The following is a 55,106-nucleotide window of genomic DNA, read 5'->3' as shown; positions in this document are numbered from 1 at the left end:
CCGGCCCAAGCCCCTGATGTTCCGATCAGGGCGATAGCGGCCGCCATGGCGTGCATGCGCAATTTCATGACCTGTCTCCTCGAATACGCTTCCCCTTCTGTTCTGCTGCGGACCTCTGGCCGGGGAAGATGCGGGCCCGTAGTCCTTCAAAATTTTCCATCCCGATTCGGCAGGGGTCGATGCGCCCCTTCAGCCCTTTCTCATGATGAATGCCAGCAACAGCATGGACGCCACAAAGCTGATCCACACCGATGGCGGCTCATCCAGCGAAAACCATTCCACCGCCTTTTGCCCGAACCCCAGGAAAGCCAGGTTCAGCCAGGCCGCGGCCATCAGCCCGATAAACAGCCTGTCACCACGTGTGGTGCGCAGCGGCAGGAAGCCCTTGCGTTCGACCGTGGGCGATTTCAATTCCCACACCGTCATGCCCACCAGCATCAGCACGATGCAGGAAAAGAACACGGCGACGGGGGTGGTCCAAACCATCCAGCTGAACATGGCGGCCCCTTTTCTACACGCGGCCCATCGCGAAGCCCTTCGCGATGTAGTGGCGCACGAACCAGATGACGATGCCCCCCGGCACGATGGTCAACACGCCGGCTGCCGCCAGCACGCCCCAGTCCATGCCCGAGGCCGACACGGTGCGCGTCATGGTGGCCACGATGGGCTTGGCGTTGACCGAGGTCAGCGTGCGGGCCAACAGCAATTCCACCCAACTGAACATAAAGCAGAAAAACGCCGCCACGCCCACGCCGGACTTGATCAGCGGCAGGAAGATCGTCAGGAAAAAACGCGGAAAGGAATAGCCGTCCACATACGCGGTTTCGTCGATTTCGCGCGGCACGCCGGACATGAAGCCTTCCAGAATCCAGACCGCCAGCGGCACGTTGAACACCAGGTGCGCCAGCGCCACGGCCAGGTGCGTGTCCATCAGGCCGAACGAGCTGTACAGCTGAAAGAACGGCAACAGGAACACGGCGGGCGGCGTCATGCGGTTGGTCAGCAGCCAGAAGAACACGTGCTTGTCGCCGATGAAGCGATAGCGCGAAAACGCATAGGCGGCGGGCAGCGCCACGGCCAACGAAATCACCGTGTTGATGACGACGTAGATCAAAGAATTGATGTAGCCCGAATACCAGGCACGGTCCGTGAAGATGGTGCGGTAATGCTCGAACGTGAAGTCACGCGGCCACAGCGTCAGCGTGCTGACGATTTCGGTATTGGTCTTGAACGACATGTTCAGCATCCAATACAGCGGCAGGATGGCGAACACCAGGTAAAGCAGCAGGAAGGCGGAACGCCACCAGGTGGATTGGTCACGCATGGGGATGCTCCTCGTCCAGGCCGCCGGCCGTGCCCGCGCGCTGCATCCAGTTGTAGAGGACGAAGCACAGCAGCAGGATGATCAAAAAGTAGATGATCGAGAACGCCGCGGCGGGCCCCAGGTCGAACTGGCCCACGGCCTTTTGCGTCAGGTATTGCGACAGGAACGTCGTGGCGTTGCCGGGCCCGCCGCCCGTCAGCACGAAGGGTTCGGTGTAGATCATGAAGCTGTCCATGAAGCGCAGCAGCACGGCAATCATCAGCACGCCGCGCATCTTGGGCAGCTGGATGTAGCGAAACACCGCCAGCCGCGACGCGCCGTCGATGCGCGCGGCCTGGTAGTAGGCATCGGGAATGGCGCGCAGGCCCGCGTAGCACAGCAGCGCCACCAGCGGCGTCCAGTGCCACACGTCCATCACCAGCACCGTCACCCAGGCGTCCACGTCATTGCCGGTGTAGTTGTAGTCCACCCCCAGCCAGGACAGCGTCGCGCCCAGCAGCCCGATGTCGGTGCGGCCGAACACCTGCCAGATGGTGCCCACGACGTTCCATGGGATCAGCAGCGACAGCGCAATGATGACCAGCACGGCTGACGCGCGCCAGCCGCCTGCCGGCATCGACAGCGCCAGCAAAATGCCCAACGGAATTTCAATGGCCAGCACCGCCAGCGAAAACCCGATCTGGCGGAACAAGGCGCCGTGCAGCTCTTCGTCTTGCAGCACGGCGGCAAACCATTCCGTGCCGACGAACACGCGCCGTTCGGGCGAAATGATGTCCTGCACCGAGTAATTGACGATGGTCATCAGCGGCAGGATGGCCGAGAACGCCACGCACAGCACCACGGGCAGAACCAGGAACCAGGCCCGGTGATCGATAGGCTTCATGGGATCAGCACCTCGTCGCGATAAAAGCAGGTGTGCGGGTTCAACACCGACAGCCAGACGGTGCCGCCGGCGGCCACCGGCACGATGTTGCTGCCCAGGCGGGCGCGCACGGGCGTGCCTTCGAAATCGGCCACCAGCAAGGTGTAGGTGCCCACGTCCTGCACGCGGTCGACGCGCATCGCCACGGCGCCCGGCGCGGTCGCGTCGGTCAGGCGCAGGTATTCGGGCCGCACGCCCAGCTTGATGGCGCCCGTGCCCGCCAGCTTTGTCGCAAGCTGCGGCGCGGCGCCGGGCACGCGCGTGTTGCCGACCCACAGCGCGTCATCGCGCCATTGCGCGGGCAGGAAGTTCATGCCCGGCGAACCGATGAAGTGCCCGACAAAGGTGTGCGCCGGTCGCTGGAACAGATCGTCGGCGCTGCCGACCTGCACGGCGCGCCCGCGCGCCATCACCATCACCTGGTCGGCAAAGGTCAGCGCCTCGGTCTGGTCGTGCGTCACGTAGATCAGCGTCAGCTTGAATTCGTGATGAATTTCCTTGAGCTTGCGCCTCAGCTCCCACTTCAGCTGGGGGTCAATCACCGTCAAGGGTTCGTCGAACAGAATGGCCGAGACGTCGCTGCGCACCAGCCCGCGCCCTAGCGAGATCTTCTGCTTGGCATCGGCCGTGAGGCCGCTGGCGCGGCGGTCCAGCACATGCGACATCTCCAGCATTTCGGCGATGCGGCCCACGCGTTCGCGGATGCGCTCGGGCGGCACGCCCCGATTGCGCAGCGGAAACGCCAGGTTGTCCGCCACCGTCATCGTGTCGTAGACCACCGGAAACTGGAACACCTGGGCGATGTTGCGTGCCTGCGGGCTCTTGGCCGTAACGTCCCGGCCGTCAAACAAAATGCGCCCGTGCGAGGGCCGCAGCAAGCCCGACACGCAGTTCAGCAGCGTGGTCTTGCCGCAGCCCGACGGCCCCAGCAAGGCATAGGCCCCGCCATCGCGAAAGGTGAACGTCAGCGGCAACAGCGCGTAGTCCTCGTCGGCCTTGGGGTTGGCCACATAGGAATGGGAAAGGTCCAGCTCGATCTGCGCCATCAGGCCGCCTCCCCCGCGCCGGCGGGTTGGCGCGGCGCGGCCAGCAAGGCGCCGCCGGCGTCAAAGGCATAGGTTTGGGCCGGGTCGAAGTACAGTTGCACGCGTTCGTCCAGCGTGTAGCGGTGCACGCCGGGTAGCTGCGCGACCACGTCGCCCGCAGCCGTGCTGGCGTGCACGTAGGTGTCCGACCCGGAAATTTCAGCCAGCTTCACCACGCCGGGCAGACCGATGTGGCCCGGGCGCGGTTCCACGTCCAGGGCCCCCGCGCGCAGTCCCGCCGTGATGTCCGCGCCCGCGTTGCCCGGCAGCGCGCGGTCTACGGCCAGCTGGCCTTGCAGCACGAAGCCGGCGCCGGTGCGCCGCGCGGGGAACAGATTCATGGGCGGGTCGCTGAACGCGCGCGCCACGCGGATGGAATTGGGGCGGTGAAAGACCTGGGCGGTGGGGCCGTATTGCAACAGTTCGCCCGCGTCCAGCACGGCGGTGTGGCCGCCCAGCAACAGGGCTTCGCCGGGTTCGGTGGTGGCGTAGACGACCGTGGAGCGCCCTTCCGCGAACAACTCCGAAAGCTCGTCGCGCAATTCCTCGCGCAGCTTGTAGTCCAGGTTGACCAGCGGTTCGTCCAGCAGGATCAGCGGCGCGTCCTTGACCAGCGCCCGGGCCAGAGCCACGCGCTGCTGCTGCCCCCCGGACAGTTCGGCGGGATAGCGGGCCAGCAGATGGTCAATATGCAGCCGCGCCGCCATGGCGCGGACTTTTTCGCCGATGTCCTTTTCGCCGCGCAGCTTCAAAGGCGAGGCAATGTTGTCGTAGACCGACATGGACGGGTAATTGATGAACTGCTGGTAGACCATCGCCACGTTGCGCTGGCGCACCGGGACGCCGGTAACGTCGGCGCCATCGACCAGCACGCGGCCTTCGGTGGGCCGGTCCAGCCCGGCCATGATGCGCATCAACGAGGTCTTGCCTGCCAGGGTGACCCCCAGCAACACCGTCATGGCGCCGGGCACGGGCGCCAGGCTCATGGGAGTCAGGTGCGTTTGCGAGCCGGCCCGCAAGGCGATCCTGTCCAAGGTCAGCTGCATGGTGTCTCCTCTACCTACTTATACGTCCCTGTTTTTTCAACGGACTTCGGTATTCGGTACAGCGTCCCAGCCATTGCGCGCGGTGGCGCAACAGGATGAGCATACTCTTTCACACGGCTTTCGTTTTTTGTGCGTTTTACCCAAGAAGCGAACAAAAAACAATCTTGCACTGCGGCATTATTTTTCGCTTTTGTTGTTTTATCATGCGAACATGACACTGAATCCACGACAAAGCGCCTTGGTCGAAATGGTGCGAGCCCAAGGCTCGGCCACGATCGAAGAGCTTGCCAAACGTTTTGACGTCACGCTGCAAACCGTGCGGCGCGACGTGAACATCCTTTCCGAAGCGGGCATGCTGTCGCGCTTTCACGGCGGCGTGCGCATCGAAGCGTCCACCATCGAGAACATTGCCTACCGCAAGCGCCAAGGGCTGCACGCCGCCGGCAAGCAGCGCATTGCCGAAGCGGTGGCGCGGGCGGTGCCGGACGGCTGTTCGCTGATCCTGAACATCGGCACCACCACCGAGGCCATCGCGCGCGCCCTGCTGCGCCATCGCGGCCTGCGCGTCATCACCAACAACCTGCACGTGGCGGACATCCTGTCGGACAACCCGGACTGCGAAGTCATCGTGGCAGGCGGCGTGGTGCGCTCGCGCGACCGTGGCATCGTGGGGGAAGCCACCATGGACTTCATCCGCCAGTTCAAGGTCGATATCGGCCTGATCGGCATTTCGGGCATCGAAGCCGACGGCACGCTGCGCGATTACGACTTCCGCGAAGTGCGCGTGGCCCGGACCATCATCGAGCAATCGCGCGAGGTCTGGCTGGCGGCGGACAGCAGCAAGTTCAAGCGCCAGGCGATGGTTGAACTGGCGCACATTTCACAAATCGACCGCTTCTTCACCGACGCGCATCCGCAAGAACCGCTGGCCCAGGTGCTGCTGGATTCGGGCGTGCGCTGCGAAGTGGCGGCGGCGCCCAATGCCAATGCACTGAGCGCGCCCGGCACGCCCAACGCTTCCAGCGCTTCCAGCCCGGCCGGCGCGCAAGGCCCCACGAACACCTCGGCACCCAACGCTTGAAAAAACGCACGGGACCCGGGCTTATCCCCGCCACCCGCGCCTGGCACGAAACCACCCTGCTTTTACCTGGCGGCCCTGCCGCGACAACTTATGAACCAACCCCTAGCCAACGTCACCCCGCCCGATCGCAACCGCCTGCTGTCCACCTTGGACAACACGCCGTCCTGGGACGTCATCGTCATCGGCGGCGGCGCAACGGGCCTGGGCACCGCCGTGGACGCGGCCTCACGCGGCTACCGCACCTTGCTGATCGAAGGCGCGGACTTTGCCAAGGGCACGTCCAGCAAGGCGACCAAGCTTGTGCACGGCGGCGTGCGCTACCTGGCGCAAGGCAACGTCAGCCTGGTGCGTGAAGCGCTGCACGAGCGCGGCCTCTTGAACCGCAACGCGCCGCATCTGGTGTGGCCGCTGGGCTTCGTGGTGCCCGCCTACAACCTGTTCGACCAGCCCTTCTACGGCATCGGCCTGAAGATGTACGACATGTTGGCGGGCAAGCTGAACCTGGCGCCCAGCCGCTGGTTGTCGCGCCGCGACACCCTGGCCAACGCGCCGACGCTGGCCGAAAAGGTCAACGGGCGTGGCTTGAAGGGCGGCGTGCTGTATTACGACGGCCAGTTCGATGACGCGCGCCTGGCGATGAGCCTGATGCGCACGTTGTTTGACCTGGGCGGCACGGCGGTGAACTATGTGCGCGCCACCGGCCTGAGCACCACCAACGGCAAGGTTGACGGCGTGACCGCGCAGGACGTGATCGGCGGCGCCAGCTTCTCGCTGCGCGCGCGCTGCGTCATCAACGCCACCGGCGTGTGGGTGGATGCGGTGCGCCGCATGGAAGACAAGAACGCGGCCACGATGGTGGCGCCCAGCCAGGGCGTGCACCTGACCTTGCCGCGCGAGTTCCTGCCCGGCAATCGCGCCATCCTGATCCCCAAGACCGACGACGGCCGCGTGCTGTTCGTGGTGCCATGGAACGGCCACACCATCGTGGGCACCACCGACACGCCGCGCGGCGACCTGCCGCTGGACCCGGAAGCCGGTGCGCAGGACGTGGATTTCATCCTGAACACGGCGGCGCGCTACCTCAGCCGCAAACCCACGCGCGACGACGTGACCAGCGTATGGTCGGGCCTGCGTCCGCTGGTCAAGGCCACCGGCGACGCCGCCACCAAGCAGTTGTCGCGCGAGCACACCATCCTGGTGTCCAACGCGGGCTTGGTGACGGTAACGGGCGGCAAGTGGACCACCTACCGCCGCATGGCGCAGGACGTGGTGGACACCGCGATTCAGCATCAGCTGCTGACGCAGGCATCGTGCCGCACGGAATCGTTGCCGCTGCATGGCGCGTCCGGCCTGGCCCCGTCGCAGGAACACGCCGGCACGCCGGACAGCTATTACGGCAGCGACCTGGCTACCCTGAAAGCCCTGCCCGGCGCCGAACGCATGCTGGTCAAGGCCAGCGGCTTGTCCGAGGCGCATGTGCGCTTTGCGGCGCGGTTTGAATTGGCGCACAGCGCCGAAGACGTGCTGGCGCGCCGCAACCGCGCGCTGTTCCTGGACGCCGAAGCCGCGATGCTGGCCGCGCCCGAAGTGGCCCGCATCCTGGCCGAAGAGTTGGGCCACGACGCGGCCTGGCAGCAACGCACGTTGCAGGAACTGGCGGTCGTTGCCGCGACGTATCGGCTGTAGAACGGGTGGGCGGCCGGGGCGCAAAACACGCCCCGCCCGCCCTTGCGCCAACTTTGCGCCGCCTTGACGCGGCTTTACGGGACTTTCAGCCGGCTGTGCTGAATCATGCTTTCGAACACGCGCAACAGGTCAGGGTCGCATTTTGCTCCGGCCTCGCGATGCAGGATGGCCATGATTTCAGTGTGCGAGCGCGCCGGATGATAAGGGCGTGAATCGCCCAGCGCATCATAGGAATCCGCCAGGGAAATGATGCGTGAAAGCATCGGGATATCGTGGTGCGCCAGCCCCGCCGGATACCCGGACCCATCGAAATGCTCGTGATGATGGCGCACGGCCTGCGCGATGAGCTCGCGTTGCGGCAAGTCGGTGTGCAGGATGATGTCGGCGCCAACCGCTGCATGCGCCTTCATGATTTCCCGATCGTCTTTTTCCAACCGGTGCGGGGCGTACAGCACGCGGTCCGGCGTGCCGATCTTGCCCACGTCGTGCAGGCGCGCGGCCACGGCCACTGCCCGCTGTTCGTCTTCGTTCAACCCACACGCCTGGGCCAACGCCACGCATAGCGCGACCACGCGGTTGCAGTGCCGGCCGGTGGCCGGGTCTCGCGCCTGCATGGCCGCAAACAACGCGGCTTCGCAGGAACCTGAATCTAGGGGTACGTCTGGGGGCATCAAGGAAGGCGCGGCACCGCGTTGAGACGCCGCATTTGTATCGGAAAGTCGCAATTCTGACACAATGTGCTCCCGCCCTGACCAAGCAGCCGACGGGCGTACAAGCGGCGCAGATCAAAGCTTTGGCCAGGAGCGGCCCCGGCCCGCGCCGCTTACCGGACGATTTCAGCGCTTGAGCCGCTCCAGCAGGGCCTCGGCGACCGCCACCGACGACGCCGGATTTTGCCCGGTGACCAGCAAGCCATCGCAGACCACATACGGCTGCCAGTCCGGCCCACGGCTGTACAAACCGCCCAGACGGGTCAGCTCGTCTTCAACCAAAAACGGCACCACGTCGGTCAATTGCACCGCCGCTTCCTCGCTGTTGGTAAAGCCCGTGACTTGACGCCCCTGCACCAGCGGCTTGCCGTCGGCCGTCTTGGCATGGCGCAGCACGCCGGGCGCGTGGCACACCGCCGATACCGGCTTGCCCGCCGCCAGCATGGTTTCGATCAGGGCAACGGATTTGGCATCTTCCGCCAGATCCCACAGCGGGCCGTGACCGCCCGGGTAGAACACCGCGTCGTAATCCGCCGCCTGCACGTCGGCCAACCGCTGAGTGCCGGCCAGCACGCGTTGGGCATCGGCGTCCTGGCGAAAGCGGCGCGTGGCGTCGGTCTGCGCGTCGGGGTCGTCGCTCTTGGGGTCCAGCGGCGGCTGGCCGCCTTTGGGCGAAGCCAGTGTCACTTGCGCGCCCGCGTCCAAAAACGCGTAATAAGGCGCGGCAAACTCTTCCAGCCAGAAGCCCGTTTTGCGGCCGGTGTTGCCCAGCGTGTCGTGGGATGTCAGCACGATCAGGATTTTCATGTTGCGCTCCGTGTGATTGCGCGCTTATTCGTCCGGGCCGACGCGCACGATGCGCTTGCCCGCGTTTTCGCCTTTAAGCAGGCCGATCAGGCCGCGCGGCGCGTTCTCAAGCCCCTCGACCACGTCTTCGCGATACTTGATGCGGCCTTGCGCGATCAGCCCTTCCATGGCCTCGCGGAATTCGCCATAGCGGTGTGCGTATTCGTTGAAGATGATGAAACCCTGCACCTTCAGGCGCTTGGTCAGAATGGTGCGCATGAGCAGCGCCAGGCGGTCCGGGCCGTCGGGCAGGCTGGTGGCGTTGTAGGCAGAGATCAAGCCGCAGACCGGCACACGCGCGCGCGGGTTCAATAGCGGCAACACGGCATCGAACACCGCGCCACCCACGTTCTCGAAGTAGACGTCGATGCCTTGCGGCACGGCGCGCGCCAGCCGGCCTGCCAGGTCGGGCGCCTTGTGGTCCAGGCAGTCGTCAAAGCCCAGCTCGTCGACCACATAGCGGCATTTGTCCGCGCCGCCCGCAATGCCCACGACCTTGCAGCCATGGATTTTGGCGATCTGGCCCACTACCGCGCCCACCGCGCCGCTGGCCGCGGCCACCACCACCGTTTCGCCCGCCTTGGGTTGGCCGATGTCCAGCAGCCCCATGTAGCCGGTGAAGCCGGGCATGCCCAGTACGCCCAGCGAATACGACGGATGCTGCGGCTTGGCGCCCAGGCGCAACAGGCCGGTGCCGTCCGACACCGCGTAGTCCTGCCAGCCGGACTGCGCCAGCACCCATTCGCCGGCCTTGAATTCGGGGTGGTTGGACGCCTGCACGCGGCAGACCGTGCCGCCGACCATGGGCTGGCCGATCTGGACGGGTTCGGCGTAGGAAGGCGCGTCGCTCATGCGGCCGCGCATGTAGGGGTCAAGCGACAAGTAGACCGTGCGCAGCAGTACCTGGCCGGGCCCGGGTTGCGGCACGTCGCCTGTTTCCAGGCGGAAATCGTTGTCGGTGGGTTCGCCATGCGGGCGTGCGGCAAGCACGATGCGGCGGTTGATTGACGAGGATTGCGTCATTGAAGTCCAGCCTCCAGGGGAAGCCGCCCAAGGTCTTGCAGGCAATGCCCGGGGCAGCAAGATGGGGAACCGAGCCATTACACCATCGATGTCGGCCGACCTGCTTTGTAACCCTGATGCTTGCCCCTCTTTTAATTAATTAAAAGATTAATTAAACTGCGCGACATGAACAAATCGCTGTCCGCGTCTGCCCCCTCCCCCATTGACGCGCCGCGCGCGCGCCGCCCCGGCCGCCCCGCCCGCCCCGACGCCGCCGCCATGCGCGAACAATTGCTGGACATTGCCACGGGCCTGTTCGCGGCCCAGGGCGTGGCCGCCACCACCATCGCGCACATCGCCCAGCGCGCGGCCGTCACGCCGGCCATGCTGCATTACTACTTCAAAAGCCGCGACCAATTGATCGACGCCGTCGTGCTTGAGCGCGTCGTGCCGGTAATCGGTTTTGTGTGGTCGCCCGTTCCGCTAGCGTCGGAGGCCGAAGGCGACGACGGCAAGTCACCGTCGCCGGCGCTTGCCGCAAGCCTCGACCCGGCCACTGCCGCGCGCGCTTACCTGGTCGAAATCGTGAAGCGCATTGTGCAAAGCGCGACCGAGCGGCCGTGGCTGCCCGCACTGTGGATCCATGAAGTGGTGAACGAAGGCGGCCAATTGCGTGAACGCGTGCTGCCCCACGTGCCCACCGAACGGCTGGCGGCTTTCGCCACCGTGATCGGTCAGGCGCAGCAACGCGGCGCCACCACGCCCGGTGTCGAACCGCGCCTGGTGTTCCTTTCCATCCTGGGGCTGACGCTGTTGCCGCTGGCCACCTCGAACCTGTGGCGGCGCCTGTGGCAAGGCGATCCGCCCATGCAGGCCATCGATACCGATGCAATCGCCGACCACGCCATCGCCATGCTGACCGGTGGCCTGTTCTCGCCGCCTGCCCACCCCGCCGCCGCGACCTGACCATGCCCACCCTGCGCCCCCGACCTGCCCTTTTTCGTATCGCCCCCGCCCTGCCGACGCTGGCGCTGGGGTTGCTGCTGGCCGGCTGCGGCCAGGATGCCGCGCCTTTCTACCAAGGTTATGTGGAAGGCGACTACGTCTATGTGGCGTCGTCCGAAGCGGGCCGCCTGGACGCGCTGGCCGTCAAGCGCGGGCAACAGGTGGACGCCAACGCGCCGCTGTTTGCGCTGGAGGCCACGCGCGAACGCGCCGCCCGCGACCAGGCCAGCGCGCAGCTTGCCGCCGCCATCGCGCAGCTGGAAGACATCGGCACCGGCAAGCGCCCGGCGGAAATCGATGTCAGCCGCGCACAGTTGGCGCAGGCCGAAGCCGCCAGCCGGCGTTCCGCCGCGCAACTGCAACGCGATAACGCGCAGTTCCGCGTGGGCGGCATCGCCCGGGCGCAGTTGGATGACAGCCGTGAACAAGCCCAATCGGACGCCGCGCGCGTGCGCGAACTGCGCGCGCAGCTGGAAGTGGCCAGGCTGCCGGGGCGCGAGGATCAGCGCGTGGCGCAGGCGGCCACCGTCGAAGCGGCCCGCGCCACCTTGGCCCAGGCCGAGTGGACGCTTGCGCAAAAACAGCTGGCCGCACCGGCGGCCGGCAGAGTGTTCGACACGATGTACCGCGTGGGCGAATGGGTGTCGGCGGGCAGCCCCGTGGTCAGCCTGCTGCCACCCGGCAACATCAAGGTGCGTTTCTTCGTGCCCGAAACCGTGGTCGGCTCATTAAAAGCGGGGCAACAAGCCAGCCTGCGCTGCGACGGCTGCGGCGATCCGATACCCGTGCATATCGACTATGTGTCGGACCAGGCCGAATACACGCCGCCCGTGATCTACAGCCGCGAAAGCCGCGGCAAGCTGGTCTACATGGTGGAAGCGCGCCCCACGCCCGAAGCGGCGGCGCGGCTGCATCCCGGCCAACCGGTCGAGGCCACGCTGCAATGACCACACACCCGGGCCACCCCGCCGACCACCCCGCCGACGGTCAGCCGGCTCCGCCCGATTCCGGCAAGGCCGTGATCGACGTGCGCGGCTTGAACAAGCGCTTTGGCGACAAGCACGTGGTCAACGACGTAACGCTGCGCGTGCGGGAAGGCGAAATCTTCGGCTTCCTGGGCCCCAACGGCAGCGGCAAGACCACCTGCATCCGATTGATGTGCGGCCTGCTGACGCCGGATTCCGGCAGCGGCACCTGCCTGGGCTATGACATTGTGAAAGACAGCGCGCAGATCAAGCGCCACGTCGGCTACATGACGCAGAAGTTTTCGTACTGGGACGACCTGACGATCCGGGAAAACCTCGATTTTGTGGCGCGCATGTACGACATGCCGCAACGCCGCCAAACCGTGGACCGCGCCCTGGAAGACCTGGGCCTGCACAGCCGCGCCAATCAACTGACCGGCTCGTTGTCGGGGGGATGGAAGCAGCGGATGGCGCTGGCCGCCTGCCTGCTGCACGAACCGCGCCTGCTGTTGCTGGACGAACCGACGGCGGGCGTGGACCCGACGGCGCGGCGCGACTTCTGGGAACAGCTGCACGAATTGGCGGCGCGCGGCATCTCGGTGCTGGTCAGCACGCACTACATGGACGAGGCCGAACGCTGCCACAAGCTGGCCTATATCTCGTACGGCAAGCTGCTGACGCAAGGCACCGCCGAGCAGGTGATTGCCGAACAGCGCCTGTCCACCTGGGCCATCCACGGCCACAACTTGGTGCCGCTGGGCCAGCGCCTGCGCAGCGCGCCGGGCGTCGACCAGACGGTGGCGTTCGGCTCGGCGTTGCACGTCAGCGGCCAGAACGCCGAGCTGCTGGAACGCACCTTGCGCGACGCCATACGCGGCCAGGACCTGCGCCTGGAACGCATTGACACCAGCCTGGAAGACGTTTTCATCTTCTTGATGAACCGGTCCACCGACAACTTCGCGAGCCCGGCATGATGCGCCATCTGCAAGGCTTTTCGTGGGCGCGGTGGTGGAGCATGGTGCTGAAGGAATTCTTGCAGCTGCGCCGTGACCGCATCACGTTCGGCATGATCGTGGGCCTGCCCATCATGCAGTTGGCGTTGTTCGGCTACGCCATCAACACCGACCCCAAGCAGATGCCCACGGCGGTCATCACGGCCGACCACAGCCCGTTCACGCGCAGCTTCATCGCGGCGATGAAGTCGTCGGACTACTTCCACATCACCGAGGAACTGCGCGACGAAGAAGCCGGCCGCGCCGCGCTGGCGCAGGGCCGCGTGCTGTTCGTGGTGACCATACCGCCGGACTTTTCCCGCCGGCTGTTGCGCGGCGAACGGCCGGCATTGCTGATCGAAGCCGACGCCACCGACCCCATGGCCACCGGCATGGCGATTGGCGCGGCCACGCAGCTGACCCAGGCCGTGGCGCAAAAGGACCTGACCGGCCCGCTGGCCAATCTGGCGGGCGGGCAACCCCCTTTCGACGTGCGCGTGCACCGGCTTTACAACGAAGAGCAGATCTCGCAATACAACACCGTGCCGGGGCTGATGGGTGTGATCCTGACGATGACGCTGGTGATGATGACGGGCCTGGCCATGACGCGCGAACGCGAGCGCGGCACGATGGAAAACCTGCTGTCGATGCCGGTGCGCCCGCTGGAGGTCATGACCGGCAAGATCGTGCCGTACATCGCCATCGGCCTGATCCAGGCCACCATCATCCTGCTGGCCGCGCACTTCGTCTTCCATGTGCCGATCCTGGGCAGCCTGTTATCCGTGTACCTGGCGGCGCTGCTGTTCGTGGCGGCCAACCTGACGGTGGGCATCACGCTGTCGTCGCTGGCGCAGAACCAGTTGCAGGCCATGCAGCTGACCATGTTCTATTTTCTGCCCAACATGCTGCTGTCTGGCTTCATGTTCCCGTTCCAGGGCATGCCCATGTGGGCGCAGTACCTGGGCAACCTGCTGCCGCTGACGCACTTCAACCGGCTCATCCGCGGCATCCTGCTCAAAGGCAACGGCTGGTGGGATCTGTGGCCCAGCATCTGGCCCCTGATGCTGTTCACCGCGGTCGTGATGACCGCCGCCGTGAAGTTCTACCGCCGCACTCTGGATTGACGCGCCATGCCACGTTTTCCCCGTCCCTTTATGGTTTTTCGTTTGCGTGCGGTGGTGGTGGCGATGCGGCTGGCGGCGATCGGCCTGTCGGCCTTGACCACCGGATGCACCGTCGGACCTGATTTCACCTCGCCGAACCCACCCGCCGTGGCGTCCTACACGGCCGATGACAGCGCGCAACCCGCCCGTAGCGCACAACGCCTGCAACCGGGCGCCGACGTTCCCGCGCAATGGTGGCGGCTGTTCCGTTCGGATGCGCTGGACCAGTTGGTGCGCCAGGCGCTTGACGCCAGCCCCACGCTGGCCCAGGCGCGCGCCACGTTGCGGCAGGCCACCGAAGACCTGGACGCCGAAACCGGCGGCAGGCTGTTGCCGTCGGCCGATGCCAACCTGTCCGCCACGCGGCAAAAGGTGGACCCGTCGGCGTTCGGCGTGCCGGTAACGCAGCCGCCCCCGCCCTTCACGCTGTACAACGCGTCAATCGACGTGTCCTACACGCTGGACGTTTTCGGCGGCAACCGGCGCGCGCTGGAAGGCCTGGCGGCGCAGGTGGATTACCAGGCGCACGAACTGCAAGCGGCGCGCATGTCGTTAGCCGCCAACGTGGTGACGGCCGCCATCCGCCAGGCCGACCTGTCCGAACGCCTGGCCGCCACGCGCGATCTGCTGGACGCGCAGCAGCGCCAGCAGAACATCATGCGGCAACGCGTGGCGCTGGGCGGCGTGGCCGAGGCCGATTTGCGTAACCAGGAAGTGCTGGTGGCGCAAACGCGCGCCACGCTGCCGCCGCTGGAAAAGCAGCTGTCGCAAACCACGCATCAGCTGGCCGTGTACCTGGGCCAGCCGCCCGCCGCGCAGCGCACGCCGCCCCTGCGCCTGGCGGACCTGACCTTGCCGCCCGACATACCCACCGGCGTTCCGTCCGCGCTGACGCGCCAGCGGCCGGACATTCTTGCCGCCGAGGCGCTGTGGCACAAGGCGTCCGCCGACGTGGGCGTGGCCACCGCCAACCAGTACCCGCAGTTCACGCTCACCGCCAGTTTCGGTTCCCAGCGCACGCGCGCGGGCGATTTATCGGACGGCGTCAACGTGTGGAGCCTGGGCCTGGGGCTGGTGCAACCGCTGTTTCGCGGCGGCGAACTGCGCGCGCGCAAGCGTGCGGCGGAAGCGGGTTACGAAGCGGCCGCTGCCGCCTACCGCCAAACGGTGCTGGACGGATTCCGCCAGGTGGCCGACGCATTGCGCGCCGTGCAGACCGATGCCGATGCGTTCAGCGCCTACGACGACGCGTGGCGGCGCGCGGACGATGCGCTGCGCATCGCCCAGGGCCGCTATCAGGCGGGCGGCATCAGCCACCAAAGCCTGCTGGATAGTCAACGCCAACTGCTGCAAACCCGCATCGCGCGCAGCGAAGCCGACGCGGCTCGCTATGCCGACACGGCCGCGCTGTTGCAGGCGCTGGGCGGCGGCTGGTGGAACGAGCCGCAAAACCCGTAGAGCGGTTTTAACGCGTCGGCAGCGCACTTTTATGCACCGTTCGGGTGCGATTTTGGGCCGTTTTAACGCCGGTTGTTCAACCCCTAGTCAGCGGGCGGGCCGCGCCAATACGCCCTGGCGCTTTATTCAAACATTGTTCGGCACACCCTGGGGCGCTTGCTGTGTTGCCGCCCGGCAATCATGTCTGAGAATTCGGGTACGAAAGTGGCGTTGAGCGGGGTTAGGAAACCCTTGTTTTCGTAGCATCATGCATGCGCTGAAGCTGCAAAGATCACTACGATTCATGAATGACCTACTAGACCTGATCGTCTTCTCACCCGATCCCGACCAACGCGCGCGCCGCAGCGACGAGCTGGCCGACATGGGTTTCTCGCCGCGCCGGTGCGAGGATTCCAACGGCCTGTTTCGCCTGTTTCAGGCGCGCCGTACGCCGTTGCTGGTGATGGAAGCCGACCTGACCGATCTTTGCATGGCGGTTGCGGGCCTGCGCGCCATGGACACCACCGCCGGCATCATCGCGGTGTCTAGCTTTGATTCGCCCGAAAACCGAATTCTGGGCCTGCACTGCGGCGCCGACGCGTGTTTTCAGCACGACGTGGCCACCGCCGAGATCGCCGCCGCGCTGCAAGCCCTGGTGCGGCGCGTGCCCGCCACGGGCCGCCGCCCCATTGCGGTCGAGCCCGAAGCCCGTATGGCCGCCACGCCCCCGGCGCCCGAAACGCCCGGCAAGTGGCAGTTTCTGGACGCCGCCTGGACGCTGGTCAGCCCGCAAGGCACGCGCTTGTCGCTGACATTGGCCGAACGCGAATTCCTGCTCAGGTTGACGACGTCGGCCGACAAGCGGCTGCCGCGCGGCGACGCTTCCGGCTCGGACGCCCAGGCCGGCCGCGAATCGGTGCGCCGCACCGATGTGGTGGTCAGCCGCTTGCGGCGCAAGGCGCAGGATGTGAACGTAGAGCTGCCGATTCGCACCGTGTGGGGCTGGGGCTACGCCTTCACCGGCGAAATCTGATCCCGGCGCGGGCGTATCATGCGACTGCGGGGCCGGTGCGCCAAGCCCGTGCCCGCCGTCCATCCCCACCCCCTTTGCCGCCATCGATATGGAAGTCTTTGAACGCCTGCAAGCCCTGCTGGCCCGGCACCAGGCCCGTCATCGCCTGATCCACCACCCCGCCGCCGGCCGCTCGGTCGAAGTGGCCGCCATACGTGGCACCGACGTCAGCCAGGGCGCCAAGGCGCTGGTCTGCCGGGTGAAAATCTCGTCCAACATACGCAAGAACGTCCTGGCCGTGTTTCCGGCGGACAAGCAGGCCGACCTGGACGCCATCGCGCGCGCCGCGGGCGGCAAGAAGGCGTCGCTGGCCTCGCAGGAACTGGCGCGCGAACTGACCGGCTGCGAAATCGGCGCCATTCCGCCCTTTTCCTTCAACCCCGACCTGCACCTGCTGGTGGACCCCAGCCTGCGCAGCCGCCACGATGAAATCGTGTTCAACGCGGGGCGGCTGGACGCTTCGATCCTGCTGAACACGGAAGACTATTTCCGGCTGGCGGCGCCGGACATCGCGCCGCTGATCAAACCCTGACGCCCCCGCCATGAGGCCACCGTGTCCCGCCCCCTGACCCGCCACGGCGCGCGCGGCGCCAACATGCGCTGGCTGATGAGCCTGGCGCACATGGAGCCTTCGCCCGTCAGCCGCTGGGTGGCGCTGCGCGCGGCGCTGGCCATCGGCCTGCCCTGCGCCGTGGGGCTGGCGCTAACCCAAGGCGGGGCCGCCGCGCTGGTGGCGCTGGGCGCGCTGCCGGCCATCACGGGCGACAACGGCGGCCCGTATCGCAACCGCGCCTTGTCCATCGGCTGCACCGTGCTGGGCGGCGCGCTGGGTTACCTGCTGGGCAACCTGGTGGCCGGCCACGGGCTGTGGACGTCGGCCGCCATGACGTTGCTGGTGCTGATCGCCAGCCTGGTCGGCACCTTCAACAACATTGCGGCGGTGGCCACGCTGCAATTCGCGGTGTACGTCATCGTCGGGTCGAGCCTGACGTCCACCCTACCGCCGTGGCTGCCGTCCGTGCTGGTCGCCACGGGCGGGCTGTTCGGCCTGGGGTTGACGCTGGTGGGCTGGGTCATCCACCCGATCGCCCCGGAACGCGCCGCCGTCGCGCTGGCCTATCGCAAGCTTGCCGCCTTGTTTGCCGCCATCGGCACGTCGCGCACCATGAGCGCGCGGCGCGACATGGAAGCGGCCATGACCACCGCCTACGACACCGTGCTGGCGGCACGCGGCCGCGCCGCCGGCCCATCGCCGCGCCTGGCCCGGCTGGCGGCGCAGTTGCAGGCCTGCACGCCACTGACCAATGCCGCCCTGGCGCTGGCGCGCGCGGGGCGCCCCTTGCCGCCCACTTGCGCGCGCGTGATGAACCGCCTGGCCGACCGTGTCGAAAACGACCGCGAGCCCTCCCCCGATGACGATATCGCCGCCTTGCGCCAAGCCGGCATGGCGCAGCTGGCGGAGGCCTTGGCGCAGGCGTTGCCCCTGATGCAAGGCGTCAAGCCGGCCGACGCGGACCCGCTGGATGGCCTGACGCCCGCCCGCCCGCGCACGCCCTGGCGCGTGCTGGCCCGCACTTATCGCCCCGGCCCGACCACCGTGCGTTACCTGATCCGGCTGGGCCTGTGCCTGATCGCGGCGGAAGCCGTGGCGCTGGCCGCATCGCTGCCCCGTTCGTACTGGGTGCCGCTGATCGTCGTGGTGATCTTCAAGCCGAACTTTGGCTCGGTGTTTGCCCGGGCGCTGCAAAGCTGCGGCGGCAGCGTGGTGGGCGTGGCGATCAGCGCCACCGTGCTGGCCGTGGACCAGAATGGCGTCGCCAGCCTGTTGACGGTGGCGGTGCTGGCGGCGCTGCTGCCGTGGTCCATCCGGCGCAACTACGGCCTGTTTTCCGCCATTCTTGTACCGATCCTGATGCTGTTGATCGGCGCCTTGCAACCGGGTTCGTGGGCCATCGCGCTGGCCCGGCTGATCGACGTGGGCGTGGCCGCCGGCATTGTGTTGCTGGTGGGCTATCTGCCGTGGATACGCATCGAACGCAACAACCTGGACCACGCGGTTTCCGCCGCGATGGACACGCTGGCCGCCTACGTCAACACCGTATTCCAGGCAGACGCCGCCAATCGCCACACACTGCGCGCGCGGGCCTACGCCAGCTTGTCGGACCTGCGCATCGCCTTGCAACGCGGCTTGTCGGAACCGCGCCTGGTCAGCCGTCGGGCGCTGGCCTGGTGGCCGGTGGAGGTTGCGCTGGAACGCGTGGCCAACGCGGTCTCCGACACGGCGTGGTCGCTGCCACCCGGCCGGCCCGCACCCGGCGCCGCGCAAGTCGGTCTGCTTGCCCAGGCCTTGCACGCGTTAAGTGTGGCGGTGGCCAGCGGCACGCCGCCGCCGGATGCCGCCATCACGGCGCCATCACCCGCGCTGGCCGACGTGGCCGCCGAGATCGAGAACCTGCGCGCCGCGCTGACCGGTCCGGAATTTGCCGCGACGACGCCGGGCGTGCGCCCCCCCAACCCAACTTCCCACCAGGTTTGAACCATGTGTCTTGCCGTATTGGCCCTGCACGCCTTGCCGGGCATTCCCGTCCTGATCGCCGCCAATCGCGACGAATTCCACGCGCGGCCCACGTATCCGGTCGCGCAATGGGCCGATGCGCCCACCGTCTACGCGGGCCGCGACGGCTTGGCGGGCGGCACCTGGATGGGCGTGACCACGCGTGGACGCTTTGCACTGGTGACCAACTATCGCGAACCGGGCAAGCATCTGAACCCTGCCCCGTCACGCGGGGCGCTGGTCGAGGACTATCTGCGCGGTGACGATCCGCCCGATGTTTACCTGGCCCGGACGCATGAGTCGGATCAGGCGTACAACGGTTTCAACCTGATCGTGGGCGACTCGCGCCAGGCCTGGTACCTGAGCAACCGCGACGGCCCGCCGCGCCCGCTTGACCCCGGCATCTACGCGTTGTCGAACCATTTGCTGGATACGCCCTGGCCCAAGCTGGCCCGTACCAAGACGGCGTTTACCGATGTGCTGGGCCGCTCGCCGCAACCCGATCTGCCCGCCTTGTTCGACGCGCTGGCCGACCGCCAGACCGCCACCGATTCCGACATGCCCGCCACCGGCCTGCCGCCCGATCGCGAAAAGCTGCTGAGCAGCCCGTTCATCGTCAGCCCCGATTACGGCACCCGCAGTTCCAGCGTGCTGGTCCTGTGTGATGGGGGCTCGGGGCAACTGGACGAACGGCGCTTTTCACCCGACGGCACGATCAGCGGCGAAAGCCGCCTGGCGTTCGACTGGAAACCTTAAGCGCGCGGGGATATGCTGGCCGGGCCGGCCGGCGGAAACAATCGGTTGATCTTGCAGACCGACCGCTGCGAACTCCTTGCCGGTGCCCAGGTCGAAACGTACTCGTCCACTTCAGGAGAATCAGATGAACAAACGCATTGAACGCTGCACCATGTCGGCCATGATGGCGCTGGGCAGCATGGCGATTGCCGGCGTGTTGTCGACGGCTCAGGCCGCGCTGCCGGCGGTCCAGCAGCAGGGCTCGGTGCAGTACATCAGCGGCGGCATCGGCATCGACGAATCCGAAGCCATGAAAGCCGCCGCCAAGGATTACCCGCTGTCGCTGACCTTCGCCGCGCAGCGCGACGGTAAAGCCGACTACGTGGCCAGCGTGGCCGTGGTCATCCGCGATGCGCAAGGCAAGGAAGTCCTGAAGACCACGGCCGAAGGCCCGTACATGCTGATCAAGCTACCCGCGGGCACCTACAAGGTTTCGGCAACGTACGAAGGCCGCGCGCAAGAGCGCGAAGTGAACGTGCAAGGCGCGGGCAGCGGGCGCGCGGTATTTGAATGGAAGTGATGGTCTGGAAGTGAAGGCCACCGTCACGACCAGCCCCCCCCGCTCAGACGCCGGAAAACAGGATCGCGATGACAAAGCCCACGCCGATCGTCCACACCACCGAACGCAGCGCGCCCCAGCCTGCCAGGTACATCGCCAGATAACCCAGACGCACGCCCAACCAGCACGCCATCAACGTGGCGACGTGGGCGGGCGGCGCCTGCGTGTACAGCGCGAACAGCACGGCCGCGTAGAAGAACGGCAGCGATTCAAACGTATTGATCTGGGCGGCATTGGCGCGCGCGCGCCATCCTTCCTGACGCCCCAGCCAAGCCCGGGGGTCGTTGTTGTCAAACTTCTGCCCGCCCGCCTTCGCCACAATTGTTGAGACGAACGGCAAAATGGCCGCCGCCAACATCAACCACGCAATCATCTTCATATCGACTCCTGTTGCGGCCACGTGAACCGGCCGGATACGGGGCGGGCACGTCGCCGCCGCTGCGGCATGGTCGCCCGAATGCGGCTAAATGAAAAGGCCGGCGATGGCCGGTGCAGCGTTGCGCGGGTTCTTAGTGCCATGTCGCGCTTGCCCCCCAGGCGCGGGCCTTACACTTTGCGCTTCGCATTCCCCGCCCTAACGCATCCATGCCTTTGTACAGTCCGTGGCCCGCCTTGTTTCTTGCCGCCTTGATGCTTTGGCCGCCCGCCACGCGGCGCTGGGCGCTGGTGCCGTTGGCGATGGCCTGGGCGTGGGCATGGAGGGATGGGGTGATCGATCCGGTGGCGCTGGCCGCGCCCGCACTGTTGGCTTTGACCGCCGTCTGCATCAGGCCGACTTTCCAGGCCAATTCCCCCGCCACGCCCCCGCCCGCCCTGCGCCTTTTCGGCCATCTACTGTTCGTGCTGCTGGCCGCCGCGCTTTTTTTGCATCTGATACCGGGCTTTCACAACCCGCAAGTCATCGCGCCCGCCCCGCTAAGCGCGGATGCCGTGGCGTTTGGCATGTACTTGAATCTGGATAAACCGCTGGTCGCGTTCTGGGTGATCTTGGTGCTGGCGCCGCCCATGGTGGGCGGCTACGTGGGCGCGGACGCGGGCCGCGCTCTCGGCAGCGACGCGCGAAGCCATGCGGGCGGCAATGCGGGGGGCATTGCCGTCCACATCGCCGGCCGGACTTTGGTGGCAGCGCTGCTGGCGTGCGCGGCTGCCGTGCTGGTCTGCCTGGGCCTTGCACTCGCGCTGGGCGTGGTGGGCTGGGCGCCCAAGTGGCCCGACACCGGTTGGATCTGGCTGCTCAATAACGCGCTGCTGGTGACGGTGGCCGAGGAAGCGCTGTTTCGCGGCTATGTGCAGCAGCAACTGGCCGCGTGCTGGCGGCATCGACGCTACGGCGGCTGGGCCGCGCTGGGCGTTGCCGCGCTGCTGTTCGGGCTGGCGCACTTTGCCGGCGGATGGCAATGGATGTTGCTGGCCACGATGGCCGGCTTGGCGTACGGCGCCGCCTATCGCTACGGTGGCCTGGCCGCGGCGGTGCTGGCGCACCTGGGCCTGAACGCCGCGCACTTCGGGCTGTTTACCTACCCGATGCGCGCGGTGTTCTAGCCGGCCCGCGACACCCCAGGGGCTTACGGCAGCGCCGGGTAGTCCGTATAGCCGGTGGCGCCCTGCGCGTAGAACGTGGACGGTACGGGGGTGTTCAGCGGCGCATTCAATTCAAAGCGTCGCGCCAGGTCGGGGTTGGCGATGTACGGCACGCCAAAGGCCACGGCGTCGGCCCGCCCCGCTTCGAGGGCGGCTTCGGCCGATTCACGGGTGTAGCCCTCGTTGGCGATGTACACGCCCCCGAACGCCGACTTCAGGCGCGGGCCCAGGCTGTCTTCGCCTTCATGCTCGCGCACGCACACGAACGCAATGCCGCGCTTGCCCAGCTCGGTCGCCACGTACAGGAAGGTCGCGGCGGGGTCTGAATCACCCATGGTGTGCGCATCGCCGCGCGGCGACAGGTGCACTCCCACTCGGTCGGCACCCCAAACAGCCACGCAGGCATCCACCACTTCCAGCAGCAGACGGGCGCGGTTTTCCAGCGATCCGCCGTATTGATCGGTGCGGTGGTTGGTGCTGTCCTGCAAGAACTGGTCCAGCAGATAGCCGTTGGCGGCGTGCACTTCAACGCCGTCGAAGCCGGCTTCCATGGCCATTTGCGCGCCGTGGCGGTAGGCGTCGACCACGCCCGCCAGCTCAGCCGTTTCCAGCGCACGCGGGGTCACGTAGGCGCGCTTGGGGCGCACGTGGCTCACATGCCCCTCGGCGGCGATGGCGCTGGGCGCAACGGGCAACTCGCCATTCAAGAAAATCGGGTCGGAAATGCGCCCCACGTGCCACAGCTGGGCCACCATCAGGCTGCCCTTGTCGTGGACGGCGGCGGTCACTTTGCGCCAGCCCTTCACTTGTTCGGTGGACCACAGCCCGGGGGTGTCGGCATAGCCCACGCCTTGCGGCGTCACGGCGGTGGCTTCCGACAAGATCAGGCCCGCGCCCGCGCGCTGGGTGTAGTACTCGACCATCAGGTCGTTGGGAACACGGCCTTCGCTGGCGCGCTGGCGCGTCAAGGGGGCCATGACAATACGGTTGCGCAACGTCAGCGCGCCGACGCGCAGGGGTTCAAACAGCTTGCTCATGCAGATTCCTACATATCCTGGTTCAACTGCCGCAGGAATGCGGCAATCACAACTTCATTGCGACGGAAAAAGACCCACTGCCCTACCTTGGTCGACGTAATCAGCCCCGCGCGCTGCAACACAGCCAGGTGCGAGGACACGGTTGACTGCGACAAGCCGCAGCGGTCGTCGATGTGGCCCGCGCACACCCCGTGTTCGAAGGTGTGGCCCGGACGTTCCTCGAAATACGCATGCGGCGTCTTCAGCCATGCCAGGATGTCGCGCCGCACCGGATTGGCCAACGCCTTGATGATGGCGTCGGCGTCAATGGCGGGTGCGGCATGGGACGGATCGTCGGACGAAGTGGAAGCGGGTTGGGTCATATTGGTATATCGCAATTTATCGAATCATAAATCGAATAAGTTCGATATATGGTCATGCCCCTGCGGGGAACAAGGTTTTGCGGATTCGTTTGTGCTCAGTCGCCCTGCACGCGCCCGCGCAGGCGCTTGACCTCGCCATGCAGCACTTTGCGCTGCACGCGACGGCGTTGGGACGAGCGGGTGGGCTTGGTCGCGCGACGCGGTTTGTCGACCTGGATCGCGTTGCGCACCAGGGTCACCAGCCGTTCGATGGCTTCGGCCCGGTTTTTTTCCTGGCTGCGAAAAGACTGCGACTTGATGACGATGACGCCGTCTTTCGAGATGCGGTGATCGCTGACGGCGCACAGCGCGTCCTGCACCTCTTGCGGCAAGTGCGAGGCCCGCACGTCAAAGCGCAGGTGGACGGCGCTGGACACCTTGTTGACGTTCTGGCCGCCCGCGCCTTGGGCGCGGATCATGCTGAACGTCAGGTCGCGTTCGTCGATATACAGGGAATCTTGGACATGAAACATAGGGCGGGAGTCTATACCAAGTAAAATATTCCGCTTTTGCCCGATTTTGATGCTGACCCTGGGTGGCTAGCAACCCCTAGCCAGCAACCTCTATGACCTACACCGCCAAAGAAATTTTCAAGACCCTGCAAGGCGAAGGCGCCCACGCAGGCCGCGCGGCGGTATTTTGCCGGTTTGCGGGGTGCAACCTGTGGACCGGCCGCGAAAGCGACCGCGCCAGCGCCGCCTGCACGTTCTGCGACACCGACTTCATCGGCACCGACGGCGAAGGCGGCGGCAAGTTCGCCACGCCGGACCTGCTGGCCGATACCATCGCCGCCACCTGGGGCCCCGGCACCGAAGACCGCTACGTGGTCTTCACCGGCGGCGAACCGCTGCTGCAACTGGACGCGGCGCTACTGACCGCGATCCACGCACGCGGCTTTACCGTGGCCATCGAAACCAACGGCACCGTCAAGCCGCCCGCCGGCATCGACTGGATTTGTGTCAGCCCCAAGGGCACCGCGCCCATCGTCATTGACCGGGGCCATGAATTGAAGCTGGTCTACCCGCAGCTGAACGCCCTGCCCGAGACCTTCGCGCATCTGGATTTCGAGCACTTTTTCCTGCAACCCATGGACGGCCCGGCGCGCGTGGCCAACACCGAAAAGGCCGTTCAGTACTGTATGCAGCATCCGCAATGGCGGCTGAGTTTGCAGACCCACAAATACATAGGCATTCCATGATTTACCCCCACGCGCGGCGGACCGCGCGATGATTTCCGTGACCCGCAGGCTGGAATTCGACGCCGGCCACCGCATCCCCGACCACCGCAGCCAATGCCGCAATCTGCATGGCCACCGCTATGTGCTTGAAATCACCCTGACGGGTGACGTGGTGCAGGCCCCGGGCGAATCCGACAACGGCATGTTGATGGATTTTTCCGAGATCAAGCACATCGCCAAGACCCACATCGTGGACGTCTGGGATCACGCGTTCCTGGTGTTCGAGGGCGATGCCGCCGTGCGCGGTTTCCTGGACACCCTGCCCGACCACAAGACCGTGGTGCTGGACCGCATCCCCACCGCCGAGAACCTGGCCAAGATCGTCTTCGACACGCTGGCGCCGTACTACCACGGCCACTATGGCGCCGACCTGCGCCTGACCCGCGTGCGCCTGTATGAAACGCCCAACTGCTGGGCTGACTGCGCGGAATAATCCGCCGCGCCGTCGCGACCACGGCGCCACGTAGGGCCGCTTGCTGGGGCCGCCTTTGCGGCCCCATTTTTCCGTCCATGGAAAAGTCCGCATTGATCTGACCGATTGGAAAAATCAATGGAGATATTCGTCATATTCAATTATTAGTAAGCTAATAGATAGGATACAATCGATTTCCATGAACACTCCTTCCGACTCCCAACTCATGGCCACCACCGCCAACCTGATGGTGCTGTCCCGCGCCTATCGTGGCGCCGCCGACAAGGCGCTGGCCGACTACGGTTTGTCGCAGGCCACCGCCTGGCCCGTCATCCTGGCCGGGCGCCTGGGCGACGGCGTGCGCCAGGGCGCGCTGGCCGAGGCGCTGGGCGTCGAGGGCCCGTCCCTGGTTCGCGTGCTGGATCAATTGGTGGCCGCCGGCCTGATGGAACGCCGCGAAGACACCCATGACCGCCGCGCCAAAACCCTGCATTTGACCGAAGCCGGCCATGCGCTGCGGGCTCAGGTCGAAAACGTGCTGGTGGAACTGCGCCGGCGCGTATTCAACGGCGTCAGCGAATCCGATTTGCAAGCCTGTCTGCGCGTGTTTGACGCGCTGAGTGTGTCGCTGGGACGCGGCACAGGGGCCCATCAACAGGACAACGCATCGTGAAATTGCCGAACGTTCGCGAAACCATTTTTTCGCTCAAGAGCTATCTAAGCGCCATCATGGCGCTTTATCTGGCCTACAGCATTGGTTTGCCGCGTCCGTTCTGGGCGATGACCACCGCCTATGTCGTGGCGCAGCCCTGGTCGGGCGCGGTGCGCTCCAAGGCGCTGTACCGCCTGGTCGGCACGTTTGCGGGGTCGGCCGCCACCGTCTATATGGTGCCGCGCCTGTCCAATTCCCCCGTCGTCATGACGGCCGCCATGGTGATGTGGGTAGGCGCCTGCCTGTACATGTCGGTGCTGGACCGCACGCCCCGGTCGTACCTGTTCATGCTGGCCGGTTACACCGCCGCCATGATCGGGTTTCCCAGCGTGACGGACCCGTCGCTGGTGTTCGACACGGCGCTGGCCCGGGTGGAAGAAATCAGCCTGGGCATCGTGTGCGCCACGCTGGTCCACAGCATTGTGCTGCCGCGTGGCCTGGCGCCCGCGCTGACGCTGCAACTGGACAAGGCCGTGCGCGACGCCCGCAACTGGATGCACGACACGCTAAGCGGCAAGACCGCCGAACAGCGCGACCGCGATCGCCGCGTGCTGGCCAACGACATCACCCAGCTGCGCCTGCTGTCCACCCACGTGCCGTTCGACACCAGCAACCTGCGCTGGACGTCCGGCGCGGTGCGCGCCATGCAGGACCAGATTTCAGCGTTGACGCCTGCCGTTTCGGCCGTGGAAGACCGCCTGCGCGCGCTTCAGGCCAATGACCAGCCGTTGCCCGACACGGTGTCCGCGCTGCTGAACGATATTTCAGAATGGATCAATGCCGGCGCCCAGGCCTCGCACGACACCGCCGTGCAACTGCGCGCGGCCGTCTCCCATGCCACGCCCGCCATCGACAGCCATTCCACCTGGCGCGACGCGTTGCTGGCCAGCCTGATGACCCGGCTGCGCGAACTGATCGATACCTATGACGAATGCCTGGCGCTGCGCCGCGAAATCCACGCCGGCTTGAAAGGCGCGCCACGGCGCGGGTCGATGCGGGGCGGGATGCACCACGCCCGCCCTGCCCGCGACCCCAACGCCGCGCTGCACCGCGACCACGGCATGGCGCTGCTGTCGGCGCTGGCCGCGGGCGTGGCCATTTCCGTGTGCTGCGCCTTCTGGATCGGCACGGCCTGGAGCAACGGCGCCACGGCCGCATTGATGGCCGCCATCTTCAGCTGCTTCTTTGCGTCGCAGGACAACCCGGTGCCGGGCATCATGCAGTTCCTGACCTACACGGTGTATTCGATTCCGCTGTCGGCGCTGTACCTGCTGGGCATCATGCCCGCCATACATTCGTTTGAAATGCTGGCGCTGGCGATGCTGCCCACCGCCTTCGTGCTGGGCATTTTCATCGCGCGTCCCGCCAGCACCGGAAAGGCCATGGCGATGCTGTTCGGCTTCTTGGGCACCATGGCGCTGCAAGACACCAACACCGCCGACATCGTGTCGTTTATCGATACGCAGGTGGCGCAGTGCATGGGCGTGGCCACGGCGGCCATCATTGCCGCCATCTTCCGCACGGTCAGCGCCGACTGGAGCGCCCGCCGCATCCAGGCCGCCAACTGGAAAGAACTGGCCACGCTGGCCAGCTCGCCGCGCGCGCCGTCGCGCCACACCTACACCGCCCGCATGCTGGATCGCATCGGCCTGCTGCAACCGCGCCTGGCGCTGGCCCAGCGGCCCGACGACCTGGTTGCGGCCGATGCGTTGAAGGATTTGCGCGTGGGCCGTGACATCACCGAACTGCAACGCGCGCGTCGCCATCTGCCGATGGCCGAAGCCACGATCCAGCCGGTGCTGAACAGCCTGGCGCAGTTTTTCCGCGCGCGCTCGGCGTGGCGCGTTGGCGAAAAAACGCCTGAATTCCTGGCGCAGATCGACCGCGCGCTGTCCAGCGTGGCGGGCTCGCCGCAAGGGGTGGCCGCGCGCGACCGCGCGGTGGTGGCGCTGGTGGGCATCCGCCGCGCCTTCTTCCCTGACGCCCCCGACTACCAACCCGCCCATCCCACCATGGAGGGCCACGCATCATGATCGGCGAATTCAATCTGTACGGCATTTACTTCCCCTGGCTGCTGGTGCTGGGCGTGGTCACGCTGGGCGTGGCCTGGGCCTTGCGCCGCGTGCTGGCGCGCATCGGCCTGTACCGCCTGGTGTGGCACCCCGCGCTATTTGATCTGGCGCTGTTCGTGGTGCTGCTGTATGGCGTGTCGCTCATTTCCCCTTATTTTCTTCAGAGATAGGTATGAAACTTCCCAACGCCCTTCGCCCTGCCGCCATCGGCAAGTTCGCGGTGACGGCCATCGTCGTCGCTGCCGCGGCCTACGCCGGCTGGCAGTTGTGGGTGCACTATGAAGTCGAGCCCTGGACGCGCGACGGCCGCGTCAAGGCCTACGTGGTGCAAGTGGCGCCCGACGTTTCCGGCCTGGTCACCAGCGTGCCCGTGCACGACAACCAGGACGTGAAGGCGGGCGACCTGCTGTTTGAAATCGACCGTGCCCGCTTCCAGCTGGCGTTCGACCAGGCGCAAGCCTCGGTGCGTTCGCAACAGGTGGCGCATGACCAGGCGCTGCGCGACGCCAAGCGCAACCGTTCGCTGGGCCAGTTGGTGGCCGCCGAAGCCGTCGAACAAAGCCAGACCAAGGTGCAGCAGACCGAAGCCGCGCTGGCGCAAGCGCAGGTGCAACTGAACACCGCGCGCCTGAACCTGGAACGCAGCCGCGTGGTGGCCGCCAGCGATGGCCGCATCACCAACCTGGATCTGCGCGCGGGCTCGTACGCCACGGCCGGCCGCGGCGTGATGGCGCTGGTGGATGCGGGCTCGTTCTACGTCGAAGGCTACTTCGAAGAAACCAAGCTGCCCGGCATCCAGGAAGGCGCGCCCGTCACGGTGACGCTGATGGGCGATTCGCGCCATATCCGTGGCCATGTGGAAAGCATCGCCATGGGCATTGCCGACCGCGACCGCAGCACCGGCGCCAACCTGCTGCCCAACGTGAACCCCACCTTCAACTGGGTGCGCCTGGCGCAGCGCATTCCGGTGCGCGTGAAGATCGACGATGTGCCCGAAGGCGTGCGGCTGGTCGCCGGCCAGACCGCCACCGTGTCGGTGGACCCCACGCCCGCGCCCAGGCAGGCCGCTGACCGCAACGCCGCCCGCTGACCCTGCAACGCGCGCCCCACAACCCTTCTTTCATCTCATATCAACGCCAAGCCGTAGCTGCCATGAACACCAAATTTCTTCTGCCGTTGACGCTGGCCATTGCGCTGGCCGGATGCACCACCGTGGGCCCTGACTACCAGGTGCCCGCCGCGTCGGTCGCCCAGCGACAGAGCGCGGCCGCCCCCTTCGTCGAGGCCGGCTCCAAGGTGTTCGCGCAGGAAGCGGTGAGCGGCCACTGGTGGCGTCTGTATAACGACCCCGTGCTGGACGGGCTGGTGGAAAAGGCACTGTCCGCCAACACCGACCTGCGCGTGGCCGGCGCCAACCTGGAACGCGCGCAGGCTGCCGTGCAGGAATCGCAGGCGCAGCAGCAACCCGGCATCGGCGTGAATGCGTCGCCCACATTCGGCCATGTGTCCGGCTTGCAGGAACTGCAACCCGGCATCGACCCGCCCAACCACTGGGCCTATTCCGCGGGCGCCAGCGTGTCGTATCAACTGGATCTGTTCGGCCAGATCCGGCGCGCCATCGAAGCCGCTACCGGCGACGCCCAAGCCGCCCAGGCCGCTTACGATGCCACCCGCGTGACCGTGGCCGCCGAAACCACGCGCGCCTACGCCAACATGTGCGCGGCGGGCATGCAGCTGGCCTCGGCCCAACACTCCGTGCAGGTGCAAAAGGAATCGCTGGACGCCGTCAGCCGCTTGCAGCGCGCCGGCCGGGGCACCACGCTGGACGTCACGCGCGCGCGCAGCCAGCTTGAACAATTGCAGGCCAACCTGCCGCCCTTTCAGGCACAGCAGCGCACGGCGCTGTACCGCCTGGCCGCGCTGACGGGGCAAACCCCGAACGACATTCCCGCGTCCTTGCTGCAATGCGCCGCCGCGCCGCGCCTGAGCAGCACCATTCCCGTTGGCGACGGCGCCGAACTGCTGCGCCGCCGCCCCGATATCCGCCAGGCCGAACGCACGCTGGCAGCGGCTACCGCGCGCATCGGCGTGGCCACCGCCGACCTGTATCCCAAGGTCACGCTGGGCCTGTCCGCCGCATCGGGCGGCCCCGCCGCCATGTTTGGCGACCGGGGCACGTTCAGCTGGAGCGTGGGTCCGCTGATCTCGTGGACCATCCCGAACACGGGCGCGGTGCAGGCCCGCATCGCCGAAGCCGAAGCCAGCACGAAGGCGGCGGTGGCGCGCTTTGACGCCACGGTGTTGAACGCGCTGCGCGAAACGGAAAGCGCACTGGTCGTCTACGCCCGCCAGCTGGACCGCGACGCCGCCTTGCGCGCCGCCCGCGACCAAAGCGCCGAAGCCGCCTCGCAAGCACGCCGCCTGTTCCAATATGGCAAGACGGACTACCTGACCGTGCTGGACGCCGAACGTACGTTGGCCACCAACGAAAGCGCCCTGGCCGCCTCGCAAGCCGAACTTAGCAGCGACCAGATCGCCGTCTTCCTGGCATTGGGCGGGGGCTGGGAAAAGTAGCCAGCCGCTTTACTCGCACCTGCGCCCTGCCTTGTAGGCTGCGGCTTCCCAAAGCGCCCGACCCGGGCGCTTTTTTTCGTCCTGTCGCGGCTGGCCTGAAGCATGCCGAGTCAGCGCCGGGCGGGGAGCCCTATCCCGATGTGCCATGCCGATCAAATCCATTTCCATAATATGGATGGATCATTGCCGTACGGCTTTTCGCGCCCGTAGAATTCGGTGCATACCTACACGAAGACATGAGACAAGCTGGGGTAAACGCCCCTACGCCTTCGCCCGCTGGGCCGCAACACGACCAAACCAGAATCCATATTATGGAATCCCCGCGCACCCCCATTGACGCCAGTGTGCTCGACAGCATCACCAAGCTCGGCAGCGCGGACGCGGGCCGCGTGGTGATCGCCGGTTCCCACGGCGGGCGCTATGCCGCCTATTGCGCCGCGCGCGGCCGGGTGCGGGCGGTGATCCTGAACGACGCCGGCCTGGGGCTGCGGCAAGCGGGCATTGCCGGCCTGTCGGACCTGCAACGCTGGGGCGTACCCGCCGCCACCGCCGACTATCAAAGCTGCCGCATCGGCGATGGCGCCGACATGCTGCGCCACGGCGTCATCAGCCACGTCAATTTACGGGCGCAAGCCTTGGGCTGCGTGCCTGGCATGCGCGTGGCCGAGGCCGCCGCGCGGCTGGCCCTGTCTTCAGCCTCCTACCCACCGCCCACGTTGCAAGACGAGTCACGCAGCGTGTTGCGGACGGCGGCCGACGGCACGCCGCAAGTCATCGGCGCGGATTCCGTATCGCTGCTGGATCAACGCGACGACGGCCTCATCGCCGTCACGGCATCGCACGGCGAACGCCTGGCCGGTCTGGCCACAGACGGTGTCAAGGCCGCGCCCCGGCTGGTCACCTTCAACGACGCCGGCATGGGCCGCGACGGCGCGGGCACCGGCCGGCTGCCGCTGTTGCAGCAGCGCGGTATCGCGGCGCTGACCGTGTCCGCCCATAGCGCCTGCATCGGCGACGCGCGGTCCTGCTACGACGAAGGCGTGATCTCGTCAGCCAACGCGCGCGCCCGCGATCTGGGCGGCCGCGTCGGCACCCCACTGAAAACCTTTATCGATGCCCTGCTCAACGGGCGCGCCAACACTTAAGACTCAGGAGCACACCTCGCATGTCGGAAAAACTGGAAATCACGGGTGGCGAAGCCATCGCGCGCATGTTCGCCGCGCACGATGTCGGCTTGATGTTCGGCATGGGCGGCTTTCAGCTGCTGCCGTTCTACGACGCCGTGCGTCGCCTGAATCTGAACCATCACCTGATCAACGACGAGCGCTGCGCCGTGTTCGCGGCCGACGCCTACACCAAGGTCAGCGGCCGGCCCGGCGTGTGCGACGCCACGCTGGGGCCGGGCGCCACGAATCTGGTCACCGGCCTGGCTGAAGCCTTCAACGCCGGCACGCCGCTGGTGGCGCTGGTGGGCGATTCGCACCGTCTGCATTCCTGGAAGAACATGACGCAGGAAGCGCGCCAGCTGGAAGTGCTGCGGCCGGTGGTGAAAGACGTGCTGCGCATCGAGATGATCGAGCGCATTCCGGAACTGGTGCGGCGCGCCTTTGCCGTCGCCACCAGCGGGCGCCCCGGCCCCGTGGTGCTGGACGTGCCTGAAGACATCGCGCATGCGGTCCACGCCTTTGATGCCGACGCGTTCTACGCCAGCGCCAACACCCGCCGGGCCCCGGCACTGCGCTGCCGACCCGATGCGGACGACCTGGCGCAAGCCGCCAGCATGCTGGCCGGCGCCGCGCGGCCCTTGATGCTGTGCGGCGGCGGTGTGCATATCAGCGACGCCGCGTCGGCGGTGCAGGCCTTTGCGCAGCGCTTCAACATCCCGGTGGCCCACACCATGAGCGGCAAGGGCGCCATCGCGTGCAGCGACCCGCTTAACGCCGGCCTGTTCGGCCGCTACAGCCGCATCGCCAACGACTTCATCGCCAAGGCCGATTGCCTGTTCGTGGTGGGCTGCAAGCTGGGCGAAGTGGCCACGCGCCGCTACGAGCTGTTGAGCGCGGGCGCCCCCGTCATACACCTGGACATCGTGGCCGAAGAATTCGACCGCACGACCACGCCCGCCCTGCGCCTGTGGGGCGACGCCCGCGCCACGCTGCAAGAGCTGGCCGAACGCATGGCCGACCAACCGCTGCAAACCGACCGCCAAGCCTACGCGGATGAAGTCGGGCAAGCCATGCACACGTGGCGTGAATCCGTGCAGGGCAAGCTGACGTCGCCGGACAGCCCCATCGGCATGGCGCGGCTGATGCACGAGATCAACGCGACGCTGCCCGAAGACGGCATCCTGGTCGCGGACGGCGGTTTTGCCGCGCATTGGGGCGGCCTGCTTTTCGACACCAAGCGTGCCGGGCGCGGCTTCGTGCCGGACCGGGGCTTTGCGTCCATCGGCTACGGCATCCCGGGCGCGATCGGAGCCGCCGCCGCCGCGCCGGGCCGTCAGGTCATCAGCCTGACGGGCGATGGCGGCTGCAATATGTCGCTGGGCGAATTGGAAACGGCGGTGCGCATGGGCCTGGCCTTCACGCTGGTGGTGGTGAACAACGCGGCATCGGGGTATATCAAGGCGCTTCAGCATCTGATGTACGGCAGCGGCAGCTACCAGTCGTCGGATCTGGTGGAAACCAACTACGCCAATGTGGCGCGCGCGCTGGGCTGCAACGGCATCCGCGTGGAAGACCCCGCCGACATCCAGGCGGCGTTGGCCCGCGCGTACGCCTGCAAGGACCGCCCCACCATCCTGGACGTCGTGGTGACACGCGACCCGGCGCACATGCTGCCGGGGGTGGACAGCCGCGCCGCGAAGATCAAGCCGGGCGACCGCATCGCGTGACGTTCGGCCAGGGCACAGGCCGGCACAAGGCCTGGCGTCCCCGAAAAGGCTGGACGCACAACAATAGCAAGCAAGGAGACAACATCATGAAGAGAAGAACCTGGATCACCCTGGGGGCCGCGGCCCTTGCCGTATCGCTGTCCGGCGCGGCCGCCGCGCAAGCGGATTACCCCGACCGCCCCGTGCGCCTGATCGTGCCGTTCCCGCCGGGCGGCACGTCCGACGTGGTGGGCCGCATCTTTGCCGAAGCGCTCGGCAAGCAACTGGGTCAGCCGGTGGTGGTGGAAAACCGGGGTGGCGCGGGCGGCACGGTGGGCACACGCGCGGTGGCTTCCGCCGCGCCCGACGGCTACACGTTGCTGCTGGGCACGTCCAGCACCAACGGCACGAACTCGGCCGTGTACCAGAACCTGCCCTACGACGCCGTCAAGGATTTCACGCCGGTCACGCAGATCATCCGTGTGCCGGGCGTGATCGTCGTCAACAAGAACTTTCCGGCCAAGGACTACGCGCAGTTCTTCGCGCTGGTCAAGGGCGCCCCGGGCAAGTATTCGTATGCGTCGTCGGGCAACGGCGGGGCCACGCACATGGCCATGGAGTACTACAAGTCCCTGTCGGGCCTGGACATGATGCACGTGCCGTATCGCGGCACGGGGCCCGCGTTGAATGACGTCATCGCCGGGCAGGTGCCGATACTGTGGGACACCGCCGCCTCGTCCATGGCGCACATCCAGTCGGGCAACCTGCGGGCCATCGTGGTGGCGGCCAAGGCCCGCCTGCCGCAACTGCCCGACGTACCCACCTTTGCCGAAGTGGGCCTGCCGGACTACGACGCCGAAATGTGGAACGGCCTGCTGGCGCCCGCCGGCCTGCCCAAGGACGTGCTGGCCAAGCTGAACGACGCGTCGCGCAAGGCGCTGGCCGACCCCGACGTGCAGGCCAAGTACGCGGGCGTGGGCGCCTATGTGGTGGCGGACAAGCCGGATGCGTTCGGCGCGATGATCCAGGCGGACGTGTCCAAGTGGAAGAAGGTGGCCGACTTCGCCCACATCTCGGTGCAATGACATGGGACAGCGCGTCAAGGACAAGGTAGCGCTGGTGTTCGGCGCGGGGTCGTCGGGGCCGGGATGGGGCAACGGCAAGGCGGCCGCCGCGCTGTATGCGCGCGAAGGGGCGCGCGTGTACGCGGTGGACGTGCGCGCGGAGGCGGCCCAGGAAACCGAACGCGTCATCCAGGGCGAAGGCGGGCAGTGCCGCGCGCTGGTGGCCGACGTGACGCAGTCGCAGCAGATCCAGGCCGTGGTGGCGCGAATACTGGACGAGGCCGGCCGCATCGACATCCTGCACAACAATGTGGGCATCACGGAAATGGGGGATCCCATTGAAGCGTCAGAGGAAAGCTGGCATCGGGTGCTGGACACCAACCTGACCGGCGTGTTCCTGACCTGCAAGCACGTGCTGCCGGCCATGCTGGCGCAAGGCGGCGGCTGCATCGTCAACATCTCGTCGCTGGCCTCGATTCAGGTCAACACCTATCCGTACACGTCCTACTACGCGGCCAAGGCGGGCTTGAACCACCTGACGCGGTCGCTGGCGGTGCGCTACGCGCCGGACAATATCCGGGTCAACGCGGTGCTGCCCGGCGTGATCGATACGCCGCTGATCTACCAACAGATTGCCGGCCAGTTCCAGGACGTCGAGGAAATGCGCCGCCGCCGCAACGCCGCCAGCCCGATGGGCCGGATGGGCGACGCCTGGGACGTGGCGCATGCCGCCCTGTTCCTGGCCAGCGACGAGGCCAAGTACATCACCGGCGTGTGCTTGCCGGTCGATGGCGGCAAGGCCTGCGCGGGGCGCTAGCCGGGGGTGTGGCTGCGGCTGTGGTTGTGACCGTGGTTGTGGCTGCGGTTGTGGCTGCGGTTGTGGCTGCGGCTGCGGCTGCGGCTGCGGCTGCGGCTGCGGCTGCGGCTGCCGTTTCGGCCGCGGCCGCGGTTGCCTTCAGGCGCGCGGCAGCAGATCCGCCGACAGTTCGGACGCGGCGCGCTGCAACGCGGCCACCACATCATGCAGCCGAGCCCCCGACAGCCGCGAACGGATCGCCGCCACGCTCAGCGCGGCCACCACGTTCTGTTCGCGGTCGAACACCGGCACGCCCACGCCCAGCATGTCGGGGATGATGCGCCCCGGGTTCAACGCATAGCCGTGCTTGCGCGCGGCGGCAATGTCGTCGCGCAGCATGTCGGTGGACGGCAGGTCGGGCGCGGTGGTGGCGTCGTAACGAGCCAGCACGCGATCGATATCGTCGTTGGGCAAAAACGCCAGCAGCGCCAGGCTGCCCGCCCCCACGCCCAAGGGCCGCCGATGGCCCACTTCCAGCGTCAGGATCTTGATGGGAAAGTCGCCCGTCTTGCGGTCCACGCACACTGCTTCGTGGCCGGAACGCACGGACAGAAAGCTGGTATCGCCCGTGGATTGCGCCAACCGCAACACAGCCGATTCTGCGATGGCCTTGATGCCATGGCGGCTTTCGGCGGCCAGACCCAGAATGTATGACTCGCGGCCCAGGCTATAGGTTTTGAGCTTGGGGTTCAGCGACAGAAAGCCCTCTTGCAGCAACGCTGACAGCATGCGGTGCGCGGTGGGCGGCGTCAGGCCGATGTCGCGCACGACATCGCTCAAGCCGACGCCACGCGCGGGCGCGGCGCCCACGTATTTCAACAGGCGCAGCACGCGGAAAATGCTTTGGGCGCCGCCCACGGAGTCGGCGGCGCGCGGCGGGGCGGGCACGGAAGATCGCGCGGTGCTCATCGCGCGATCAATGCAGGGTGGTGCCGTCGGGCGGCGTCTGGTTCAGGCCCAGCGCCGCTTCCCAGGCGCGCAGCGGCACGCAGGTCTGCAAGCGGACGATGGCGCGTTCGATCAACGCGGGATGCAGTTCGTGGCCAACATGGCTGGCGATGTCGATGGTGGAATCGCCATGCAGCGCCTCCAGCCGCGCCTGGGCCGCCTGGATGTGGGACACATTCATGACGGGGTCGTCGGCCCCGTGCAGCAGATGCAAGGTAGTGAATTGCGGCGCGGTCTTGGGCAACTGGGCATAGCGGCCCGAAAACGCGATGATGCGGCCGGCCATGCCGTCGTGGGCCTGCACCAGTTCCAGCGCCATGATTGCGCCCTGCGAAAAGCCCGCGATCGCCGTGTCCGACTGCAATAGCTTGAAGCGGGCCTGCGCCTGGCGCACATAGGCTTCCAGGGGCGGCATGGCGGCCGCCACGCGTTCGGCGCGATTGTCTTCGGTCACGCCGCGCACCGAAAACCACTGGCGCCCCGCGTTGCCGCCGTCAAAGGGTTGGAAACCTTCGGGCACCAGCACCGCCGCCGTCGGAAAGGCCGCGCGCACGGCGCGGGCCAAGGGCCGCAGGTTATCGGGGGACCCGCCCACGCCATGCAGCAGGATGAACAACTGGCGCACGTCGATGCCCGCCTCGGGTAGGAATTCAAGAGATTCGGTAGATGCCATGAAACTGCTCCGTGCTGGCCCGGGCCGCTGGACTGCGCCGCGATGGCCGCATTGTAAAATGCGCGGCTTTACCGTTGGCGGCGTGCCTGGCGTCGGCGGCCGCTTGGCGACCACTTGGCGACCACTTGGCGGTCGTCTGGCGGTCGTCTGGCCGCCGCAAGCGTGACCGGACCCCGCCCACCCCTTGCCTGAATGCCGCCTCGGCGGCCACTTGACCCCCCGCAATGCAGACACACACCCCCGATTCTGGCGCGACTTCCGATAGCCGGAATCAGCTTCACCGCGTGCTCAAGGCGCGCCACCTGACGATGATAGCGCTGGGCGGAGCCATCGGCACCGGCCTGTTCGTCGCCTCGGGCGCGGCCATCGCGCAAGCGGGCCCGGGCGGCGCCCTGCTCGTCTACCTGGTGATCGGCCTGATGGTCTACTTCATCATGACCAGCCTGGGCGAGCTGGCCACCTTCATGCCGGTGTCCGGGTCGTTCTGCACCTATGCGTCGCGCTATGTAGACCCCGGCTTCGGCTTCGCGCTGGGATGGAATTTCTGGATCAGCTGGGCCACGGTCGTCGCCGTGGACGTGGTGGCCGCCCAATTGGTCATGGCGTACTGGCTGCCGGACACGCCGGGCTGGATATGGAGCGTGGCCTTTTTGGCACTGACCTTCGGGTTGAACGCGTTTTCGGCGCGCAGCTTCGGCGAGGCCGAATACTGGTTCGCCATCATCAAGGTGGTGGCGGTGCTGTGCTTCATCGCCGTCGGGCTGGGCATGCTGGTGGGCATCATCCACAGCGGCGATCAGGTCGGCCTGGTGAACTGGACCATCGGCGATGCGCCCTTCGTGGGCAACGCGGCCACCTGGGTCGGCGTGGCCATGGTGGTGGCCTATTCCTTCCAGGGCACCGAACTGGTGGGCGTGGCCGCCGGCGAATCCGAAAACCCGCGCCGCAACGTGCCGCGCGCCATCAACAACGTGTTCTGGCGCATCCTGCTTTTCTATGTGCTGGCCATTCTGATCATCGGCCTGCTGCTGCCCTATACCGATCCGCAACTGCTGCGCAACGAAGTGGAAGACATCGCCGTCAGCCCCTTCACGCTGGTGTTCCAGCACGCCGGCTTGCTGTCGGCCGCCACCGTGATGAACGCGGTGATCCTGACGTCGGTGCTGTCGGCCGGCAATTCGGGCATGTACGCCGCCACCCGCATGCTGTTCAACATGGCAGCCGAGGGCCAGGCCCCCGCGCTGTTCAAGCGGCTGACGGCAAGCGGCGTGCCGCTGTACGCGCTGCTGGCCACCACGGCGCTGGCCTGCCTGTGCCTGTTCAGCGTGGTCTACAGCCCCAAGGCGGTCTATATCTGGCTGCTGAATTTTGCGGGCATGACGGAATTCATCGTCTGGCTGAGCATCGCGGTCAGCCATTACCGGTTCCGCCAGGGCTACGTGCGGCACGGTTACGACACGGCCGACCTGCCTTACAAGGCCGGCCTGTTCCCATTTGGCCCGGTGCTGGCCTTTGTGCTGTGCCTGGTGGTGACGCTGGGCCAGAACTATCAGGCGTTCCTGCAGGATCGCATCGACTGGATCGGAGTGGTGTCCACATATCTGGCCATTCCGCTGTTCCTGGCGCTGTGGATCGGGCATCGCGTGGTGAAGAAATCGCGCTGGGTGCGCTACGGCGACATGCGCTTTTACGGGCTGGATATGGACCCTGGGGCAGGCGTGGCCGGGCCGGGCGGCACCCAAAAAGGGTGACAAAGGGGCGGCAAAGGGATCACCGAGGAGCAACAAAAAGGAAGCTACAATACTGTATATTCATACAGTAATGATGACTCCTGAACGCATCCATCCCGCGTTGTGGCGCGCCACCCAGTTGGCCAAAGGCGCCGCGCGCAACCTGCCTACCGGGCACGCTTCGCTTTCCGCCGAGCTGCCGGACGGCGGCTGGCCGCTGGGGTCTCTTATCGAACTGTTAACCCCCCATCCGGGCGTGGGCGAAATCCGCCTGCTGCGCCCGGCGCTGGCCCAGCTGGAAACGCGCCGCCCCATTGCGCTGGTCCAGCCGCCGCACGTGCCCCACATCGCCAGCTGGATGAGCTGGCGGCTGGATCCCCGGCAATTGCTGTGGGTGGCGCCGCAAAAACCCGTCGATGCCCTGTGGGCGACGGAACAAATCCTGAAAAACGGCAGTTGCGGCGCCCTGATCTGCTGGTTGCCGCACGTGCGTCCCGAATCCCTGCGCCGCCTGCATCTGGCGGCCCAGGCCAGTGACCTGCTGTTCATTGCCATCCGCCCGGCCAGCGCCGCGCAAAACGCCACCCCCGCCCCGTTGCGGCTGGCGCTTGCGCCGGCCCCGGGCGGTTTATCCGTTCATATTCTGAAGCGCCGGGGGCCTGTCTGCGACACCCCGCTGTACGTGGGCCTGGAGCCCGGCGCGCTTACGCCGTCTTCTCCCCGCCATGCGCCTCTGGATCGCCGCATTCCTGCGCTGCCTGCCGTTGGACGTACTACGCCCGCACTGGCCGCATGAGGGGCAAGCGTTCGCCGTCCTGGACCAGGAACGCGTTGCCGCCCTCACCCCCGCCGCCCGTCAGGCCGGCGTCAAGCCGGGCATGCGCCGCGCCGGCGCGGCCGTTATCGCCCCGCAGGTCGAGCTCTTGCCCCGCCAGCCCCAAGCCGAAGCCGACGCGCTGCACGGCGCGGCGCTGGCGCTGCTGCAATACACCCCTGAAATTGCCTTGGGCGATGCCGACACCGTGCTGTTGAACGTGGGCGCCAGCCTGATGTTCTTTGGCGGCCCGCGCGCGCTTGCCCGGCGCATACGCGCCACCCTGCAAGCGCTGGACCTGCGCGTGTCGCTGGGCATGGCGCCCACGGCCCGGGGCGCCTGGCTGCTGGCGCATCGGGCCGGCCGCCGCATGCCCCGGCGCACGCTCACCCTGCCCACGCTGGCCCGCCGGCTGGACGCCCTGCCGGTGGCGCTGCTGCCCCAGGCGCAAGCGCGGCTGGACTGGCTGGGCGACATCGGCTGCCATACCCTGGCCGACCTGCGCGCCCTGCCGCGCGCCGGCCTGCAACGGCGCAGCGCGCCCGATCTTCTGCCGGCGCTGGACGCCGCCTATGGCCAGGCGCCCGAACTGTATCGCTGGATCGAACCGCCCAACCAGTTTTCCCGGCGCATCGAGCTCATGGACTACGTCGAGCACACCGACGCCGTGCTGGCGGTGGCGCGCCGCCTGGCCGAACAACTGGGCGGCTGGCTTACCGCCCGGCAACTGGCAGTGCGGCGCGTGGTGCTCTGCATGGAACACGAACGCGGCCGCCATGCCCGGCCGCCCACCGAACTGGAACTGGCGCTGGCGCAACCGGTCTGGCAGGCGCCGCAGATCTTGCACCTGCTGCGCGAAAAGCTGAACCACGTCACGCTGGAAGCGCCCGTCATCGCCGTGTCGCTGCTGGCGCCCGACACCGTGGAACAGCCCGCCGTCAGCACCACCTTGTTCCCCGAGCCCGGCGGCACCGCAGCCGACCACGCCCGGCTGCTGGATCTGCTGGTGGCCCGGCTGGGCCGCGACCAGGTACGCCACGCCCATCCCACGCCCGACCACCGCCCCGAAGCCGCCAATTCCTGGGGCGACGCGCTGACCACCCCGCGCCCGCCCCAGCCCCTGCCGCCCTTGTTGGACCGCCCCTTCTGGCTGCTGGAAACACCGCTGGCCTTGAAACTGTCGGGCCATCGCCCCCAGTACGGCGGCCAGCCGCTGCGGCTGGTGCGCGGGCCGGAACGCATCGAAAGCGGCTGGTGGGACCCGGCCCTGACCGTGCGCGATTACTTCGTTGCCGAAGACGCGGCGGCCGCGCGCTACTGGATCTACCGCGAACGCGACGCGGAACACGCGCGCTGGTTCCTGCACGGGCTTTACGCTTAAGGCCAGACCCATGCAGGACGATCCCTACGACCCCACCGCCGACCCCTCCGACCCCGCCGCGTTGGCCACCCTGCCCGGCTACGCCGAGCTGCAATGCCAGTCGAACTTTTCCTTCCTGCAAGGCGCCTCGCATCCGGAAGAACTGGTCGCGCGCGCGACGGAACTCGGCTACGCCGCGCTGGCGCTGACCGACGAATGCTCGCTGGCCGGCGTGGTGCGCGCCCACATGGAAGCCAAGACCCAGAAGCTGCCGCTGATCATCGGCGCCACGTTCCAGCTGCGCGCCGCGCCCGACGCCGCGCCGCTGGGCCTGACCCTGCTGGCGCAAACCCGCGAAGGCTACGGCAACCTGTCCGAACTCATCACGCTGGCCCGCACCCGCGCCCCCAAGGGCGAATACCGGCTGGCCCCTGAAGACCTGACCCAGCCGCCCAAGGGCTACGAACACCTGCGCCAGTTACCGGAATGCCTGGCCATCCTGACGCCCGCCTACGGCACCGACGCCGACCGCCTGGCCGAGCAGGCGCGCTGGCTGGCACGCGTGTTTCCCACCCGCGCCTGGGTCGGTTTGAACCTGCTGTACCGGTCGCGCGACGACCAGCACCGCGCCGCCGTCGAACATGCCGCCCGCCAGGCCGAGCTGCCCGTCGTGGCGGTGGGCCAGGTGCAGATGCATGTGCGGTCGCGCAAGCCCCTGCACGACACGCTGGCCGGCATCCGCACCCGCCAGACCGTCGCCCAGTGCGGCTATGAATTGTCCGAAAACGCCGAACAGCATCTGCGCACCCGCATGCGCCTGGCCAACCTGTATCCGCCCGACGCACTGGCGCAGACCCTGGTCGTGGCGCGCCGCTGCGCGTTTTCGCTGGACGAACTGCGCTATGAATACCCCGACGAGGTCGTGCCGGCCGGCCACACGCCCGCCTCTTATCTGCGCCAGGAAACCCTGGCCGGCGCCCTCCGCCGCTTTCCCGCCGGCGTCCCGGAAAACGTGGAAGCCCAGATCGAAAAAGAACTCGACCTGATCGGCGAGCTCCACTACGAAGCGTATTTCCTGACCGTCTACGACATCGTCCAGTACGCGCGCAGCCAGGGCATCCTGTGCCAGGGCCGGGGGTCCGCCGCCAACTCAGCCGTCTGTTATTGCCTGGGCATCACCGCCGTCGATCCGGCCCGAGGCAACAACCTGTTTGAACGTTTCATCAGCAAGGAACGCAACGAACCACCCGACATCGATGTGGACTTCGAACACCAGCGCCGCGAAGAAGTCATCCAATACATCTATGACAAATACGGACGCGACCGCGCCGCCCTGACCGGCGTGGTCATCTCGTACCGGCCGCGCAGCGTGCTGCGCGACACCGGCAGCGCGTTGGGCGTGGACCTGGGCGTCATCGACGCCGTGGCGCGCGCCCATCAATGGTGGGACGGCAAAAAGGAAATGCTGCGCACGTTGGGCACCTGCGGACTGGACCCGGAATCGCGTGTGGCGCGCCAATGGGCGTCGCTGGCGCAAACCATGATGGGCTTTCCGCGCCACCTGTCGCAGCACCCCGGCGGCTTCGTGATTTCACGCGGCAAGCTGTCGCGGCTGGTGCCCATTGAAAACGCCGCCATGCAGGACCGCAGCGTCGTGCAATGGGACAAAGACGACCTGGACGCGCTGAAACTGCTGAAAGTGGACGTGCTGGCGCTGGGCATGCTGTCCGCCTTGCGCCGCACGCTGGAACTGGCCGGCCGGCGCCGGGGCCGGCCGCTGGCCCTGCAAGACATACCCGAAGGCGACGAAGCCACCTACGACATGATCTGCGAGGCCGACACGGTGGGCGTGTTCCAGATCGAATCGCGCGCGCAGATGACGATGCTGCCCCGCCTGCGCCCGCGCAAATACTACGACCTGGTCGTGCAGGTGGCCATCGTGCGCCCCGGCCCGATCCAGGGCGGCATGGTCCACCCCTACCTGCGCCGCCGCCAGGGCAAGGAAGCCGAAACCTATCCCAGCGAGAAGGTCCGCGGCGTGCTCAGCCGCACTATGGGCGTGCCCATCTTTCAGGAACAGGTGATGCAGATTGCCGTGGTGGCCGCCGGCTTCACCCCTGGCGAGGCCGACCAGTTGCGGCGGTCCATGGCCGCCTGGAAACGCAAGGGCGGCGTGGACAAATTCCGCATCAAATTGGTGGGTGGCCTGCTGGCGCACGGCTACAAGCTGGAATTCGCCGAAGCGCTGTTCCGGCAGGTCGAGGGGTTTGGCGAATACGGGTTCCCGGAAAGCCATGCCGCCAGCTTCGCCCTGCTGGCGTACTTCAGTTCCTGGCTCAAGCGCCACGAACCCGAAGCCTTCCTGGCCGCCCTGCTCAATTCCCAACCCATGGGCTTCTACGCCCCCGCGCAACTGGTGCAGGACGCCCGCCGCCACGGCGTCTGCGTGCTGCCCGCCGACGTCACCGTCAGTGGCTGGGAATCCGCGCTGGAAACCCTGCCCGCGGACCACCCCGGCGCCCAGCGCCGCCCCCGCCCGCATTCGCCGCCTTCCAACGAAGCGCGCCCGGCCGTGCGGCTGGGCCTGAACCTGCTGCAAGGCATGCGCGAAGACGCCGCCCGGCGCATCGAACAGGCACGCGTGGAGGCGCCCTTTACCGACACCGGCGACCTGGCCCGCCGCGCCACGCTGAACCGCCACGACCTGAACGTGCTGGCGGCCGGCGACGCGCTGCGCACGCTGGCCGGCCACCGCCGCCAAGCCAGCTGGGAAGCCGCCGCCAGCGTACAAAGCCGGGACCTGCTGCGCGACGCCGCCATCGTCGAAACGCAGGCGCCCCAGCTGTCGGCCCCGTCCGAAAGCCAGACCGTGGCCGCCGACTATCGCAGCCTGGGCCTGACGCTGCACAGCCATCCGGTCGCGCTGCTACGCCCCCAACTGGCCGCCCGCAACTTCCAACCCGCCGAGGTCCTGAACGGCTACCCCGACAAACGCGTCGCCCGCGCCTGCGGCATCGTCACCGTGCGCCAACGGCCACAAACCTCCAAGGGCGTCATCTTCGTAACCCTGGAAGACGAAACCGGCCCCGTCAACGTCGTCGTCCGCCCCGACCTGATCGAACGCCAACGCCGCGAACTACTCGGCGCCAAACTGCTGGGCGTCTACGGCACCTGGCAAAGCGTCGACGGCATCCGACACCTGATCGCCCAACGCCTGGTGGACCTGTCCGACCTGCTGGGTGGCCTGGCGGCGCATAGCCGGAATTTTCATTGACGTCACGCGCTTGTCAACCTCTGGAATCGACTTGCCCGCCAGGGGAACCCACGCCAAAGTCGATCGGATTTACGGTGCTCGCTGATCCCTGATTACAGCGCGCCACGGCTGGTCTATCATGGCTTTTTCGTCGTCGAGTAGTTGTAAGGAGCTTTACATGATCCGCAAGCTGATCCCTTTCCTTCTGATTGCCAGCCTGACCGCATGCGCCAATACCGGGACGTCTTCGTCCGGCGCGTCGTCGGCATCCAGCTCCTCCAGCGCGTCTTCCTCTTCCGGCGCGTCCAGCGCGTCCGGCGGCTCTACTTTCGGCGGATCATCCTATGGCGGGGCGGCAGGCGGCTCGGCCATGCCTGGCTATGGCACCAAGACTTGCGATGCGGCCGCGCTGCAATCGCAGATCGGCCAGAAGGCCACCACCTCTACCATGGAAGACCTGCGTACCCGCAGCGGCAGCAGCACGGCGCGCATTTTGCGCCCTGGCCAACTCGTGACCATGGAATACAACGCCACCCGCTTGAACCTGATCGTGGATGACAAAGACGTCATGACCGCGATTCGCTGCGGCTGATCCAGCGGCATCCAAGGCAGGACGGCGCCCGCCATCGCGGCCATCACCGCCCCACTGCCCGCCATCTTGCGCCCCTGCCGGCCGCCTCAGGCCGCGGGCGGCGTGGGTGGCACGTGGGGCAGGAACGCCCCCGCCACCTCGAACGCGCATTCCTCGCGCGCAATGTCGATCACCCGCGACACGATCGGGTTGACGATGTTTTTCTTGTGCACCGCGTAGTAATTGATCGTGGGCAGATCCGGCTGCACATTCAACCGGCACAGCGCGCCGCGCTCGACCAGCGGCGCGAAGTAGGCGCCGGGCAGGTAGCTGATCCCCAGCCCCAGCATCGTCAACTGCGCCATCATCCCCAGGCTGTTGCAGGTCAGCACCCGCTTGACGGGCAAGCCCTGTTCCGCGAACCACGCGTCATACAGATGCGACAGCGCGGAATTGGTCGGCTGCGAAATCACCGGATACGGCGCCAGGTCCTGGGGTGACAAGCGCGCCTGGAAATCGATGTCCAGCGCCGGGCTGGCCATCCAGACGTTGGTGACGGCGCCCAGGTGCGTGCAGTCGTATTGGTAGCTCCAGAAAGGCCCCGGCATGATGGCCAGGTCAAGCTGGTCTTGTTCCAGCCGTTCGTACAGCGTGATGCCACCGTCGATCTCGGGCATCAGCTGCACGCGCGGGTAACGCTGGCTGATCTGGTTGATCAGCCGCGCCAGCCAGGTCATGCCGACCAGTTCGGTCACGCCCAGCCGCACCACGCCTTCGAAACTGGCGGGGTCGGCCATGTTCTGGACGATGCGGCTGTTCAGGTCCAGCATCTCGCGCGCCAGTTCGAACAGCTTGCGGCCTTGCGGCGTCATCACCAGTTTCTTGGCGCGCCGCTCGAACAAGGGCGAGCCCGCAAAGGCTTCGAGTTCGCCCACCCGCTTGGCCACCGCCGATTGGGTCGTGTGCAGTTTTCGGGAAGATGCGCTGAAGCTGCCAAGTTCGGAGCTCCAGTAAAAAGCCTCTAGCTGTTTAAGGGTGTACATCGCGGCGGTCGAGGCGAAACGCATGGAAACCCTCACGTTACCATCGCGGCGGGCGGCGCTAGCCGCGCGGATGCAGGATGTCGGCCAGGAAGCGCTGCGCGCGCGGATGCGACGGCGCGCTGAAAAAGCGCTCGGGCGTATCCACCTCCAGGATCTCGCCGCCATCCATGAAGACGACACGGTCGCAGACGTCGCGCGCGAAGCCCATTTCGTGCGTCACGCAGACCATCGTCATGCCGTCCTTGGCCAGGCCCTTCATCACTTGCAGCACCTCGCCCACCATTTCGGGATCCAGCGCGCTGGTCGGCTCGTCGAACAACATCACCGGCGGCTGCAACGCCAACGCACGGGCAATTGCCACGCGCTGTTGCTGGCCGCCCGACAGCGAACCCGGATAGGCATCGATCTTGTTCAACAGCCCTACCCGTTCCAACAAGGCACGCGCCAGTTCAACCGCCTGCTTGCGCGGCTGCTTGCGGATGTTGACCGGCGCGAAGATCACGTTTTCCAGCACGCTCATGTGCGGAAACAGGTTGAACTGCTGGAACACAAAACCGATCTTCTGGCGCAGCGCGTTCAGGTTGGCGCCCTTTTGATAGATGTCGGCCCCGTCGATCAGGATGCGGCCTTTTTCGATGGGCTCCAGCCGGTTCACCGTGCGGATCATCGTCGATTTACCCGAACCCGACGGCCCGCACACCACCAGCACTTCACCACGCGCCACCGCCAGATCGACGTCTTTCAGCACGTGATGGTCGCCATACCACTTGTTCACTTTTTCAAGCTTGATCATGATTCGTTCCGTTATGCCATGGCGCGCGCGCGGCGGATATGCAGGTCCAGCCAGCTCAAGCCGCGGCTCAGGCTGAAGCACACCAGGAAATAGATGATGGCCAGGATGCCGAACACCTGTAGCGGCTGGGTCAGCACCAAATTGTTGATCTGGTTGGCGGCAAACGTCAGTTCATTGACGCTGATGACGTAGCCCAGCGACGTTTCCTTGATCGTGGACACGAATTGGCTGGTCATGCTGGGCAGCACGTTGAACAGCGCCTGCGGCAGCACCACCTTGCGCATCGTGGTCCAGTAGCCCACGCCCAGCGACCGGGACGCCTCGATCTGGCCGCGCGGCACCGCCTCGATGCCCGACCGGATCACCTCGGACAGATAGGCGCTTTCGTAGACCACCAGCGCGAAAATCAGCGTCCAGAAACCGCTGACCACCTGCCCCGTCAGCTTGGGCACCACGAAGTACGCCCAGAAGATCAGCATCAGCAGCGGCATGCCGCGCACCATGTTGACCAGCGCCTTGCTGGCGACGCGCAGCGCGCCGAACGGGCTGACGCGGGCCAGCGCAATCAGCAGCGCCAGCGGCAAGGACATCAGCAGCCCCAGCGCCGCCAGGATCAGCGTCAGGGCCAGACCGCCCAGGGGCCCGTTGGGGTATTGGCCGACCAGCAGCGTCGGCCAGTATTGCGACAGCAGATCAAGCACCGTGGCCTCCACGATTCAGACGATAACGGGCGTAGATGCGCGACCCCACCGCCATGATCAGGAACGATCCCAGCAGATACATGATCGTGGCCGCGCCGAAGGTGGCGAAGGTCCGGTAGGTTTCGTTTTCGATCTCGCGCGCCTGGTACGTCAGTTCCATCACGCCGATCGCCATCGCGACGCTGGTGTTCTTGAACAGCAGCAACGCGCGGCCGACCAAGGGCGGAATGGAAATGCGCAGCGCCTGCGGCACGATCACGAAACGCATGCATTGCAGGTAGCTGGCGCCCAGCGCGCGCGCCGCCTCGAACTGCGTCCACGGTATGGCGCGCAGGCCGCTGCGGATGTCTTCGGCGATGTACGCGGCCGACCCCAGCGCCAGCGCAATTGCCGCCAGCGACATCTCGGCGTTGTGATCGTAGAGCCACATTCGCAGCCCTTCGGGCAGCAGTTCGGGCATGCCGAAATACCAGAACAACACCTGCACCAAAAGCGGCACGTTGCGGTGGTATTCGACATAGGCGTCCACCACCCAGCGGCACGGCGCCAGGTTGGTGGCGCGCACCACGACCAGCGTCACCGCGATGGCGAAGGCCATGATCCACGCAACGAAGAACAGTTGCACGGTGACCACCATGCCGCTTAACAGCAGCTGGTATTGGGAAGCGTCTAACAGGCTCATAACGCATCGGTCCCTGGCGGTTGCGCGGCCATCAGCCGGCGATGGGGCCGATCTTGAAACCGCGCTCCAGCTTGTAGGGGGTGGCCGGGCCAAACCACTTGTCGAACAGCTTGGCGGCGGCGCCCGAGCTTTCGGCTTCGTCCAGGGCCTGGTTCACCGTTTGCAGCATGCGCGGTTCGGACTTGCGCACGCCCAGGCCCCAGGGCTCGTCGAACACCGACTTGGCAATCACGCTGACGGGCGCCGTGGGCGGGCTTTGCAGCACCAGCCGCACCAGCACCAGTTCGGAGGCAAACTGCGCGTCCACCTTCTTTTGCTGCAAGGCCAGATAGGTGGCCGAACTGTCGCCATAACCAATCACTTGCGACTTGTTCAGGATGCGCTTGATCTCGCGTTCCGAGCTGGAACCCTTGGTGGCGCCGATGCGCCGGCCGTTCAGCGCGTCAATGGAATCAAAGCCCGAGTCCTTGCGCACCAGCAGTTTTTGCGGGCTGACGTAATAGGCGTGGCTGAACGCGATCTGCTCGGCGCGATCCGGCGAATAGCCCAGGTTGGCGGCCAGAATGTCCACGCGCCCTTCGTTCAGTTCCGGCACGCGGGCCGCCACCGACAGCAGCTTGTAGCTGATCTTCACGCCCAGCTTGTCGGCAACCAGCTTGCACACGTCCACGTCATAGCCCACCAGCTGGCGCGTGGCGCCGTCCTGGAAGCTGAACGGCTGCGACGTGCCCAGCGTGCCGCAAACCAGCTCGCCGCGCGCCTTGATGTCGTCGACCTGGTCTGCCTGCGCGGCAGCGCCCACGGCCAGCGTGGCCAGGCCCAGGCAGGCGGCAAAGAAAGTGTGGCTTTTCATGGATGATTCCCCTTGTATGTTGTGTTGGTCAATCGGCGTTCACGACAGCTTGGCGCAGGCCTCGCGGATCGCGGAACATCCTTGCTTGATATCGTCCATCGACGCCGCGAACGACAAACGGAACGTGCCCGGTGCGCCATAGGCGTTGCCGTCGATCACGGCCACGCCGGCTTCGCGCAACAGGTAATGCGTCAGGTCGGTATCGCTGGCGATCACCTCGCCCGAGGGCGTCTTCTTGCCCAGCAGGCCCGAGCAATCCGGAAACACATAGAACGCGCCTTGCGGCACCACGATGGTCAGCCCCGGCGCGCCGGACAGCTCGGCCACGGCCAGGTCGCGCCGTTGCTGAAAGACCCGCGCAAATTCCGCCACGCAATCCTGCGGGCCCGACAGCGCTTCCAGCGCGGCAGCCTGGCTGACCGACGACGCGCCGGACGTGCTTTGCGATTGCAGTATCGCCATCGCCTTGATCAGTTCGTCGGGCCCGGCGCCGTAGCCGATGCGCCAGCCCGTCATGGCATACGCCTTGGACACGCCGTTGACCACCAGCGCGCGGTCGGCCAGCTCGGGCGCCACCTGCAACGGATGCACCGTCGGTTCGCCCGTGAAATTCAGGCGGGCGTAGATGTCGTCCGTCATTAACCAGACATGCGGATGGCGCTTGAGCACTTCGGTCAGCCCGCGCAATTCCTCGGCGGTATAGACGGACCCCGTGGGGTTGCTGGGCGCGTTCATCATCAGCCACTTGGTGCGCGGTGTGATGGCGGCGTCCAGCGCTTGCGGCGTGACCTTGTAGTCCGACGCGGGAGACGTCTTCACCGCCACCGGCACCCCGCCATTGACCAGCACCATATCCGGGTACGACACCCAGAACGGGGCGGGGATCAGGACCTCGTCGCCGTCATTGAGCGTGGCGGCCAGGCCATTGAAAATCACCTGCTTGGCGCCGGTGCTGACGATGATCTGCGCCACGGGATAGTCCACGCCGGTCGCATCCAGCAGCTGCGCGCGGGCGGCCCGGCGCAACGCCACGGTGCCCTGCGCGGGCGGGTACTTGGTTTCGCCCCGGTTCATCGCGGCGGTGGCCGCCTGGCGGATATGTTCGGGCGTCGAGAAATCAGGCTCGCCTATGGTCAGGTCGATAATGCGGCGGCCCTGTTCGCGCAGCTGCGCAATGATGGCGCGCGCGGCAACGCTGGGCGACAGCTTGATGCGCTTGATGCGGTCGGCAATGATGCTCATTGTGCGCCCCCGGTTTTTTCAAGAATGGTCTTGGCCAACCAGGGTTTGGTGTACGTACCCGCGCGCAGCTTGTCCTTGGCCACGGCTTCGTCAGCTTCTTTCTTTTGCGCCAATGCCAGCACGGCGGCCGCGTGTTCGGCGGGAATCACCACCACGCCATCGGCATCGCCCACGACGACGTCCCCGGGGTTAACGACCTGCCCGCCCACGGATACCGCCACATTGATTTCACCCGGGCCGTCCTTGTAGGGGCCCTTGTGCGCCACGCCGCGCGCGAAGCAGCCGAATTCGCCTTGGCCAAAGACGTCCACATCGCGCACCGCGCCGTCGATGACAAAACCCGCGATGCCGCGCGACTGCGCGTCCATCATCATCAGTTCGCCGACCAACGCGTTGCTGGTGTCGCCGGCGCCATCGACCACGATGACGTCGCCCGCCCCACCCATGGAAATTGCCTGATGGATCATCAAGTTATCGCCCGGCCGCGTCTTCACGGTAAGCGCCAGGCCGACCATGCGGCGCGTGCCGCCGTGCATCGGACGCAGGTCCGCCACGCCGTAAAGGCGATTCATGCAGTCACTGATCTGGGCAGAGCCGATATCGGCGAAGCCGGCCAGTACGTCGGCGGCCACGGCCGGCGCCGAGCGGGAAAGAATGCGAAATCCGATGGGAGTCATAAGAAAGTCGAAGGGGGTGGATGCGTCTAGCGGTTAAGCGAATACGCATTACAAGGCCCCCGAAGCCTTTCCTCAAAACGATATAAATTCCCAGCGGATCACGAATTTTTTTCCTATATCCAAGCCTCTAGGGTTATCCCTGATTCGTGATCAACCTTGATCGCCCCCGATCAATCATCCCCGCCGTTGTTCGCGCCCCGCGCCTCTGACAGTGCGATTGTCAGGTGCATGACCTTCTTTTTCAGCTGGTCGCGTTCTTCGGTGATGCGGGCCAGCACCCCGCGCAGGCGGGCCACTTCGGCAGGCAGATCCTCGATGTGCTCGATGGGGACTTCAGGCGGGGCTTCACGTGGCGGCGGCGCCTTGGCCAGACGCACTTCGCGCGCCGCCTGTTGCAGTTCTTTCTTGCCGCCGGCCACCGCCGCCGCCTGGCGCTCGGGCGGCAACGAGGCCACTGCCGCGGCGGCGTTGATCGAAATGGCGCCCTCTTTCACGGCACGCACCAGTTCGGGCGCGGCGTCCTTTTGGATTTTCTCGATCTGGCCCAGCGTATTGCTGCTGATGCGCGCGGCGCGCGCCAGCGCCTGGCGGCTGGGCACGGGCGGCGTCCACGAGATATTGGGCGGCAGGCGCGGGGCGCCGTCCACGCTGGGCGGCGCGTCGGTTTCGTCCCAAGGCGGGGACCCGTCCGCTTCGGCTTCTGGCGGCGTCGCGGCTTCCGGCGGCGTGCGCGCCAGCAGGATTTCTTTTTTGCGCAGCGCCAGCACGCCGCGCTGGAAGTCCGACACGCTACGTCGGCCCAGATGGTTTTCAATCATCCACAGGTGCACGTCTTCCATCGACTTGAACGTGGTGTTCTGACGCGTCTGGAATTCGATGCCGTGCTTCTTGCACAAGGCATAACGGTTGTGGCCGTCCACCAGCAAATCGCCCCACAACACCAGCGCATCGCGGCAGCCCTCGGCAAGCAGACTGCGTTCCAGCGCCTCGTGCTCGTCTTCCGTCAACGGGTCTATATAGGCGCGCAGGCCCTCGTCAATCCTGATTTCCATGGTGTCCAATTGGTTTATCTTGCCTAGCACCGCTACGTCAGCCCCTGGCCACGCAGCAAATCCTGAACCGCCGCCAGCCGTGCCACCGGGTCCGCCAGCCCCAGCAACCGGGCCTTGTCATCCGGTGGCAGGGGCAGCAGTTCGCACCAGCGATCCGCCACCCAGCCGCTGTCGTCCAGCCGGAACGGCGGCGCAAGCGGCATCCTGTCCGGCGGCACGCCCTCTTGCTGCCATTGCGCCACCAGCCGGCCCAAGGCGTCGGCGCTGGGCTGCATGGACGCCGGCACGGTCGTGGGCGGGTCGTCGGCGATGGGCTCGGTCTGGCCCATCCACAGGCCGTATTTTGCCACCTTGCTGGACAGCAGCCGGAACCGGCTGCCGCCAATACAGCGCACTTGCAGCAAGGCGGGCATGGGCGCGTCCCACGCCACGATGCGCGCCAGTGTGCCGACCGGCGCCAGCGTCTCGATGCCCTCCGGCGAACGCACTTCGTTGCCGGCCAGCAAACCCACCACGCCGAACTCGCTACCCTCCGCGATGCAGCGGCGGATCATATCCAGATAGCGCACCTCGAAAATGCGCAGATGCAGCACGCCGGCGGGAAACAGCGCGTTGGATAAGGGGAACAGCGGAATCAGCGCCATGGCCGGCTCCTAGTTGATGTGGAAGGCGGCGTCCACCGGCACCTGCATGGCCGTCACCATGGCGTTGGTCTGCGCCGCCATGCCGATCACCGCCAGCAGTTCGGCGTGCTGGCCGCGCGTCATGCCCTTGGCCTTGGCCGACGCCGTGTGCGAATGCACGCAGTAAGAGCAACCGTTGGCCGTGGACACGGCAATGTAGATCATCTCGCGCACGAGCGGCGGCAGCTCGCCTTCGGCGACCATGACCTGTTTCAGTTGCGACCACACGCGCTGCAATTGCGCCGGGTCGTTGGCCAGCGCGCGCCAGAAGTTGTTCACGAAATCCGACTTGCGTGTGGATCGGATGTCTTCGAACACTGCCCATGCTTCGGGGCTTTTGCGGACCTCGTCGTCCGTCAGCAGTTTTACCGTGCTCATGTCGCCATTCCTTTATGAAGCCGTGGGGGTTCAAGCCGTGAATTTCGGCTGCGCTTCCACCCACATGGCGGCCCGGCATCCTTCCCAACCGGCTACAGTGCGTAGGTTGCCGGGCCGTGCGGTTTTGCGGGTCGGGCCTTCCATCATAGTGCGACGGCGTTTCCAGCAGCTGTCCGCCTTCGAACCAGGAACCATCATGCCCCAGCTATCCGCCTATCTCAGCTTTGACGGCAACTGCGCCGACGCCATGCGCTTTTACGAGCGCGTGCTGGGCGGACGCCTTGACGCCCTGATCCGCTACGCCGACGCGCCCGCCGATGCCGCCATGCCCGCCTTGGCCCCCGAGGACGCCGAGCGCATCATGGTCGCTCGCCTTGCGCTGGACGAACAGACGCTGCTGGGCAGCGACGCCACCAGCGGCCACCCGTACACGGGCAAGAAAGGCATGGCGCTGGCGCTGCTGTACCCCACCGTGTCCGATGCCCAACGGGTATTCGACCAACTGGCCGAAGGTGGCAACGTGACCATGCCGCTGCAAAAGACGTTCTGGGCCGAGGCGTACGGCGCGCTGGTGGACCGCTACGGCACGCGCTGGATGGTCAGCGGCGGCAAGATGACGCACTGAGGCGTCGGACCCCGTGCATTCCAGCGACCCGGGCCGCATGGGCGCCATCTTTCACTACGTGCATGTGATCTTGATCGCGGGCGTGATCGTCTCGGCGGTGGCCAACGAATTGGTCATCCTGCACCCCGACGGCCGCATCACCACGCCGGCCGCCGCCGCATTGCTGGGGTGGCCTGCGCTGTACCTGCTGGGCAACGGCATCTACAAGACGGTGGTGTACGCACGCTTTCCGCTATCGCACGTGGCCGGATTGGTGTTGCTGGCGGTGCTGGCGCCGTTGTCCACCGTTACCGACAGCCTGATGGTGGGCGGGCTGACCACGCTGATCATGATGCTGGTGGCGGTGTGGGAAAGCCTGTCGCGGCGCCGGGCGGCCTCGCCCGTCACCGTGTAGCCGTCCAGCGCGCAAGCATTGGGCGGCCTTGCGACGGGCTGTCGCCGCACCGACCCGCGCGTCCACCGATGCCGCAACGCCGCGTCACACGCCCGGGCGATGCAGCGCCAGCACCTCGTGCAGCGATTGCGCCGCGCGTTGCAGCACGGGCACGGCACGCAGCAGGTCGTCCAGCATGACGCGCGCCGTGGGCGCGTGGCAGGCCACGGCCGCCACCACGCGGTCCTCGGCGTCTTTCACCGGCACCGCCACCGCGCTCATGCCACGCACGAATTCCTCGTTATCGATGCCGATGCCGCGCGCGGCCAGGCGTTCCAGTTCTTCTTCCAACTGCGTCGGGTCCGTCAAGGTGCGCGGCGTGTTGCGCGTCAGTGTCAGCCGCGCCAGCACGCGGCCACGTTCCAGCCGGTTCATCGACGCCAGAAACAGCTTGCCGCTGGCGGTGCAGTGCATCGGCACATGGCTGCCCACGGCGAAAAACAGCCGCAAGGGCTCCGACGTTTCGACGCGTTCCATATAGACCACGCGGTCGCCGTCGGGCGCCGTCAAGTTGCAGGTTTCGCCAAGCGTGCCGACCAGTTGCGCCAGCACCGCGCGGCAGGCGCGGGTAAAGGCCGAGGCGCGCAACGTGGCCAGCGCCAGCGACGTGGCTTGCGGCCCCGGCACATAGCCCTGTTCGGTGGGCGTGGCCGCGACGAAGCCGGCGCGCTGCATCGCCGCCAATAGGCGCATCAAGGTCGACTTGGGCATGTCCAGCCGCTGCGCAAGCTGCGCCAGGGTGGGCGGATGCTGGGCGCGCGCAAGATGGTCCAGCACCAGCAAGGCCCGCAACGAGCGCGCTGCCTCCTGGTGCTGTTGCTGCTGTTGCTGCTGTTGCTGCTGTTGCTGTTGCTGTTGCGGCCCCACCGCGCCCGGCGGCTCCGGCGCCGATGCTGCACTGCGATTTTGAAACCGAAGTTGCATGTTCCGTTCCATTTGTCCGCCCCCACGCGTGTTGTGCTTTGTTCTACGCGCCTGCTTCCTAGAATCGCCACAGATGACGGCCGGGTGCGCAACGCAAACCGGCCGGATCGAACCAGTATATAAGCGCATCCCGCCGCGACAAGCAGGGAAAACGCGCCGTCACCATCGCGCGGGAAACCGGTGACGGCGGCCGTCACGGCGATGCGACGACAGGGAGACAAGGCGATATGTCCGATACCGTGGATGTGATCGTGGTGGGCGCCGGCTCGGCCGGATGCGTGATGGCCAACCGGCTTAGCGCCGATGGCGCGCACGCCGTCTGCCTGCTGGAAGCCGGCCCCCGGGATACCTGCCCGTGGATCCACATTCCCATCGGCTACGGCAAGACCATGTTCCACAAAGTGGTGAACTGGGGCTACTACACCGACCCCGACCCCAACATGCTGGGCCGGCGCATCTACTGGCCGCGCGGCCGCACCCTGGGCGGCTCCAGCGCCATCAACGGCCTGATCTACATCCGTGGCCAGCGCGCCGACTACGACGCCTGGGAACGCGCGGGCAACCCCGGCTGGGGCTGGGACGACTGCCTGCCCTACTTTCGCAAACTGG

The 55,106-nt window shown here is 66.6% G+C and carries 57 protein-coding genes and 1 pseudogene (2 of these 58 cut by a window edge); 32 read left to right on the top strand and 26 right to left on the bottom strand.

The annotated features are described in order from the left end of the window. The 6 genes from V6F88_RS03415 to V6F88_RS03390 all read right to left on the bottom strand — a co-directional run. Window positions 1-68 carry the start of an ABC transporter substrate-binding protein gene (locus tag V6F88_RS03415; RefSeq protein WP_046805022.1) on the bottom strand. Its footprint begins 1,663 nt before the window's first position, so only the first 68 of its 1,731 coding nucleotides appear in the window; the start codon lies at window positions 66-68; the stop codon falls past the left edge of the window. A gap of 121 nt (window positions 69-189) precedes the next feature. Then, on the bottom strand, window positions 190-498 hold the full coding sequence (locus tag V6F88_RS03410; protein WP_046805023.1) for a DUF2160 domain-containing protein: 309 nt from the start codon (window positions 496-498) through the stop codon (window positions 190-192). A gap of 13 nt (window positions 499-511) precedes the next feature. Continuing rightward, window positions 512-1,324, bottom strand: coding sequence for a carbohydrate ABC transporter permease (locus V6F88_RS03405; RefSeq protein WP_332607973.1), 813 nt, complete (start codon window positions 1,322-1,324; stop codon window positions 512-514). Next, window positions 1,317-2,207, bottom strand: coding sequence for a carbohydrate ABC transporter permease (locus V6F88_RS03400; RefSeq protein ID WP_332607971.1), 891 nt, complete (start codon window positions 2,205-2,207; stop codon window positions 1,317-1,319). The genes V6F88_RS03405 and V6F88_RS03400 overlap by 8 nt, the downstream gene beginning before the upstream one ends. Then, window positions 2,204-3,292: an ABC transporter ATP-binding protein gene (locus V6F88_RS03395; RefSeq protein WP_332607969.1), complete on the bottom strand. Its 1,089-nt coding sequence runs from the start codon at window positions 3,290-3,292 to the stop codon at window positions 2,204-2,206. Before V6F88_RS03395 ends, V6F88_RS03400 begins: the two co-directional genes overlap by 4 nt. Further along, on the bottom strand, window positions 3,292-4,377 hold the full coding sequence (locus tag V6F88_RS03390) for an ABC transporter ATP-binding protein (RefSeq protein WP_332607967.1): 1,086 nt from the start codon (window positions 4,375-4,377) through the stop codon (window positions 3,292-3,294). Before V6F88_RS03390 ends, V6F88_RS03395 begins: the two co-directional genes overlap by 1 nt. Window positions 4,378-4,588: 211 nt before the next feature. Here V6F88_RS03390 and V6F88_RS03385 point away from each other — a divergent pair, with 211 nt between their 5' ends. After that, the gene (locus V6F88_RS03385) at window positions 4,589-5,458 is read left to right on the top strand and encodes a DeoR/GlpR family DNA-binding transcription regulator (protein ID WP_332607965.1); all 870 of its coding nucleotides are present in this window, start codon (window positions 4,589-4,591) and stop codon (window positions 5,456-5,458) included. Window positions 5,459-5,548: 90 nt separating this feature from the next. Then, on the top strand, window positions 5,549-7,144 hold the full coding sequence (locus V6F88_RS03380; protein ID WP_332607963.1) for a glycerol-3-phosphate dehydrogenase/oxidase: 1,596 nt from the start codon (window positions 5,549-5,551) through the stop codon (window positions 7,142-7,144). A 74-nt stretch (window positions 7,145-7,218) separates the two neighbouring features. Here V6F88_RS03380 and V6F88_RS03375 read toward each other — a convergent pair whose 3' ends face one another. The 3 genes from V6F88_RS03375 to V6F88_RS03365 all read right to left on the bottom strand — a co-directional run bounded on the left by V6F88_RS03375 (window position 7,219) and on the right by V6F88_RS03365 (window position 9,723). Beyond that, entirely contained in the window at window positions 7,219-7,815 is a 597-nt protein-coding gene (locus V6F88_RS03375; RefSeq protein ID WP_332607961.1) for an HD-GYP domain-containing protein, read from the bottom strand. A 165-nt stretch (window positions 7,816-7,980) separates the two neighbouring features. Beyond that, entirely contained in the window at window positions 7,981-8,661 is a 681-nt protein-coding gene (locus V6F88_RS03370) for a type 1 glutamine amidotransferase domain-containing protein (RefSeq protein WP_332607959.1), read from the bottom strand. A gap of 24 nt (window positions 8,662-8,685) precedes the next feature. Then, entirely contained in the window at window positions 8,686-9,723 is a 1,038-nt protein-coding gene (locus V6F88_RS03365; protein ID WP_332607957.1) for an NADP-dependent oxidoreductase, read from the bottom strand. A 165-nt stretch (window positions 9,724-9,888) separates the two neighbouring features. On the opposite strand from V6F88_RS03365, the gene V6F88_RS03360 reads away from it, so the two are divergent. The 10 genes from V6F88_RS03360 (at window position 9,889) to V6F88_RS03315 (ending at window position 20,205) form a co-directional block, all read left to right on the top strand. Then, window positions 9,889-10,668 (top strand): TetR/AcrR family transcriptional regulator, encoded by a 780-nt coding sequence (locus V6F88_RS03360; RefSeq protein WP_332607955.1) that lies wholly within the window; start codon window positions 9,889-9,891, stop codon window positions 10,666-10,668. Window positions 10,669-10,670: 2 nt separating this feature from the next. Continuing rightward, a complete protein-coding gene (locus V6F88_RS03355) occupies window positions 10,671-11,654 on the top strand; it encodes an HlyD family secretion protein (protein WP_332607953.1) in 984 nt (327 codons plus the stop codon). Continuing rightward, window positions 11,651-12,646 carry an ABC transporter ATP-binding protein gene (locus V6F88_RS03350; RefSeq protein WP_332607951.1) on the top strand — a complete coding sequence of 332 codons (996 nt, stop codon included), beginning with the start codon at window positions 11,651-11,653 and terminating at the stop codon, window positions 12,644-12,646. Before V6F88_RS03355 ends, V6F88_RS03350 begins: the two co-directional genes overlap by 4 nt. Next, window positions 12,643-13,788 carry an ABC transporter permease gene (locus V6F88_RS03345; protein WP_332607949.1) on the top strand — a complete coding sequence of 382 codons (1,146 nt, stop codon included), beginning with the start codon at window positions 12,643-12,645 and terminating at the stop codon, window positions 13,786-13,788. Before V6F88_RS03350 ends, V6F88_RS03345 begins: the two co-directional genes overlap by 4 nt. 6 nt (window positions 13,789-13,794) lie before the next feature. Then, a complete protein-coding gene (locus V6F88_RS03340) occupies window positions 13,795-15,285 on the top strand; it encodes an efflux transporter outer membrane subunit (RefSeq protein ID WP_442880143.1) in 1,491 nt (496 codons plus the stop codon). Between the two features lie 283 nt (window positions 15,286-15,568). Further along, entirely contained in the window at window positions 15,569-16,297 is a 729-nt protein-coding gene (locus V6F88_RS03335) for a DNA-binding response regulator (RefSeq protein ID WP_332607947.1), read from the top strand. Between the two features lie 88 nt (window positions 16,298-16,385). Next, entirely contained in the window at window positions 16,386-16,868 is a 483-nt protein-coding gene (locus V6F88_RS03330) for a YbaK/prolyl-tRNA synthetase associated domain-containing protein (RefSeq protein ID WP_332607945.1), read from the top strand. 21 nt (window positions 16,869-16,889) lie between these two features. Beyond that, window positions 16,890-18,872: an FUSC family protein gene (locus tag V6F88_RS03325; RefSeq protein ID WP_332607942.1), complete on the top strand. Its 1,983-nt coding sequence runs from the start codon at window positions 16,890-16,892 to the stop codon at window positions 18,870-18,872. Between the two features lie 3 nt (window positions 18,873-18,875). Continuing rightward, window positions 18,876-19,646: an NRDE family protein gene (locus tag V6F88_RS03320; RefSeq protein WP_332607941.1), complete on the top strand. Its 771-nt coding sequence runs from the start codon at window positions 18,876-18,878 to the stop codon at window positions 19,644-19,646. Between the two features lie 124 nt (window positions 19,647-19,770). Continuing rightward, complete coding sequence (locus tag V6F88_RS03315; RefSeq protein WP_332607939.1) at window positions 19,771-20,205, top strand: carboxypeptidase-like regulatory domain-containing protein; 435 nt, start codon at window positions 19,771-19,773, stop codon at window positions 20,203-20,205. Between the two features lie 43 nt (window positions 20,206-20,248). On the opposite strand, the gene V6F88_RS03310 is transcribed toward V6F88_RS03315, so the two are convergent. After that, the gene (locus V6F88_RS03310; protein ID WP_332607937.1) at window positions 20,249-20,623 is read right to left on the bottom strand and encodes an MAPEG family protein; all 375 of its coding nucleotides are present in this window, start codon (window positions 20,621-20,623) and stop codon (window positions 20,249-20,251) included. A gap of 206 nt (window positions 20,624-20,829) precedes the next feature. Here V6F88_RS03310 and V6F88_RS03305 point away from each other — a divergent pair, with 206 nt between their 5' ends. Next, a complete protein-coding gene (locus V6F88_RS03305; RefSeq protein ID WP_332607936.1) occupies window positions 20,830-21,786 on the top strand; it encodes a CPBP family intramembrane glutamic endopeptidase in 957 nt (318 codons plus the stop codon). 23 nt (window positions 21,787-21,809) lie between these two features. Here V6F88_RS03305 and V6F88_RS03300 read toward each other — a convergent pair whose 3' ends face one another. The 3 genes from V6F88_RS03300 to arfB form a co-directional block, all read right to left on the bottom strand. Further along, on the bottom strand, window positions 21,810-22,862 hold the full coding sequence (locus V6F88_RS03300) for an alkene reductase (RefSeq protein ID WP_332607934.1): 1,053 nt from the start codon (window positions 22,860-22,862) through the stop codon (window positions 21,810-21,812). An 8-nt stretch (window positions 22,863-22,870) separates the two neighbouring features. Next, window positions 22,871-23,224: an ArsR/SmtB family transcription factor gene (locus tag V6F88_RS03295; RefSeq protein WP_332607932.1), complete on the bottom strand. Its 354-nt coding sequence runs from the start codon at window positions 23,222-23,224 to the stop codon at window positions 22,871-22,873. A 95-nt stretch (window positions 23,225-23,319) separates the two neighbouring features. Next, window positions 23,320-23,736, bottom strand: a complete 417-nt coding sequence (gene arfB / locus V6F88_RS03290; RefSeq protein WP_046807866.1) for an alternative ribosome rescue aminoacyl-tRNA hydrolase ArfB — start codon at window positions 23,734-23,736, stop codon at window positions 23,320-23,322. A 92-nt stretch (window positions 23,737-23,828) separates the two neighbouring features. Here arfB and queE point away from each other — a divergent pair, with 92 nt between their 5' ends. The 11 genes from queE (at window position 23,829) to V6F88_RS03235 (ending at window position 35,023) form a co-directional block, all read left to right on the top strand. Then, complete coding sequence (gene queE / locus V6F88_RS03285) at window positions 23,829-24,461, top strand: 7-carboxy-7-deazaguanine synthase (RefSeq protein WP_104143859.1); 633 nt, start codon at window positions 23,829-23,831, stop codon at window positions 24,459-24,461. Window positions 24,462-24,489: 28 nt separating this feature from the next. Beyond that, window positions 24,490-24,933, top strand: coding sequence for a 6-carboxytetrahydropterin synthase QueD (gene queD / locus V6F88_RS03280; protein WP_332607927.1), 444 nt, complete (start codon window positions 24,490-24,492; stop codon window positions 24,931-24,933). A 178-nt stretch (window positions 24,934-25,111) separates the two neighbouring features. Continuing rightward, on the top strand, window positions 25,112-25,585 hold the full coding sequence (locus V6F88_RS03275; protein ID WP_332607925.1) for a MarR family winged helix-turn-helix transcriptional regulator: 474 nt from the start codon (window positions 25,112-25,114) through the stop codon (window positions 25,583-25,585). Beyond that, a complete protein-coding gene (locus V6F88_RS03270) occupies window positions 25,582-27,657 on the top strand; it encodes an FUSC family protein (protein ID WP_332607923.1) in 2,076 nt (691 codons plus the stop codon). Before V6F88_RS03275 ends, V6F88_RS03270 begins: the two co-directional genes overlap by 4 nt. Further along, on the top strand, window positions 27,654-27,866 hold the full coding sequence (locus V6F88_RS03265) for a DUF1656 domain-containing protein (protein ID WP_046807861.1): 213 nt from the start codon (window positions 27,654-27,656) through the stop codon (window positions 27,864-27,866). Before V6F88_RS03270 ends, V6F88_RS03265 begins: the two co-directional genes overlap by 4 nt. A gap of 2 nt (window positions 27,867-27,868) precedes the next feature. Continuing rightward, the gene (locus tag V6F88_RS03260) at window positions 27,869-28,786 is read left to right on the top strand and encodes an HlyD family secretion protein (protein ID WP_332607920.1); all 918 of its coding nucleotides are present in this window, start codon (window positions 27,869-27,871) and stop codon (window positions 28,784-28,786) included. A gap of 62 nt (window positions 28,787-28,848) precedes the next feature. Further along, complete coding sequence (locus V6F88_RS03255; RefSeq protein ID WP_332607918.1) at window positions 28,849-30,270, top strand: efflux transporter outer membrane subunit; 1,422 nt, start codon at window positions 28,849-28,851, stop codon at window positions 30,268-30,270. Between the two features lie 311 nt (window positions 30,271-30,581). After that, the gene (locus tag V6F88_RS03250; protein WP_332607916.1) at window positions 30,582-31,415 is read left to right on the top strand and encodes a hypothetical protein; all 834 of its coding nucleotides are present in this window, start codon (window positions 30,582-30,584) and stop codon (window positions 31,413-31,415) included. Between the two features lie 20 nt (window positions 31,416-31,435). Further along, window positions 31,436-33,163 carry a thiamine pyrophosphate-binding protein gene (locus tag V6F88_RS03245; protein ID WP_332607914.1) on the top strand — a complete coding sequence of 576 codons (1,728 nt, stop codon included), beginning with the start codon at window positions 31,436-31,438 and terminating at the stop codon, window positions 33,161-33,163. Between the two features lie 86 nt (window positions 33,164-33,249). Further along, window positions 33,250-34,227 carry a Bug family tripartite tricarboxylate transporter substrate binding protein gene (locus V6F88_RS03240; protein ID WP_332607912.1) on the top strand — a complete coding sequence of 326 codons (978 nt, stop codon included), beginning with the start codon at window positions 33,250-33,252 and terminating at the stop codon, window positions 34,225-34,227. Between the two features lies 1 nt (window position 34,228). Beyond that, window positions 34,229-35,023: an SDR family NAD(P)-dependent oxidoreductase gene (locus tag V6F88_RS03235; protein ID WP_332607911.1), complete on the top strand. Its 795-nt coding sequence runs from the start codon at window positions 34,229-34,231 to the stop codon at window positions 35,021-35,023. Window positions 35,024-35,161: 138 nt separating this feature from the next. Here the strand turns inward: V6F88_RS03235 and V6F88_RS03230 are convergent, their stop codons facing one another. Together V6F88_RS03230 and ypfH are read right to left on the bottom strand one after the other, a co-directional pair. After that, entirely contained in the window at window positions 35,162-35,971 is an 810-nt protein-coding gene (locus V6F88_RS03230) for an IclR family transcriptional regulator (protein WP_332607909.1), read from the bottom strand. A gap of 7 nt (window positions 35,972-35,978) precedes the next feature. Next, on the bottom strand, window positions 35,979-36,683 hold the full coding sequence (ypfH, locus tag V6F88_RS03225; RefSeq protein WP_332607907.1) for an esterase: 705 nt from the start codon (window positions 36,681-36,683) through the stop codon (window positions 35,979-35,981). A gap of 224 nt (window positions 36,684-36,907) precedes the next feature. Between ypfH and V6F88_RS03220 the strand changes: the two genes are divergently transcribed. The 5 genes from V6F88_RS03220 (at window position 36,908) to V6F88_RS03200 (ending at window position 44,432) form a co-directional block, all read left to right on the top strand. Next, window positions 36,908-38,434, top strand: a complete 1,527-nt coding sequence (locus tag V6F88_RS03220; RefSeq protein WP_332607906.1) for an amino acid permease — start codon at window positions 36,908-36,910, stop codon at window positions 38,432-38,434. Between the two features lie 70 nt (window positions 38,435-38,504). Further along, window positions 38,505-39,209, top strand: coding sequence for a translesion DNA synthesis-associated protein ImuA (gene imuA / locus V6F88_RS03215; RefSeq protein ID WP_332607905.1), 705 nt, complete (start codon window positions 38,505-38,507; stop codon window positions 39,207-39,209). Next, window positions 39,139-40,608 (top strand): Y-family DNA polymerase, encoded by a 1,470-nt coding sequence (locus tag V6F88_RS03210; protein ID WP_332607904.1) that lies wholly within the window; start codon window positions 39,139-39,141, stop codon window positions 40,606-40,608. The genes imuA and V6F88_RS03210 overlap by 71 nt, the downstream gene beginning before the upstream one ends. Before the next feature lie 10 nt (window positions 40,609-40,618). Then, a complete protein-coding gene (locus tag V6F88_RS03205; protein WP_332607903.1) occupies window positions 40,619-43,861 on the top strand; it encodes an error-prone DNA polymerase in 3,243 nt (1,080 codons plus the stop codon). Window positions 43,862-44,018: 157 nt separating this feature from the next. Continuing rightward, on the top strand, window positions 44,019-44,432 hold the full coding sequence (locus V6F88_RS03200; RefSeq protein ID WP_332607902.1) for an I78 family peptidase inhibitor: 414 nt from the start codon (window positions 44,019-44,021) through the stop codon (window positions 44,430-44,432). An 86-nt stretch (window positions 44,433-44,518) separates the two neighbouring features. Here V6F88_RS03200 and V6F88_RS03195 read toward each other — a convergent pair whose 3' ends face one another. From V6F88_RS03195 to V6F88_RS03150, 10 genes are all read right to left on the bottom strand, one after another. Next, entirely contained in the window at window positions 44,519-45,478 is a 960-nt protein-coding gene (locus V6F88_RS03195) for a LysR family transcriptional regulator (protein WP_332607900.1), read from the bottom strand. A gap of 34 nt (window positions 45,479-45,512) precedes the next feature. Continuing rightward, window positions 45,513-46,247, bottom strand: a complete 735-nt coding sequence (locus V6F88_RS03190; protein ID WP_332607898.1) for an amino acid ABC transporter ATP-binding protein — start codon at window positions 46,245-46,247, stop codon at window positions 45,513-45,515. 11 nt (window positions 46,248-46,258) lie between these two features. Next, entirely contained in the window at window positions 46,259-46,948 is a 690-nt protein-coding gene (locus V6F88_RS03185; RefSeq protein WP_332607896.1) for an amino acid ABC transporter permease, read from the bottom strand. Then, a complete protein-coding gene (locus tag V6F88_RS03180; protein ID WP_332607895.1) occupies window positions 46,941-47,630 on the bottom strand; it encodes an amino acid ABC transporter permease in 690 nt (229 codons plus the stop codon). The genes V6F88_RS03185 and V6F88_RS03180 overlap by 8 nt, the downstream gene beginning before the upstream one ends. Window positions 47,631-47,661: 31 nt before the next feature. Then, the gene (locus V6F88_RS03175; RefSeq protein WP_332607894.1) at window positions 47,662-48,483 is read right to left on the bottom strand and encodes an ABC transporter substrate-binding protein; all 822 of its coding nucleotides are present in this window, start codon (window positions 48,481-48,483) and stop codon (window positions 47,662-47,664) included. 39 nt (window positions 48,484-48,522) lie between these two features. Continuing rightward, complete coding sequence (locus tag V6F88_RS03170) at window positions 48,523-49,725, bottom strand: aminotransferase class I/II-fold pyridoxal phosphate-dependent enzyme (protein ID WP_332607893.1); 1,203 nt, start codon at window positions 49,723-49,725, stop codon at window positions 48,523-48,525. Next, the gene (locus tag V6F88_RS03165) at window positions 49,722-50,402 is read right to left on the bottom strand and encodes an RraA family protein (RefSeq protein WP_332607892.1); all 681 of its coding nucleotides are present in this window, start codon (window positions 50,400-50,402) and stop codon (window positions 49,722-49,724) included. Before V6F88_RS03165 ends, V6F88_RS03170 begins: the two co-directional genes overlap by 4 nt. 170 nt (window positions 50,403-50,572) lie before the next feature. Then, complete coding sequence (locus tag V6F88_RS03160) at window positions 50,573-51,454, bottom strand: hypothetical protein (protein WP_332607891.1); 882 nt, start codon at window positions 51,452-51,454, stop codon at window positions 50,573-50,575. Window positions 51,455-51,486: 32 nt separating this feature from the next. Next, window positions 51,487-52,098, bottom strand: coding sequence for an LON peptidase substrate-binding domain-containing protein (locus V6F88_RS03155; protein ID WP_332607890.1), 612 nt, complete (start codon window positions 52,096-52,098; stop codon window positions 51,487-51,489). 9 nt (window positions 52,099-52,107) lie between these two features. Next, complete coding sequence (locus V6F88_RS03150) at window positions 52,108-52,515, bottom strand: carboxymuconolactone decarboxylase family protein (protein ID WP_332607889.1); 408 nt, start codon at window positions 52,513-52,515, stop codon at window positions 52,108-52,110. A gap of 196 nt (window positions 52,516-52,711) precedes the next feature. Between V6F88_RS03150 and V6F88_RS03145 the strand changes: the two genes are divergently transcribed. Continuing rightward, window positions 52,712-53,140 carry a VOC family protein gene (locus V6F88_RS03145; protein WP_332607888.1) on the top strand — a complete coding sequence of 143 codons (429 nt, stop codon included), beginning with the start codon at window positions 52,712-52,714 and terminating at the stop codon, window positions 53,138-53,140. 13 nt (window positions 53,141-53,153) lie between these two features. Continuing rightward, window positions 53,154-53,534 (top strand): annotated as a pseudogene (locus V6F88_RS03140) (low temperature requirement protein A); the annotation flags it as partial. A gap of 84 nt (window positions 53,535-53,618) precedes the next feature. Here V6F88_RS03140 and V6F88_RS03135 read toward each other — a convergent pair. Beyond that, entirely contained in the window at window positions 53,619-54,509 is an 891-nt protein-coding gene (locus V6F88_RS03135; RefSeq protein WP_332607887.1) for an IclR family transcriptional regulator, read from the bottom strand. Between the two features lie 215 nt (window positions 54,510-54,724). On the opposite strand from V6F88_RS03135, the gene V6F88_RS03130 reads away from it, so the two are divergent. Further along, window positions 54,725-55,106 carry the beginning of a GMC family oxidoreductase gene (locus V6F88_RS03130; protein WP_332607886.1) on the top strand. Its footprint extends 1,256 nt past the window's final position, so 382 of the gene's 1,638 nt are visible here — the first part of the coding sequence; it begins with the start codon at window positions 54,725-54,727; the stop codon falls past the right edge of the window.

The sequence above is a fragment of the Achromobacter sp. ESBL13 genome, assembly GCF_036668755.1.
GTDB lineage: Bacteria > Pseudomonadota > Gammaproteobacteria > Burkholderiales > Burkholderiaceae_B > Achromobacter.
Note: the sequence above shows the minus strand (reverse complement) of the source record. Positions and strands in the feature narration are given on the sequence as shown.

What these genes read in the sequence shown, in the direction of transcription:
- V6F88_RS03410 (WP_046805023.1), bottom strand. Translation starts at nt 498, where the DNA reads ATGTTCAGCTGGATGGTTTGGACCACCCCCGTCGCCGTGTTCTTTTCC.
- V6F88_RS03405 (WP_332607973.1), bottom strand. Translation starts at nt 1,324, where the DNA reads ATGCGTGACCAATCCACCTGGTGGCGTTCCGCCTTCCTGCTGCTTTAC.
- V6F88_RS03400 (WP_332607971.1), bottom strand. Translation starts at nt 2,207, where the DNA reads ATGAAGCCTATCGATCACCGGGCCTGGTTCCTGGTTCTGCCCGTGGTG.
- V6F88_RS03395 (WP_332607969.1), bottom strand. Translation starts at nt 3,292, where the DNA reads ATGGCGCAGATCGAGCTGGACCTTTCCCATTCCTATGTGGCCAACCCC.
- V6F88_RS03390 (WP_332607967.1), bottom strand. Translation starts at nt 4,377, where the DNA reads ATGCAGCTGACCTTGGACAGGATCGCCTTGCGGGCCGGCTCGCAAACG.
- V6F88_RS03385 (WP_332607965.1), top strand. Translation starts at nt 4,589, where the DNA reads ATGACACTGAATCCACGACAAAGCGCCTTGGTCGAAATGGTGCGAGCC.
- V6F88_RS03380 (WP_332607963.1), top strand. Translation starts at nt 5,549, where the DNA reads ATGAACCAACCCCTAGCCAACGTCACCCCGCCCGATCGCAACCGCCTG.
- V6F88_RS03375 (WP_332607961.1), bottom strand. Translation starts at nt 7,815, where the DNA reads ATGCCCCCAGACGTACCCCTAGATTCAGGTTCCTGCGAAGCCGCGTTG.
- V6F88_RS03370 (WP_332607959.1), bottom strand. Translation starts at nt 8,661, where the DNA reads ATGAAAATCCTGATCGTGCTGACATCCCACGACACGCTGGGCAACACC.
- V6F88_RS03365 (WP_332607957.1), bottom strand. Translation starts at nt 9,723, where the DNA reads ATGACGCAATCCTCGTCAATCAACCGCCGCATCGTGCTTGCCGCACGC.
- V6F88_RS03360 (WP_332607955.1), top strand. Translation starts at nt 9,889, where the DNA reads ATGAACAAATCGCTGTCCGCGTCTGCCCCCTCCCCCATTGACGCGCCG.
- V6F88_RS03355 (WP_332607953.1), top strand. Translation starts at nt 10,671, where the DNA reads ATGCCCACCCTGCGCCCCCGACCTGCCCTTTTTCGTATCGCCCCCGCC.
- V6F88_RS03350 (WP_332607951.1), top strand. Translation starts at nt 11,651, where the DNA reads ATGACCACACACCCGGGCCACCCCGCCGACCACCCCGCCGACGGTCAG.
- V6F88_RS03345 (WP_332607949.1), top strand. Translation starts at nt 12,643, where the DNA reads ATGATGCGCCATCTGCAAGGCTTTTCGTGGGCGCGGTGGTGGAGCATG.
- V6F88_RS03340 (WP_442880143.1), top strand. Translation starts at nt 13,795, where the DNA reads ATGCCACGTTTTCCCCGTCCCTTTATGGTTTTTCGTTTGCGTGCGGTG.
- V6F88_RS03335 (WP_332607947.1), top strand. Translation starts at nt 15,569, where the DNA reads ATGAATGACCTACTAGACCTGATCGTCTTCTCACCCGATCCCGACCAA.
- V6F88_RS03330 (WP_332607945.1), top strand. Translation starts at nt 16,386, where the DNA reads ATGGAAGTCTTTGAACGCCTGCAAGCCCTGCTGGCCCGGCACCAGGCC.
- V6F88_RS03320 (WP_332607941.1), top strand. Translation starts at nt 18,876, where the DNA reads ATGTGTCTTGCCGTATTGGCCCTGCACGCCTTGCCGGGCATTCCCGTC.
- V6F88_RS03315 (WP_332607939.1), top strand. Translation starts at nt 19,771, where the DNA reads ATGAACAAACGCATTGAACGCTGCACCATGTCGGCCATGATGGCGCTG.
- V6F88_RS03310 (WP_332607937.1), bottom strand. Translation starts at nt 20,623, where the DNA reads ATGAAGATGATTGCGTGGTTGATGTTGGCGGCGGCCATTTTGCCGTTC.
- V6F88_RS03305 (WP_332607936.1), top strand. Translation starts at nt 20,830, where the DNA reads ATGCCTTTGTACAGTCCGTGGCCCGCCTTGTTTCTTGCCGCCTTGATG.
- V6F88_RS03300 (WP_332607934.1), bottom strand. Translation starts at nt 22,862, where the DNA reads ATGAGCAAGCTGTTTGAACCCCTGCGCGTCGGCGCGCTGACGTTGCGC.
- V6F88_RS03295 (WP_332607932.1), bottom strand. Translation starts at nt 23,224, where the DNA reads ATGACCCAACCCGCTTCCACTTCGTCCGACGATCCGTCCCATGCCGCA.
- arfB (WP_046807866.1), bottom strand. Translation starts at nt 23,736, where the DNA reads ATGTTTCATGTCCAAGATTCCCTGTATATCGACGAACGCGACCTGACG.
- queE (WP_104143859.1), top strand. Translation starts at nt 23,829, where the DNA reads ATGACCTACACCGCCAAAGAAATTTTCAAGACCCTGCAAGGCGAAGGC.
- queD (WP_332607927.1), top strand. Translation starts at nt 24,490, where the DNA reads ATGATTTCCGTGACCCGCAGGCTGGAATTCGACGCCGGCCACCGCATC.
- V6F88_RS03275 (WP_332607925.1), top strand. Translation starts at nt 25,112, where the DNA reads ATGAACACTCCTTCCGACTCCCAACTCATGGCCACCACCGCCAACCTG.
- V6F88_RS03265 (WP_046807861.1), top strand. Translation starts at nt 27,654, where the DNA reads ATGATCGGCGAATTCAATCTGTACGGCATTTACTTCCCCTGGCTGCTG.
- V6F88_RS03260 (WP_332607920.1), top strand. Translation starts at nt 27,869, where the DNA reads ATGAAACTTCCCAACGCCCTTCGCCCTGCCGCCATCGGCAAGTTCGCG.
- V6F88_RS03255 (WP_332607918.1), top strand. Translation starts at nt 28,849, where the DNA reads ATGAACACCAAATTTCTTCTGCCGTTGACGCTGGCCATTGCGCTGGCC.
- V6F88_RS03250 (WP_332607916.1), top strand. Translation starts at nt 30,582, where the DNA reads ATGGAATCCCCGCGCACCCCCATTGACGCCAGTGTGCTCGACAGCATC.
- V6F88_RS03245 (WP_332607914.1), top strand. Translation starts at nt 31,436, where the DNA reads ATGTCGGAAAAACTGGAAATCACGGGTGGCGAAGCCATCGCGCGCATG.
- V6F88_RS03240 (WP_332607912.1), top strand. Translation starts at nt 33,250, where the DNA reads ATGAAGAGAAGAACCTGGATCACCCTGGGGGCCGCGGCCCTTGCCGTA.
- V6F88_RS03235 (WP_332607911.1), top strand. Translation starts at nt 34,229, where the DNA reads ATGGGACAGCGCGTCAAGGACAAGGTAGCGCTGGTGTTCGGCGCGGGG.
- V6F88_RS03230 (WP_332607909.1), bottom strand. Translation starts at nt 35,971, where the DNA reads ATGAGCACCGCGCGATCTTCCGTGCCCGCCCCGCCGCGCGCCGCCGAC.
- ypfH (WP_332607907.1), bottom strand. Translation starts at nt 36,683, where the DNA reads ATGGCATCTACCGAATCTCTTGAATTCCTACCCGAGGCGGGCATCGAC.
- V6F88_RS03220 (WP_332607906.1), top strand. Translation starts at nt 36,908, where the DNA reads ATGCAGACACACACCCCCGATTCTGGCGCGACTTCCGATAGCCGGAAT.
- imuA (WP_332607905.1), top strand. Translation starts at nt 38,505, where the DNA reads ATGATGACTCCTGAACGCATCCATCCCGCGTTGTGGCGCGCCACCCAG.
- V6F88_RS03210 (WP_332607904.1), top strand. Translation starts at nt 39,139, where the DNA reads ATGCGCCTCTGGATCGCCGCATTCCTGCGCTGCCTGCCGTTGGACGTA.
- V6F88_RS03205 (WP_332607903.1), top strand. Translation starts at nt 40,619, where the DNA reads ATGCAGGACGATCCCTACGACCCCACCGCCGACCCCTCCGACCCCGCC.
- V6F88_RS03200 (WP_332607902.1), top strand. Translation starts at nt 44,019, where the DNA reads ATGATCCGCAAGCTGATCCCTTTCCTTCTGATTGCCAGCCTGACCGCA.
- V6F88_RS03195 (WP_332607900.1), bottom strand. Translation starts at nt 45,478, where the DNA reads ATGCGTTTCGCCTCGACCGCCGCGATGTACACCCTTAAACAGCTAGAG.
- V6F88_RS03190 (WP_332607898.1), bottom strand. Translation starts at nt 46,247, where the DNA reads ATGATCAAGCTTGAAAAAGTGAACAAGTGGTATGGCGACCATCACGTG.
- V6F88_RS03180 (WP_332607895.1), bottom strand. Translation starts at nt 47,630, where the DNA reads ATGAGCCTGTTAGACGCTTCCCAATACCAGCTGCTGTTAAGCGGCATG.
- V6F88_RS03175 (WP_332607894.1), bottom strand. Translation starts at nt 48,483, where the DNA reads ATGAAAAGCCACACTTTCTTTGCCGCCTGCCTGGGCCTGGCCACGCTG.
- V6F88_RS03170 (WP_332607893.1), bottom strand. Translation starts at nt 49,725, where the DNA reads ATGAGCATCATTGCCGACCGCATCAAGCGCATCAAGCTGTCGCCCAGC.
- V6F88_RS03165 (WP_332607892.1), bottom strand. Translation starts at nt 50,402, where the DNA reads ATGACTCCCATCGGATTTCGCATTCTTTCCCGCTCGGCGCCGGCCGTG.
- V6F88_RS03160 (WP_332607891.1), bottom strand. Translation starts at nt 51,454, where the DNA reads ATGGAAATCAGGATTGACGAGGGCCTGCGCGCCTATATAGACCCGTTG.
- V6F88_RS03155 (WP_332607890.1), bottom strand. Translation starts at nt 52,098, where the DNA reads ATGGCGCTGATTCCGCTGTTCCCCTTATCCAACGCGCTGTTTCCCGCC.
- V6F88_RS03150 (WP_332607889.1), bottom strand. Translation starts at nt 52,515, where the DNA reads ATGAGCACGGTAAAACTGCTGACGGACGACGAGGTCCGCAAAAGCCCC.
- V6F88_RS03145 (WP_332607888.1), top strand. Translation starts at nt 52,712, where the DNA reads ATGCCCCAGCTATCCGCCTATCTCAGCTTTGACGGCAACTGCGCCGAC.
- V6F88_RS03135 (WP_332607887.1), bottom strand. Translation starts at nt 54,509, where the DNA reads ATGGAACGGAACATGCAACTTCGGTTTCAAAATCGCAGTGCAGCATCG.